At 69.3% G+C, this 55,672-nt stretch carries 52 protein-coding genes (2 of these 52 cut by a window edge); 28 read left to right on the top strand and 24 right to left on the bottom strand.

Features of this window, described 5'->3' with window-relative positions:
* On the top strand, positions 1 to 795 hold the 3' portion of the coding sequence (locus WS78_RS19010) for a serine/threonine protein kinase (protein ID WP_059583791.1). 237 nt of this gene lie to the left of the window's left edge; 795 of the gene's 1,032 nt are visible here — the last part of the coding sequence; its start codon lies beyond the left edge, outside the window; the stop codon is at positions 793 to 795.
* Between the two features lie 233 nt (positions 796 to 1,028).
* On the opposite strand, the gene WS78_RS19005 is transcribed toward WS78_RS19010, so the two are convergent.
* Positions 1,029 to 1,925: a LysR substrate-binding domain-containing protein gene (locus tag WS78_RS19005; RefSeq protein WP_059583793.1), complete on the bottom strand. Its 897-nt coding sequence runs from the start codon at positions 1,923 to 1,925 to the stop codon at positions 1,029 to 1,031.
* A 106-nt stretch (positions 1,926 to 2,031) separates the two neighbouring features.
* On the opposite strand from WS78_RS19005, the gene kdgD reads away from it, so the two are divergent.
* The 8 genes from kdgD (at position 2,032) to WS78_RS18965 (ending at position 11,512) form a co-directional block, all read left to right on the top strand.
* The gene (kdgD, locus tag WS78_RS19000) at positions 2,032 to 2,973 is read left to right on the top strand and encodes a 5-dehydro-4-deoxyglucarate dehydratase (RefSeq protein ID WP_038748541.1); all 942 of its coding nucleotides are present in this window, start codon (positions 2,032 to 2,034) and stop codon (positions 2,971 to 2,973) included.
* Positions 2,964 to 4,535: an aldehyde dehydrogenase (NADP(+)) gene (locus WS78_RS18995; RefSeq protein WP_059583796.1), complete on the top strand. Its 1,572-nt coding sequence runs from the start codon at positions 2,964 to 2,966 to the stop codon at positions 4,533 to 4,535. Before kdgD ends, WS78_RS18995 begins: the two co-directional genes overlap by 10 nt.
* A gap of 85 nt (positions 4,536 to 4,620) precedes the next feature.
* Entirely contained in the window at positions 4,621 to 5,976 is a 1,356-nt protein-coding gene (locus WS78_RS18990) for an MFS transporter (protein WP_059583799.1), read from the top strand.
* Between the two features lie 15 nt (positions 5,977 to 5,991).
* Positions 5,992 to 7,428, top strand: a complete 1,437-nt coding sequence (locus WS78_RS18985; protein ID WP_059583801.1) for an enolase C-terminal domain-like protein — start codon at positions 5,992 to 5,994, stop codon at positions 7,426 to 7,428.
* 8 nt (positions 7,429 to 7,436) lie between these two features.
* A complete protein-coding gene (gene gudD, locus WS78_RS18980) occupies positions 7,437 to 8,798 on the top strand; it encodes a glucarate dehydratase (RefSeq protein WP_059583804.1) in 1,362 nt (453 codons plus the stop codon).
* Positions 8,799 to 8,826: 28 nt separating this feature from the next.
* On the top strand, positions 8,827 to 10,428 hold the full coding sequence (garD, locus tag WS78_RS18975; RefSeq protein WP_059583807.1) for a galactarate dehydratase: 1,602 nt from the start codon (positions 8,827 to 8,829) through the stop codon (positions 10,426 to 10,428).
* Positions 10,429 to 10,430: 2 nt separating this feature from the next.
* Positions 10,431 to 11,300 carry an NAD-dependent epimerase/dehydratase family protein gene (locus tag WS78_RS18970; RefSeq protein ID WP_038748530.1) on the top strand — a complete coding sequence of 290 codons (870 nt, stop codon included), beginning with the start codon at positions 10,431 to 10,433 and terminating at the stop codon, positions 11,298 to 11,300.
* 5 nt (positions 11,301 to 11,305) lie between these two features.
* Positions 11,306 to 11,512 (top strand): hypothetical protein, encoded by a 207-nt coding sequence (locus WS78_RS18965; protein ID WP_059583809.1) that lies wholly within the window; start codon positions 11,306 to 11,308, stop codon positions 11,510 to 11,512.
* 86 nt (positions 11,513 to 11,598) lie between these two features.
* Here WS78_RS18965 and WS78_RS18960 read toward each other — a convergent pair whose 3' ends face one another.
* Positions 11,599 to 13,017 (bottom strand): coniferyl aldehyde dehydrogenase, encoded by a 1,419-nt coding sequence (locus WS78_RS18960; RefSeq protein WP_038748526.1) that lies wholly within the window; start codon positions 13,015 to 13,017, stop codon positions 11,599 to 11,601.
* Positions 13,018 to 13,050: 33 nt separating this feature from the next.
* On the bottom strand, positions 13,051 to 14,730 hold the full coding sequence (locus WS78_RS18955) for an isovaleryl-CoA dehydrogenase (RefSeq protein ID WP_059583812.1): 1,680 nt from the start codon (positions 14,728 to 14,730) through the stop codon (positions 13,051 to 13,053).
* Between the two features lie 237 nt (positions 14,731 to 14,967).
* On the opposite strand from WS78_RS18955, the gene WS78_RS18950 reads away from it, so the two are divergent.
* Positions 14,968 to 16,611: a GMC family oxidoreductase gene (locus tag WS78_RS18950; protein ID WP_059583814.1), complete on the top strand. Its 1,644-nt coding sequence runs from the start codon at positions 14,968 to 14,970 to the stop codon at positions 16,609 to 16,611.
* Positions 16,612 to 16,647: 36 nt separating this feature from the next.
* On the opposite strand, the gene WS78_RS18945 is transcribed toward WS78_RS18950, so the two are convergent.
* Genes WS78_RS18945 through fliF form a run of 6 tightly spaced genes read right to left on the bottom strand, consistent with a single transcriptional unit; the run spans position 16,648 to position 23,601 of the window.
* Positions 16,648 to 18,066 carry a flagellar hook-length control protein FliK gene (locus WS78_RS18945; protein ID WP_059583817.1) on the bottom strand — a complete coding sequence of 473 codons (1,419 nt, stop codon included), beginning with the start codon at positions 18,064 to 18,066 and terminating at the stop codon, positions 16,648 to 16,650.
* Positions 18,067 to 18,105: 39 nt separating this feature from the next.
* Positions 18,106 to 18,570, bottom strand: a complete 465-nt coding sequence (fliJ, locus tag WS78_RS18940; protein ID WP_038748519.1) for a flagellar export protein FliJ — start codon at positions 18,568 to 18,570, stop codon at positions 18,106 to 18,108.
* Positions 18,571 to 18,575: 5 nt separating this feature from the next.
* Complete coding sequence (fliI, locus tag WS78_RS18935) at positions 18,576 to 20,147, bottom strand: flagellar protein export ATPase FliI (RefSeq protein ID WP_038748516.1); 1,572 nt, start codon at positions 20,145 to 20,147, stop codon at positions 18,576 to 18,578.
* The gene (gene fliH, locus WS78_RS18930; RefSeq protein WP_038748514.1) at positions 20,141 to 20,824 is read right to left on the bottom strand and encodes a flagellar assembly protein FliH; all 684 of its coding nucleotides are present in this window, start codon (positions 20,822 to 20,824) and stop codon (positions 20,141 to 20,143) included. Before fliH ends, fliI begins: the two co-directional genes overlap by 7 nt.
* Complete coding sequence (gene fliG / locus WS78_RS18925; RefSeq protein ID WP_038748513.1) at positions 20,817 to 21,812, bottom strand: flagellar motor switch protein FliG; 996 nt, start codon at positions 21,810 to 21,812, stop codon at positions 20,817 to 20,819. Before fliG ends, fliH begins: the two co-directional genes overlap by 8 nt.
* A complete protein-coding gene (gene fliF, locus WS78_RS18920; RefSeq protein WP_059583820.1) occupies positions 21,802 to 23,601 on the bottom strand; it encodes a flagellar basal-body MS-ring/collar protein FliF in 1,800 nt (599 codons plus the stop codon). Before fliF ends, fliG begins: the two co-directional genes overlap by 11 nt.
* A gap of 248 nt (positions 23,602 to 23,849) precedes the next feature.
* Between fliF and fliE the strand changes: the two genes are divergently transcribed.
* The 6 genes from fliE (at position 23,850) to WS78_RS18890 (ending at position 28,067) form a co-directional block, all read left to right on the top strand.
* Positions 23,850 to 24,194: a flagellar hook-basal body complex protein FliE gene (gene fliE, locus WS78_RS18915; protein WP_038748509.1), complete on the top strand. Its 345-nt coding sequence runs from the start codon at positions 23,850 to 23,852 to the stop codon at positions 24,192 to 24,194.
* Between the two features lie 128 nt (positions 24,195 to 24,322).
* Positions 24,323 to 24,757: a flagellar export chaperone FliS gene (gene fliS, locus WS78_RS18910; RefSeq protein ID WP_038748507.1), complete on the top strand. Its 435-nt coding sequence runs from the start codon at positions 24,323 to 24,325 to the stop codon at positions 24,755 to 24,757.
* Positions 24,754 to 25,080, top strand: a complete 327-nt coding sequence (locus WS78_RS18905) for a flagellar protein FliT (protein ID WP_038748505.1) — start codon at positions 24,754 to 24,756, stop codon at positions 25,078 to 25,080. Before fliS ends, WS78_RS18905 begins: the two co-directional genes overlap by 4 nt.
* Positions 25,081 to 25,192: 112 nt before the next feature.
* Positions 25,193 to 26,743, top strand: coding sequence for a flagellar hook-length control protein FliK (locus WS78_RS18900; protein ID WP_059583823.1), 1,551 nt, complete (start codon positions 25,193 to 25,195; stop codon positions 26,741 to 26,743).
* A complete protein-coding gene (locus WS78_RS18895; protein ID WP_059583825.1) occupies positions 26,740 to 27,081 on the top strand; it encodes an EscU/YscU/HrcU family type III secretion system export apparatus switch protein in 342 nt (113 codons plus the stop codon). Before WS78_RS18900 ends, WS78_RS18895 begins: the two co-directional genes overlap by 4 nt.
* A gap of 266 nt (positions 27,082 to 27,347) precedes the next feature.
* Positions 27,348 to 28,067 carry a PepSY-associated TM helix domain-containing protein gene (locus WS78_RS18890; protein ID WP_059583827.1) on the top strand — a complete coding sequence of 240 codons (720 nt, stop codon included), beginning with the start codon at positions 27,348 to 27,350 and terminating at the stop codon, positions 28,065 to 28,067.
* 436 nt (positions 28,068 to 28,503) lie between these two features.
* Here WS78_RS18890 and WS78_RS18880 read toward each other — a convergent pair whose 3' ends face one another.
* From WS78_RS18880 to WS78_RS36040, 9 genes are all read right to left on the bottom strand, one after another.
* Positions 28,504 to 29,529: an XdhC family protein gene (locus tag WS78_RS18880; protein WP_059583830.1), complete on the bottom strand. Its 1,026-nt coding sequence runs from the start codon at positions 29,527 to 29,529 to the stop codon at positions 28,504 to 28,506.
* A gap of 195 nt (positions 29,530 to 29,724) precedes the next feature.
* A complete protein-coding gene (locus tag WS78_RS18875; protein ID WP_059583831.1) occupies positions 29,725 to 31,125 on the bottom strand; it encodes an amino acid permease in 1,401 nt (466 codons plus the stop codon).
* Positions 31,126 to 31,335: 210 nt separating this feature from the next.
* Complete coding sequence (rqpR, locus tag WS78_RS18870; protein ID WP_038748495.1) at positions 31,336 to 31,992, bottom strand: response regulator transcription factor RqpR; 657 nt, start codon at positions 31,990 to 31,992, stop codon at positions 31,336 to 31,338.
* Complete coding sequence (locus tag WS78_RS18865) at positions 31,989 to 32,831, bottom strand: sensor histidine kinase (protein WP_038748494.1); 843 nt, start codon at positions 32,829 to 32,831, stop codon at positions 31,989 to 31,991. Before WS78_RS18865 ends, rqpR begins: the two co-directional genes overlap by 4 nt.
* A 415-nt stretch (positions 32,832 to 33,246) precedes the next feature.
* Entirely contained in the window at positions 33,247 to 34,017 is a 771-nt protein-coding gene (locus WS78_RS18860; RefSeq protein ID WP_038748492.1) for a ferredoxin--NADP reductase, read from the bottom strand.
* Positions 34,018 to 34,230: 213 nt separating this feature from the next.
* Positions 34,231 to 34,884 carry a LysE family translocator gene (locus WS78_RS18855; protein ID WP_059583834.1) on the bottom strand — a complete coding sequence of 218 codons (654 nt, stop codon included), beginning with the start codon at positions 34,882 to 34,884 and terminating at the stop codon, positions 34,231 to 34,233.
* Positions 34,885 to 34,937: 53 nt separating this feature from the next.
* On the bottom strand, positions 34,938 to 35,750 hold the full coding sequence (locus tag WS78_RS18850) for an endonuclease/exonuclease/phosphatase family protein (protein ID WP_059583836.1): 813 nt from the start codon (positions 35,748 to 35,750) through the stop codon (positions 34,938 to 34,940).
* 6 nt (positions 35,751 to 35,756) lie between these two features.
* Entirely contained in the window at positions 35,757 to 36,329 is a 573-nt protein-coding gene (locus tag WS78_RS18845) for a hypothetical protein (protein ID WP_038748487.1), read from the bottom strand.
* A complete protein-coding gene (locus WS78_RS36040) occupies positions 36,316 to 36,612 on the bottom strand; it encodes a hypothetical protein (RefSeq protein ID WP_156439856.1) in 297 nt (98 codons plus the stop codon). Before WS78_RS36040 ends, WS78_RS18845 begins: the two co-directional genes overlap by 14 nt.
* 108 nt (positions 36,613 to 36,720) lie before the next feature.
* Here WS78_RS36040 and WS78_RS18835 point away from each other — a divergent pair, with 108 nt between their 5' ends.
* From WS78_RS18835 to WS78_RS18790, 10 genes are all read left to right on the top strand, one after another.
* Entirely contained in the window at positions 36,721 to 37,701 is a 981-nt protein-coding gene (locus WS78_RS18835; RefSeq protein ID WP_038748485.1) for an AAA family ATPase, read from the top strand.
* 71 nt (positions 37,702 to 37,772) lie between these two features.
* The gene (locus WS78_RS18830) at positions 37,773 to 38,885 is read left to right on the top strand and encodes an NAD(P)/FAD-dependent oxidoreductase (RefSeq protein WP_082717316.1); all 1,113 of its coding nucleotides are present in this window, start codon (positions 37,773 to 37,775) and stop codon (positions 38,883 to 38,885) included.
* A gap of 143 nt (positions 38,886 to 39,028) precedes the next feature.
* Complete coding sequence (locus WS78_RS18825) at positions 39,029 to 39,343, top strand: high-potential iron-sulfur protein (RefSeq protein WP_059583839.1); 315 nt, start codon at positions 39,029 to 39,031, stop codon at positions 39,341 to 39,343.
* A gap of 234 nt (positions 39,344 to 39,577) precedes the next feature.
* On the top strand, positions 39,578 to 40,870 hold the full coding sequence (locus WS78_RS18820) for an MFS transporter (RefSeq protein ID WP_059583842.1): 1,293 nt from the start codon (positions 39,578 to 39,580) through the stop codon (positions 40,868 to 40,870).
* Positions 40,871 to 41,276: 406 nt separating this feature from the next.
* Positions 41,277 to 42,905, top strand: coding sequence for an ABC transporter substrate-binding protein (locus WS78_RS18815; protein ID WP_059583845.1), 1,629 nt, complete (start codon positions 41,277 to 41,279; stop codon positions 42,903 to 42,905).
* Positions 42,906 to 43,016: 111 nt separating this feature from the next.
* Complete coding sequence (locus WS78_RS18810; protein ID WP_038748478.1) at positions 43,017 to 44,027, top strand: ABC transporter permease subunit; 1,011 nt, start codon at positions 43,017 to 43,019, stop codon at positions 44,025 to 44,027.
* A gap of 92 nt (positions 44,028 to 44,119) precedes the next feature.
* On the top strand, positions 44,120 to 45,037 hold the full coding sequence (locus tag WS78_RS18805; RefSeq protein WP_038748476.1) for an ABC transporter permease subunit: 918 nt from the start codon (positions 44,120 to 44,122) through the stop codon (positions 45,035 to 45,037).
* Position 45,038: 1 nt separating this feature from the next.
* Positions 45,039 to 46,031, top strand: coding sequence for an ABC transporter ATP-binding protein (locus tag WS78_RS18800; RefSeq protein ID WP_038748474.1), 993 nt, complete (start codon positions 45,039 to 45,041; stop codon positions 46,029 to 46,031).
* Complete coding sequence (locus WS78_RS18795; protein ID WP_038748472.1) at positions 46,028 to 47,044, top strand: peptide ABC transporter ATP-binding protein; 1,017 nt, start codon at positions 46,028 to 46,030, stop codon at positions 47,042 to 47,044. The genes WS78_RS18800 and WS78_RS18795 overlap by 4 nt, the downstream gene beginning before the upstream one ends.
* Positions 47,037 to 48,185, top strand: a complete 1,149-nt coding sequence (locus WS78_RS18790; RefSeq protein WP_059583848.1) for a TraB/GumN family protein — start codon at positions 47,037 to 47,039, stop codon at positions 48,183 to 48,185. The genes WS78_RS18795 and WS78_RS18790 overlap by 8 nt, the downstream gene beginning before the upstream one ends.
* 501 nt (positions 48,186 to 48,686) lie before the next feature.
* Here WS78_RS18790 and WS78_RS18785 read toward each other — a convergent pair.
* The 5 genes from WS78_RS18785 to pxpB form a co-directional block, all read right to left on the bottom strand.
* On the bottom strand, positions 48,687 to 49,643 hold the full coding sequence (locus tag WS78_RS18785) for a DUF979 domain-containing protein (RefSeq protein WP_059583851.1): 957 nt from the start codon (positions 49,641 to 49,643) through the stop codon (positions 48,687 to 48,689).
* Positions 49,640 to 50,395, bottom strand: a complete 756-nt coding sequence (locus tag WS78_RS18780; RefSeq protein ID WP_059583860.1) for a DUF969 domain-containing protein — start codon at positions 50,393 to 50,395, stop codon at positions 49,640 to 49,642. The genes WS78_RS18785 and WS78_RS18780 overlap by 4 nt, the downstream gene beginning before the upstream one ends.
* A gap of 723 nt (positions 50,396 to 51,118) precedes the next feature.
* Complete coding sequence (gene pxpA / locus WS78_RS18765; protein WP_059578165.1) at positions 51,119 to 51,883, bottom strand: 5-oxoprolinase subunit PxpA; 765 nt, start codon at positions 51,881 to 51,883, stop codon at positions 51,119 to 51,121.
* 64 nt (positions 51,884 to 51,947) lie between these two features.
* Positions 51,948 to 53,027: a 5-oxoprolinase subunit C family protein gene (locus WS78_RS18760; protein ID WP_059578170.1), complete on the bottom strand. Its 1,080-nt coding sequence runs from the start codon at positions 53,025 to 53,027 to the stop codon at positions 51,948 to 51,950.
* Positions 53,024 to 53,680, bottom strand: coding sequence for a 5-oxoprolinase subunit PxpB (pxpB, locus tag WS78_RS18755; protein ID WP_038748462.1), 657 nt, complete (start codon positions 53,678 to 53,680; stop codon positions 53,024 to 53,026). The genes WS78_RS18760 and pxpB overlap by 4 nt, the downstream gene beginning before the upstream one ends.
* A gap of 149 nt (positions 53,681 to 53,829) precedes the next feature.
* Here pxpB and WS78_RS18750 point away from each other — a divergent pair, with 149 nt between their 5' ends.
* Complete coding sequence (locus WS78_RS18750; protein ID WP_038748460.1) at positions 53,830 to 54,342, top strand: winged helix DNA-binding protein; 513 nt, start codon at positions 53,830 to 53,832, stop codon at positions 54,340 to 54,342.
* Positions 54,343 to 54,475: 133 nt separating this feature from the next.
* Here the strand turns inward: WS78_RS18750 and WS78_RS18745 are convergent, their stop codons facing one another.
* Positions 54,476 to 55,072 carry a 5-formyltetrahydrofolate cyclo-ligase gene (locus WS78_RS18745; protein ID WP_038748458.1) on the bottom strand — a complete coding sequence of 199 codons (597 nt, stop codon included), beginning with the start codon at positions 55,070 to 55,072 and terminating at the stop codon, positions 54,476 to 54,478.
* A gap of 22 nt (positions 55,073 to 55,094) precedes the next feature.
* On the opposite strand from WS78_RS18745, the gene WS78_RS18740 reads away from it, so the two are divergent.
* A protein-coding gene (locus WS78_RS18740; protein WP_059578174.1) for a lytic transglycosylase domain-containing protein crosses the window boundary here: on the top strand, positions 55,095 to 55,672 show its beginning. It continues 1,384 nt past the right edge of the window; 578 of the gene's 1,962 nt are visible here — the first part of the coding sequence; the start codon lies at positions 55,095 to 55,097; its stop codon lies beyond the right edge, outside the window.

Here is a 55,672-nt window from a genome sequence, read left to right as displayed (position 1 = left end):
GACGCGATCCTCGAAGAGCACGCGTTCGTCGCCGAACTCGCGGCGCGCGAGATCCCGGCCGTGCCGGCGCTCGCGTTCGACGGCCGCACGCTGCACGAATTCGAGGGCTTTCGCTTCGCGATCTTCGAGCGGCGCGGCGGCCGCGCGCCGGAGCTCGATCGACGCGACACGCTCGAATGGCTCGGCCGCTTCATCGGGCGCATTCACGCGGTCGGCGCGACGAAGCCGTATGTCGCGCGGCCGACGCTCGACATTCACACGTTCGGCTACGAGCCGCGCGATTTCCTGCTGTCGCACGACTTCGTGCCGGAAGACGTTCGGCCTGCTTACGAAGCGGCGGTCACGCTCGCGCTGGAGGGCGTCGCGCACGCGTACGAGCGAGCGGGCGACGTGCGGATGCTGCGTGCGCACGGCGACTGCCATCCGAGCAACGTGCTGTGGACCGACGCGGGCCCGCACTTCGTCGACTTCGACGACAGCCGGATGGCGCCCGCCGTGCAGGATTTGTGGCTGCTGTTGCCGGGCGACCGGCCGGGCGCGTCGCACGCGCTCGCCGAACTGCTCGCGGGCTACGAGGACTTTTGCGAATTCGATCCGCGCGAGCTGCATCTGATCGAGGCGCTGCGCACGTTGCGGCTCATTCATTACGCGGCATGGCTCGCGCGTCGCTGGGACGATCCCGCGTTTCCGGCCGCGTTTCCGTGGTTCAACACGCATCGCTATTGGGAAGCGCGCGTGCTCGAGTTGCGCGAGCAGATCGGCGCGATGCAGGAAGGGCCGCTGTGGCCCGTGTGATGCCGCGCTCGTCGCGTCGATCGCGCGCGGCGAGCGTCCGATCGACGTCGCGGCGAAGGCGTGCGCCGCGAGCGGCGGTTTGCGCCGTTGCCTCGCGTTTCTTCGGCTTGCGACAACGTCAGTTTCCCTAAGGATTTGTTAATCGCGTTGCGTGCGAAACGACGTATTTCGCACGCGCGCCACCGGCTCTTCGCTCCATCGCAGGACGCCCGGCTGCGCAGGCGCGTAATCCGTCAGCGCCTTTCGGCGAGCGACTTGCGCAACACGTCCTTCAGCGCGCCGAACGCGGGATTGTCGTTGTCCTTGCGATACGCGAGCGTCAGTTCGACGGGTTTCGCGGGCGTCGTGCGCACCGGCCGGTAGACGACCCCTTCGAAGTGCAGCATCGACGCGGCCGCCGGAATCAGCGCGGCGCCGATGCCCGCGCGCACCAGCGCCAGCATCGAATGAATCTGGCTCACGTATTCGACGATGTCGGGCAGCACCTCGGCGCGCTCGAGCAACCCGCTCACCAACTGGTGAAAATAGCGCGCCTCGTACGGCGAATACATCAGGAACGGCTTGCCTTCGCAGTCGCGCAGCGCCGGGCGCTTCGGCCACGCATCGGCCACCGCTTCCGGCAGTGCGAGCACGAGCGCCTCGCGCACGCACGGTATCGACACGAGCTCGCCGTGCTCGACGGGCGGGCGCAACAGCCCGACGTCGATCAGCCGCGCATCGAGCGCTTCGAGCTGCGCGCCGCTCACCATCTCCTTGAGCGTCAGCCGCACGTCCGGCGACGCCGCGCGCACCGCGCTCACGAGCGACGGCAAGAGACCGTAGCCGACCGACGCGGTGAAGCCGATCGCGAGCGTGCCCGCCGCGCCCGTCGCGACGCGGCGCGCGGTTGCCGCCGCTTCGTCGGCGAGCCGCAGAATGCGGGCCGCATCGGGCAGGAAGCCGCGTCCGGCCGCCGTCAGCTTCACCGATCGGCTCGTGCGCTCGAGCAGCTCGGTGCCGATCTGGTGCTCGAGCAGGCGCACCTGCCGGGACAACGGCGGCTGCGTCATGTGCAGGCGCTCGGCCGCGCGCCCGAAGTGCAGTTCCTCGGCGACCGCGACGAAGCAGCGAAGCTGGCTGAGTTCGAACATCGATTCAAAATATGGATTAATTGAGTCATTCCTTATCTTGGACTTGAATCGTTCGCAGTGCAAGAATCCGCTCACCACTTGTCACGCCGCACCGGCACGAACGCTCATGTCACGCTACACGCCCACCGAATTCGCCCGCCAGATCGGCTCCGGCCTGCTGTCTTTCCCGGTCACGCACTTCAAGCCCGATCTGTCGTTCGACGAGGCCGCCTATCGCGCGAACCTCGGCTGGCTGTTCAGCCACGACGCCGCTGGCCTCTTCGCCGCGGGCGGCACGGGCGAGTTCTTCTCGCTCACGCCCGCCGAAGTCGATAGCGTCGTGCGCGCGGCGCTCGCCGAAACGGGCGGCCGTCTGCCCGTGATCGCGCCGGCGGGCTACGGCACCGCGATGGCGATCGACTATTGCAAGGCGGCCGAAGCGGCGGGCGCCGACGGCATCCTGCTGTTCCCGCCGTATCTGACGGAGGCGTCGGCCGACGGCGTTGCCGCGCACGTCGAGCAGGTCTGCAACGCGACGCGCCTCGGTGTGATCGTCTACAACCGCGCGAACCAGGTGCTCGACGAAAACGCGCTCGCACGCCTCGCCGAGCGCTGCCCGAACCTCGTCGGCTTCAAGGACGGCGTAGGCGACATCGAGCTGATGACGCGCATCTACACGCGCCTCGGCGATCGATTCACGTACATCGGTGGCCTGCCGACCGCGGAGACGTTCGCGCTGCCGTATCTGACGCTCGGCGTGACCACGTACTCGTCGGCGATCTTCAATTTCGTGCCGCGCTTCGCGCTCGATTTCTACGCGGCCGTGCGCGCGCAGGATCATGCGAAGGTGTATGCGATGCTCGATCAGTTCGTTCTGCCGTACATCGCGCTGCGCAACCGCAAGCGCGGCTATGCGGTGTCGATCGTGAAGGCCGGAATGAAGGTGATCGGCCGCGGCGCGGGCCCCGTGCGCGCGCCGCTCATAGATTTGACGGGCGAGGAGCTGGCCGAGCTGTCGGCGCTCGTCGCGCGGATCGCCGAGGTTGCCGAGGTGGAAGCATGTCTCTGAGCGGCGAGCTGATGCTGGGCGGCGAATGCGTCGCACCCGGCGAGCGCACGGTGCGGGCGATCGACCCCGCGACGGGCGCGACGCTCGAGCCGGCGTTCGCGCTCGCGACGCACGCGAACGTCGCGCGCGCGTGCGAGCGGGCCGCCGCCGCGTTCGACGCGTATCGCGACACCGCGCCCGATGCGCGCGCCGCGTTTCTCGACGCGATCGCCACCGAGATCGAGGCGATCGGCGACCCGCTGATCGAACGCGCGACCGCCGAAACCGCGCTGCCGCGCGCGCGCCTCGAAGGCGAGCGCGCGCGCACCTGCAATCAGCTGAGGCTGTTCGCGTCGGTCGTGCGCGCCGGCGATGCGCTTGGCGCGCGCATCGATTCGGCGCTGCCCGAGCGCAAGCCGCTGCCGCGCGCCGATCTGCGGATGCGGCGCATCGCGCTCGGCCCGGTCGCGGTGTTCGGCGCGAGCAATTTCCCGCTCGCGTTCTCGGTCGCGGGCGGCGATACCGCTTCCGCGCTCGCGGCCGGCTGCCCCGTCGTCGTGAAGGCGCACCCCGCGCATCCGGGCACGTCCGAGCTCGTCGGCCGCGCGATCGCCGCGGCGCTCGCGCGGTGCGGGCTGCCGGCCGGCGTGTTCTCGCTCGTGCACGCGGACAACGACGTCGCGGGGGCGCTCGTTGCCGATCCGCGCATTCAGGCGGTCGGCTTCACGGGCTCGCGCGCGGGCGGCCAGGCGTTGCTGCGCATCGCGCAATCGCGTGCGCAGCCGATTCCGATGTACGGTGAGCTGAGCGCGATCAACCCGGTGTTCCTGCTGCCCGACGCGCTCGCGAAGCGCGGCGGCGCGCTCGGCCGGCAATTCGTCGCGTCGCTCACGCTCGGCGCCGGGCAGTTCTGCACGAATCCGGGTTTGCTGCTCGCGATCGACGGCCCCGACGTCAGCGCGTTCGTGAACGCGGCCGCCGATGCGCTCGACACGAGCGCCGCGCAGCCGATGCTCACGCCCGGCATCCACGCGGCGTACGTGCGCGGCGTCGAGCGTCTGGCGGGCGCGGCCGGCGTGCGTTGCGCCGCGCGCGGCGACGCGAGCGACTTGCCGAATCGCGGCCGCGCGGGCTTGTTCGAGACGCACGCGCGGCACTTCATCGAGCAGCCTGCGCTGCACGACGAGATCTTCGGCGCGACGGCGCTCCTCGTGCGCTGCCGCGACGCGGCCGAGCTGAGCGCGGTCGCCGAGACGCTCGACGGCCAGTTGAGCGCGACGCTGCATCTCGATACGGGCGATGCGCCGCTCGCGCGCGCGCTGTTGCCGGTGCTCGAACGCAAGGCGGGCCGCATCGTCGCGAACGGCTGGCCGACGGGCGTCGAAGTCTGTCACGCGATGGTGCACGGCGGCCCGTGGCCCGCGACGACGGATGCGCGCGCGACGTCGGTCGGCACCGCGGCGATCGAGCGCTTCCTGCGGCCCGTCTGTTATCAGGATCTGCCCGCGGAGCTGCTGCCGCCCGCACTGCGGGACGACAATCCGCTGCGGCTGCGCCGCCTCGTCGACGGAAACTGGGTCTGAACGCGATAGTCGCGCGAAGCCGGGCCGCACGGGCCCGGCGCTGAAACGACCGGCGCATAATGGACGCCGGCGGAAGGAGGAGACAATGGACATCAAAGCCCCCGCCGTGGGTGCGCACAGCACGCCGCGCGTCGAGCGCATGAGCCGCGTGCGCTTCATGATCCTCGCGATGCTGTTCGTCGTGACGACGATCAACTACGCGGACCGCGCGACGATCTCGATCGCCGGCTCGGCGATGCAAAAGGATCTCGGCGTCGACGCGGTGTCGCTCGGCTACATCTTCTCCGCATTCGGCTGGGCGTACGTGATCGCGCAGATTCCGGGCGGGTGGCTGCTCGATCGTTTCGGTTCCCGGCGCGTTTATGCGGCGAGCATCCTGATGTGGTCGATCTTCACGTTCGCGCAAGGCGCAATCGGCTTCTTCTCCGGCATGGCCGCGATCGCGGTTGTGTTCGCGCTGCGCTTTCTCGTCGGCGCCGCCGAAGCGCCCTCGTTTCCGGCCAACAGCCGGATCGTCGCCGCGTGGTTCCCGGCCAGCGAGCGCGGCACCGCATCGGCGATCTTCAATTCCGCGCAGTACGCGGCCACCGTGATCTTCGCGCCGCTGATGGCGTGGCTCGTCCACACGTTCAGCTGGCACTACGTATTCATCGTGATGGGCACGATCGGCGTCGCGGCGGCGTTCGCGTGGCGGCTCTTCGTACGTGATCCGAAGGATCATCCGCGCATGACGCGCGCGGAGATCGAATACATCGAGAACGGCGGCGGCCTCGTCAACATGGATCGCGCGGGCGTCGCGAAGACGGAAGGCCCAGATCTCGGCTACATCGGCCAACTGCTGAGGAACCGGATGATGATGGGCGTCTACGTCGCGCAGTATTGCATCAACGCGCTCACGTACTTCTTCATCACATGGTTCCCGGTGTACCTCGTGCAGGCGCGCGGGATGTCGATCCTGAAGGCGGGCTTCGTCGCGTCGATGCCGGCCGTGTGCGGCTTCCTCGGCGGCATTCTCGGCGGGATCATCTCCGATGCGCTGTTGCGGCGCGGCGCGTCGCTGTCGGTCGCGCGCAAGGTGCCGATCGTGCTCGGGATGCTGCTGTCGGTCAGCATGGTGGTGTGCAATTACGTCGACGCGCAGGGGATCGTCGTCGCGGTCATGGCGCTGTCGTTCTTCGGCAAGGGCATGGGCGCGCTCGGCTGGGCGGTCAATTCGGATACCGCGCCCAAGCAGATCGCGGGCCTGTCCGGCGCGCTGATGAACACGTTCGGCAATCTGTCGAGCATCACGACGCCGATCGCGATCGGCTACATCGTCAACCGGACCGGCTCGTTCAACGGCGCGCTGGTCTACGTGGGGCTTCATGCGCTTGTCGCTTGCGTCTGCTATCTGTTCGTGGTGGGCGAGATCAAGCGCGTCGAGCTGAAGCCGGCATCGTAAGCGGAGCCATCGGACATGACGTCCAATATGATCGAAGCCGTCGCGCGCGCGCACACGCCGCGCGTCACGCGGATGCAGGTGATTCCCGTCGCGGGGCGCGACAGCATGCTGCTCAACCTGTGCGGCGCGCACGCGCCGTTCTTCACGCGAAACATCGTGATCCTGAACGATGGCGCCGGGCATGTCGGCGCGGGCGAAGTGCCGGGCGGCGAAGGCATTCGCCGCGCGCTGGAGCGCGCGGCGCCGCTCGTCGTCGGGCAGCCGATCGGCCGCATGAACGGCGTGCTCGCCGACATTCGCCGCGCGCTCGCGGGCGACGGCCCCGCCGCGCATCAGGCGACCGTGCACCAGGTGACGTCGGCGTCGGAGGCAGCGGTGCTGCGGCAGCCGCACGAGATCAATCTGAGGATGGACAACGTCGTGACCGCGGTCGAAGCGGCGCTGCTCGACCTGCTCGGGCAGTTCGTCGGCGCGCCCGTCGCCGACCTGCTCGGCGCGGGCCGGCAGCGCGACGCGGTGCCGATGCTCGCGTACCTGTTTTACGTCGGCGAGCGCCGCCACACCGATCTGCCGTATCCGGCGGGCGCCGACGGCGGCGACGCGTGGCTGCGCGTGCGCCGCGAAGCCGCGACGACGCCCGCGCAGATCGCGCGCTTGGCCGAAGCCGCGGCCGATCGCTACGGCTTCGCCGACTTCAAGCTGAAGGGCGGCGTGATGGACGGCGAGGACGAGATGGAAGCGGTGGCGGCGATCAAGGCGCGTTTTCCGCACGCGCGCGTGACGCTCGATCCGAACGGCGCGTGGTCGCTCGACGAGGCGATCGCGCTTTGCAAGGGGCGGCGCGATCTGCTCGCGTACGCGGAAGATCCGTGCGGCGCGGAGGCCGGCTATTCGGGCCGCGAGATCATGGCCGAGTTCAAGCGCGCGACCGGCGTGCCGACGGCGACCAACATGGTCGCGACCGACTGGCGCCAGCTCGGCCACGCGGCATTGCTGCAGGCGGTGGACATTCCGCTCGCCGACCCGCATTTCTGGACGATGCAGGGCTCGGTGCGCGTCGCGCAACTGTGCGACGAATGGGGGCTCACGTGGGGCTCGCATTCGAACAATCACTTCGACATTTCGCTCGCGATGTTCACGCACGTCGCGGCGGCCGCGCCCGGCGCCATCACCGCGATCGACACGCACTGGATCTGGCAGGAAGCCGACGAACGCCTGACGCGCGAGCCGCTTTCGATCGAGCGCGGACACGCGGCCGTGCCGGACCGGCCGGGGCTCGGCATCGAACTCGACATGGCGCGCGTGTTCGAGGCGCACGCGCTGTACGAAACCCTCGGGCCCGGCGCACGCGACGACGCACGGGCGATGCAATACCTGGTGCCGGGCTGGACGTACGATCCGAAACGGCCGAGCTTCGGCGCCGCTGCGCGCGCGGTCGGGCGCGGCGCCTGAACGCTTCGATGGAGACACTCGTGAATCAAACCGAATCGAGCCGCACGGCGGCGCCCGTCGTGTCCGACATGCGCGTCGTGCCCGTCGCCGGACGCGACAGCATGCTGTTGAACCTGAGCGGCGCGCACGCTCCGTTCTTCACGCGCAACGTCGTGCTGATCCGCGACAGCGCGGGCCACACCGGCGTCGGCGAGGTGCCCGGCGGAGAAGGCATTCGCCGCACGCTGGAGGATGCGCGCGCGCTCGTCGTCGGCCAGCCGCTCGGCCGCTGGCAGGACGTGCTGAATGCGGTGCGCGCCCGCTTCGCCGATCGCGACGCGGGCGGCCGCGGCCTGCAGACGTTCGACCTGCGCATCGCGATTCACGCGGTGACGGCGCTCGAAGCCGCGCTGCTCGATCTGCTCGGCCAGCATCTCGGCGTGCCGGTGGCCGCGCTGCTCGGCGAAGGCCAGCAGCGCAACCGCGTGCCGATGCTCGGCTACCTGTTCTATGTCGGCGATCGAAACCGCACCGATCTCGATTACCGCAGCGAAGCCGAATCCGACGATGCGTGGTTTCGCTTGCGCAACGAAGCGGCGCTCACGCCCGATGCGATCGTGCGTCTTGCCGAGGCCGCGCACGCGCGCTACGGATTTCAGGACTTCAAACTGAAGGGCGGCGTGCTGTCGGGCGACGAAGAGATCGCCGCGGTGAGCGCGCTCGCAAAGCGCTTTCCGCACGCGCGCGTGACGCTCGACCCGAACGGCGCGTGGCCGCTGCAGGAGGCGATTCGCCTCTGTCGCGGCAAGGACGGCGTGCTTGCGTACGCGGAAGATCCGTGCGGCGCGGAGGCCGGCTATTCGGGCCGCGAGATCATGGCCGAGTTCCGCCGCGCGACGGGGCTGCGCACGGCGACCAACATGATCGCGACCGACTGGCGTCAGCTCGGCCACGCGATCCGGCTCGGCTCGGTGGACATTCCGCTCGCCGACCCGCATTTCTGGACGATGCGCGGCTCGGTGCGCGTCGCGCAGCTGTGCGACGAATGGGGGCTCACGTGGGGCTCGCATTCGAACAATCACTTCGACATTTCGCTCGCGATGTTCACGCACGTCGCGGCGGCCGCGCCCGGCGCCATCACCGCGATCGACACGCACTGGATCTGGCAGGACGGCCAGCGCCTCACGCGCGAGCCGCTGCGCATCGAGGACGGCCACGTCGCCGTGCCGCAGCGCGGCGGGCTCGGCGTCGACATCGACGAGGACGCGCTCGAAGCCGCGCACGCACTGTATCTGAAGCACGGCCTCGGCAGCCGCGACGATTCGCTCGCGATGCAGTACCTGGTGCCGAACTGGACGTTCGACAACAAGCGGCCCTGTCTCGTGCGTTGAGCGACGCCCGCCCATCACGGAGCATTCGATGCAGGAATCCACCTCGACCGACGACGCGCGCACGCGATCGGACAGCGCGCTGACGATCCGCGTGCACGACAGCGACAACGTCGCGATCGTCGTCAACGCACGCGGCCTGCCCGCCGGCGCGACGCTCGGCGACGGCACCGTGCTGGCCGAAGGCGTGCCGCAGGGCCACAAGGTCGCGCTCGCCGATCTCGCCGAAGGCGACGCGGTGATTCGCTACGGCGAAGTGATCGGCTACGCGGCGAAGCCGCTGCCGCGCGGCAGTTGGGTCAACGAGCATGCGGTGAAGCTGCCGTCGGCGCCCGCGCTCGCCGAGCTGCCGCTCGCGACGCGCGCCGATCCGAAGCTGCCGAAGCTCGAGGGCTACGCGTTCGACGGCTATCGCAACGCGGACGGCACGGTCGGCACGAAGAACGTGCTCGGCATCATGACGAGCGTGCAGTGCGTCGCGGGCGTCACCGACCATGTGGTCGAGCGGATCAGGCGCGAGCTGCTGCCGCGCTATCCGCACGTCGACGACGTCGTCGCGCTGAACCACACGTACGGCTGCGGCGTCGCGATCAACGCGCCGGCCGCGATCGTGCCGATCCGCACGCTGCAGAATCTCGCGCTCAATCCGAACTTCGGCGGCGAGGTGATGGTGATCGGCCTCGGCTGCGAGAAGCTCGTGCCCGAGCGCCTCGTGCCGGAATCGCTCGCGCCGGGCGGCCGCATTCCGATCGAGGTCGCGGGCAGCGCCGATTCGCCCGTGCTTCGTCTGCAGGACGAAGCGTTCGACGGCTTCGGCGGGATGGTCGACGCGATCATGGCGATGGCCGAGACGCGTCTCGCGCATTTGAACCGCCGCCGCCGCGAGCCGTGCCCGGCGTCCGATCTCGTCGTCGGCGTGCAGTGCGGCGGCAGCGACGCGTTCTCGGGCGTCACCGCGAACCCGGCCGTCGGCTTCGCGGCCGATCTGATCGTGCGCGCGGGCGGCACCGTGATGTTCTCCGAAGTGACCGAGGTGCGCGACGCGATTCATCTGCTGACGCCGCGCGCGATCGACGAGGACGTCGGCCGCGCGCTGCTGCGCGAGATGGCGTGGTATGACGATTACCTGTTGCGCGGCGAAACCGACCGCAGCGCGAACCCTTCGCCCGGCAACAAGACGGGCGGGCTGTCGAACGTCGTCGAAAAGGCGCTCGGTTCGATCGTGAAATCGGGCACGAGCCCGATCGTCGACGTGCTCGGTCCCGGCGAGAAGGTGCGGCGCAAGGGGCTCGTCTTCGCGGCGACGCCCGCGAGCGACTTCGTCTGCGGCACGCTGCAGCTCGCGTCGGGCATCAACCTGCAGGTGTTCACGACGGGGCGCGGCACGCCGTACGGCCTCGCGATGGCGCCTGTCGTCAAGGTGTCGACGCGCAAGGCATTGAGCGAGCGGTGGCACGATCTGATCGATCTCGATGCGGGCCGCATCGCGACCGGCGAGGCGAGCATCGCCGACGTCGGCTGGGAGCTGTTCCATCTGATCCTCGACGTCGCGAGCGGCCGCCGCAAGGTGTGCGCCGACAAGCTCGGGCTGCACAACGCGCTCGTCCTGTTCAACCCCGCGCCGGTGACCTGATCATGACCGACCTCCTGCGTTCGAACACCGGCGCGCCGACGGCGGACGGCGATCCGCTCGACGGCGTTCTCACGCACTGCGGCCGCATCCTGCTGACGGGCGCGGCCGGCGGTCTCGGCCGCGTGCTGCGCGAGCGGCTGCGTCGCTACGCGGACGCCGTGCGCGTGTCCGACATCGCGCCGCTCGGCGACGCGCGGCCGGGCGAGGAAAGCGCGCGCTGCGATCTGTCGGACGCGGCGGCCGTCGACGCGCTCGTGCGCGGCGTCGACGTGATCGTGCATTTCGGCGGCGTGTCGGTCGAGCATCCGTTCGATGCGGTGCTGCCCGCGAACATCGCGGGCACGTACCACGTGTACGAGGCGGCGCGCCGGCACGGCGTGCGCCGCGTCGTGTTCGCGAGCTCGAATCACGTAACGGGCTTCTACGAGCAGGGCGAGCGCATCGACGCGGCCGCGCCCGCGCGCCCCGACGGCTACTACGGCTTGAGCAAGGCGTTCGGCGAGCAGCTCGCGCGGTTCCATCACGATCGCTACGGAATCGAGAGCGTGTGCATCCGGATCGGCTCGTCGTTCCCGGAGCCGAAGGATCGCCGGATGCTCGTCACGTGGCTCGGCTACGACGATCTGGAGCAGCTCGTGGCCCGCGCGATGTTCGTGCCGCGCGTGGGCTGCACGATCGTCTACGGGGTGTCGGCGAATCGCGACGCGTGGTGGGACAACGCGCGCGCCGCGCATCTCGGCTACCGGCCGACGCAATCGAGCGAGCCGTGGCGCGAGCGGATCGAGCGCACGCAGCCGCCGCTTGCCGACGACGATCCGGTGCGCCGCTATCAGGGCGGCGCGTTCGTGACGGCCGGGCCGTTCGGAGACTGACGCGCATGCACGCGCCCGAAATCATCGAACGAATCGGCGACATGCGCTGCGGCGTCGGCGAAAGCTCCATGCGGCGGGACGGCGAAGCAGCGCTTTGCTTGACCGGCACCGCGGGCCGCGCGCTCCGTCGTTGGGATACCGAAGCGAATCGCGCGCACGCGTGCGCGCTGCCGGAGACGGCGGGCTCGATCGCACTGATCGCGGGCGGCTGAGCAGGTGCGCCTGCCTGCGCGCATCGCAAAAAGAAAAAGGGCCGCGCTCAGCGGCCCTTCGTTCGCCTTGCATCGGCGAGCGCGCATCAGAACCTCAGCATCAGCTTGAGGATCGCCGCGAAGCGCTTGCCATATGGCGGCGCGATCATCGCGCGCGTGTTCAGGCGCGGCTGCGTGAGCACGGGCTTCATCTTCGAGAACGTGACGAAGCCGTCGTAGCCGTGGTACGCACCCATCCCGCTCGCGCCGACGCCGCCGAACGGCAGCGTGCCGCACGCGATGTGCATCAGCGTGTCGTTGACCGTCACGCCGCCCGAGATCGTGTCGCGCATCACGCGCTCGACGCTCGCGTTGTCTTCGTCGAACAGGTACAGCGCGAGCGGCCGCGGCCGCGCGTTCACGTATGCGATCGCGTCGTCGAGCGTGTCGTACGGGACGATTGGCAGCAGCGGCCCGAAGATCTCTTCCTGCATCAGTTGCGACGCGTCAGGCGCCTGCGTGACGAGCACGGGCGGCAACCGGCGCAGCGCGGGATCGGGCGCCGCGTCGGTGAGCGGATGCAGTTGCGCGCCCGCTTCCTGCGCTTCGCTCGCGAGCCGCTGCAGCCGTGCGAAGTGGCGCTCGGAGATGATCGACGTGTAATCCGGATTCGTCGACAGATTCGGATAGAGCTTCGCCATCCGCTCGCGCGCCCGCGCGACGAATGCCGCCTCCTTGCCGCGCGGCACGAGCACGTAGTCGGGCGCGATGCAGGTCTGGCCCGCATTCAGCGTCTTGCCGGTGACGATCGCGTCCACCGCCATATCGAAGCGCGCGCGCGGCCCGACGATCACGGGCGACTTGCCGCCGAGCTCGAGCGTGACGGGCGTGAGGTTCTCGGCGGCCGCGCGCATCACGTGGCGGCCGACGTTCGTCGAGCCGGTGAAGAGCAGGTGGTCGAACGGCAGCCCGCTGAACGCGGCGCCGATTTCCGCATCGCCGTTGACGACCGCCACGTGATCGCGCGCGAAAGTCTTCGCGATCAGCTCTTCGAACAATTGCGACGTGCGCGGCGTCAGTTCGGACATCTTGATGAGCGCGCGATTGCCGGCGGCGAGCGCGCAGATGAGCGGCCCGGCCGCGAGCAGCACCGGGTAGTTCCACGGCACGACGATGCCGACGACGCCGAGCGGCTGCGGCATCACCTTCGCGCGCGCCGGGCGCAACCACTTGTTCATCGTCCGGCTCTTCGGCTTGATCCAGCGCTTGCCGTGCTTGAGCGCCTCGTCGATTTCCTCTTTCGCGAGCCAGATCTCGGACATCAGCACTTCTTCCTTCGCGCGGTGGCCGAAATCGGCGCTGATCGCGGCCGCGAGCGCGTCGCGGTTCTCGAGCAGCATCTTGCGCAACGCGCGCAGGTGGTCGGCGCGCGTCGCCCACGACGGATACGGCGCGCGCAGATACGCGGCGCGCTGGTCGCGCAGCAGCGCGTCGAGCGTGGCTAAACCGGGCAGATCGTTCTTCATGGCGTCTCCTGTGCGATACGGGTGCGGCCGGCTTCAGGCCGGGAACGCCCGCTCGATGAGCGCGGCGTGATCGATGGTGGCCGGCAGCGTGCCGAATACGCGTCCGGTTTCGCTGCTGGCGTGGCCCAAGCGCGTGGCGGCGAACGCCTCGGCGACGGCGGACGGCCCGTCGCGCAGCAGCAGCGAGGCCTGCGCGACGAGTGCGATGCGTTGCGCGATCCGGCGCGCGCACGCTTCGCGTTGCTCGGGTTCGAGGGACAGCGCGCGCGTCAGTTCCGCGAGCGCGTCGGCAAGCGGCGCGCTGCGCTTCGCCGCGTCCCGCCATTCGTCGAAGAGCGCGGCGGCCGCGTCGGGCTCGCGCTCGATCGCGCGCAACACGTCGAGGCACATCACGTTGCCCGAGCCTTCCCAGATCGAATTGACGGGCGCTTCGCGGTAGAAGCGCGCCATCGGCGCGGTCTCGACGTAGCCGTTGCCGCCCCATACTTCCATCGCTTCGCCCGTGAACTCGAGCGTGCGCTTGCAGACCCAGAATTTCGCGGCCGGCGTGACGATGCGGCGCCAGCCGCGCGCGAGCGGCGAGCGCGCGGCCGCGTCTTCTTCGAACGCGTGCGCGAGCCGCATGAAGAGTGCGGTCGCCGCTTCGGATTCGAGCGCGAGATCGGCGAGCACGTTGCGCATCAGCGGCTGATCGGCGAGCGCGCGGCCGAACGCGCTGCGATGCCGCGCGTGATGGATCGCCTGCACGAGCGCCGCGCGCATCAGCGCCGCGCTGCCGATCACGCAATCGAGCCGCGTGTAGTTCGCCATCTCGATGATCGTCGGCACGCCGCGCCCTTCGTCGCCGATCATCACGCCGTACGCGTTCAGGAACTCGACTTCGCTGCTCGCGTTCGAGCGGTTGCCGAGCTTGTCCTTCAGGCGTTGCACCTGCACCGCGTTCTTGCCGCCGTCGGGCGAAAAGCGCGGCACGTAGAAGCACGAGATGCCCGCGTGTTCGGACGTGCGCGCGAGCACGAGATGCGCGTCGCATTGCGGCGCGGAAAAGAACCATTTGTGGCCGACGAGCCGATACGCCCGGCCGCGCCCGCCCGCGTCGAGCGGATACGCTTGCGTCTCGTTGCTGCGCACGTCGGAGCCGCCCTGCTTTTCCGTCATGCCCATGCCGACCATCATCGAGCGCTTGTGCGGCAGCGGCACGTCGCGCGCGTCGTGCTCGCGCGAGTAGAGCTTGTCGCGCAGCGTCGCAAAAAGGGCCGGTTCGCGTTGCAGCACCGGAATGCTCGCGAACGTCATCGTGAGCGGGCAGAGCGAGCCGGATTCGAGCTGCGCATGCAGGTAATAGCCGGCGCAGCGCGCGGCCATCGCGCCCGGCCGCGGCTCGGAGAACGGCAGCGCATGCAGTCCTTCGCCGCGCAGCAGCGCGAGCAGCCGGTGCCAGCTCGGATGAAATTCGAGTGCGTCGATCCGTTCGCCGCGCGGGCTGTGCGTCGACAGTTCAGGCGCGTGCCGGTTCGCGAGATCGGCGAGCGCGAGCGTATCGGGCGTCGTCAGCGCGGCGCCGTCGCGCGCGAGCGCCGTTCGATGCCAGCTCGCGCCGTACCGTTCAACGGCCTCGACGAGCGCGGCATCTGTTTCAAACGCGTTGTAATCGTGAAGCGGCGGCGCCTGGTTCGTCACCCGGTGCGTCGCCGTCAAAAGGTCCTGCTGCATGCCTTTGTCTCCCATTTCGCGGGGCCCGGCTTCTCTGTCGGCCGCGTCCTCCGCGCGAGGCGAATCCGATCATCTTAAATTTAGTTCACGCCGACGTTTAGAGGAATCGCTCTTGAGTCGGGATGTCCCGGCTCGTTTTGCGTTCCTAAAATGCGCGAACATTACAAGCCAGAATCCGGCTGTCTCGAGTGCGATTCCAGCCGCCGTTGCGTGGACGAAAAAACAGGGAGACGTGACATGCAGTACGACTACATCATCGTCGGTGCCGGATCGGGCGGCTCGAGCCTCGCGGGGCGTCTGGCCGATGCGTGCCCGGATGCGACGATCGCGCTGATCGAAGCGGGCGGCCACACCGAACGCAATCTGCTCGTCAACATGCCGGTGGGAATCGCCGCGCTCGTGCCGTTCAAGCTCGGCACGAACTACGGCTACGAAACGGTGCCGCAACCGGGCCTCGGCGGACGCCGCGGCTATCAGCCTCGCGGCCGCGGGCTCGGCGGCTCGAGCGCGATCAACGCGATGATCTACACGCGCGGCCATCCGCTCGACTACGACGAATGGGAGCAGCTCGGCTGCACCGGCTGGGGGTGGCGCGACGTGCTGCCGTATTTTCGCCGCGCGGAGGGCAACGCGCGCGGCGCGAACGAATGGCATGGCGCGGACGGTCCGCTCACGGTGTCCGATCTGCGCTTCCGTAATCCGTTCTCCGAACGATTCATCGCCGCCGCGCACGAGGCCGGCTATCCGCTGAACGAGGACTTCAACGGCGAGAATCAGGAAGGCGTCGGCTTTTATCAGGTCACGCATCGCGACGGCTCGCGCTGCAGCGTCGCGCGTGCATACGTGTACGGCCGCACGCGGCCGAACCTGCACGTGATCGTCGACGCGACGGTGCTGCGCGTCGCGTTCGACGGCAAGCGCGCGACGGGCGTCGAGATTTCGCGCGGCGGGCGCGGCGAGCTACTCGGCGCGCGAGCGGAAGTGATTCTGTCTGCCGGTGCGTTCAATACGCCGCAATTGCTGATGTGCTCGGGCGTCGGCCCCGCCGCGCAGTTGCGCCGCCACGGCGTTGCGCTCGTGCACGACGCGCCCGACGTCGGCGAAAACCTGATCGACCACATCGATTTCATCGTCAACAAGCGCGTGAATTCGCCGGAGCTCGTCGGCATCTGCCTGCGCGGGTTCGCGAAAATGACGCCCGCGCTGTTCAGCTATCTGGCGAGGCGCGAAGGGATGATGACGAGCAACGTCGCCGAGGCGGGCGGCTTCATCAAGAGCGAGCCCGGGCTCGATCGCCCCGATCTGCAACTGCACTTCTGCACGGCGCTCGTCGACGACCACAACCGCAACATGCACTGGGGCTTCGGCTATTCGCTGCACGTGTGCGCGCTGCGGCCGAAGAGCCGCGGCAACGTCGCGCTCGCGAGCGGCGATGCGCGCGTCGCGCCGCTCATCGATCCGCGCTTCTTCAGCGACGAGCGCGATCTCGATCTACTCGTGCGCGGCGCGAAGGCGATGCGCACGATCCTGTCGGCCGCGCCGCTCGCGTCGCAGGGCGGGCGCGAGCTGTACACCGATCCGAACGACACCGACGCCAAGCTGCGCGCGGCGATCGTCGCGCACGCGGACACGATCTATCACCCGGTCGGCACGTGCCGGATGGGCACCGACGCGCGCGCGGTCGTCGATCCGCAATTGCGCGTGAACGGGGTGGAGGGATTGCGGGTCGTCGACGCGTCGGTGATGCCGACCCTCATCGGCGGCAACACGAACGCGCCGACCGTGATGATCGGCGAGCGCGCGGCGGATTTCATCGTGGCCGAGCGCAAGGGGCAGGCCGCGCCCGCTCGCGAGCGGATCGCTGCGGCGCACGGCGGCTGATGCGCGCCGCCGCGCGAAAGGCCGCCGGCGCGGCCGTCAGGCGAACGTGTCGACCAGCCCGACGCTGCGTTGCGTCGCGCCGCTGGACGGCGTCGCTGCGAGTTCGCCGAGCGCGGCGTCGGCCGTCGACGCGCCGGGCGCGCGTCGCGTCGCGGCTCCGTCCGACGATTGTCGTTGCGGGGTCTGCTGCTGCGCGGACGCGAAGCCGCCGTCGCTGACGCTCGCGCTGCCGAGCCCGAGTCCGCCCGCTTCCATCGCTTCGCGCAGCTTCGGCAGCGCGGCCTCGATCGCGTCGCGCACTTGCGCGTGCTGCGACACGAAGAGCGCGTGCGCGTGGCTGTCGGCCACGCGCAGCACGACTTGCAGCGGCCCGAGATCGGGCGGATTCAACGTGAGCTCCGCGCTCTGCTGATGCGCGTTCGACAGGAACACGACCTTCTGGCTCAACGCGTCCGTCCAGTCGGGCGTGCCGACGGGCGGCGCGAGCGCCGCGGCGGCGGCCGCGCCGGCGCTCGCGTTCGTGGCGAGCGCGGCCGGCGCGGCCTGTTGCAGCGCGGCCGGCGCGCTCGAAGCCGCGAGCGTCGCGCGCGCGGAATCGGCCGCGTCCTGCAGCGCGGCGAGCGCGCCCGACGCGTCCGGCTGCGCGGCGTTCGTCGCCGCGATCGCGATTGCCGTCGCCGGGTTCGCGCCCGATACGTCGGCGAACGCCGCTTGCGCGGCGGGGGCCTTCGCGCCGGCGAGCATCTTGTCGAATGTGGCGCCGTTCGCGGCAAGCGGCGCGGACGCGTTGCCCGTGCCCGCCGATTGCGCGCCTTGCGCCGCCGTCGCGCTCGCCTGGCCGGCGCCCGTGAGCTTGCCCAGCGCCGCGTTCAGCGCGTCGCCGATCGATTGCTGCGCGCTAGCGGGCACGGACGAATCGGCGTCGCCCTGCGGGGCGGCGTTCGTCGCGGGCGAGGTCGACGGATGGGCGACGGCGCCCGCTTGCGCGGCCGCCGCGTCGGCGGCCGTCTGCACCGCCTGCGCATCGGGGCGCGCCTGCAGTTGCGCCTGCAGCGACGCGGCCGCGGCGAGCGCGGCGGCGTTGGCCGATGCCGATTGCGTCGCGGTGTCGTCGTCGTCCTGATCGTCAGGTTTTCCCGATCCTTTCGCGTTGCCCGTGCTCGCCGCCGCCTGCGCGCTCGCGCCGGAGGCCGACGCGCTCGCCGCGTTGCTCGCCGAAGCATTCGTCGCGGCGTTCGCCGCGTTGCCGGCGCTCTGCGCGCATGCGCTCGAATTCGCGTTCGCCTGACGCTGCGTCTGCACGCTTTGCTTGAGCGTTTGCGCGAACGGCGCATCGCCGGGCGACGCAGACGGCGCGTTCGACGCGCCGGACGCGTTCGCCGAAGAACCGGACGACGACTTGACCATCGTGCTCGCTGCGCCGAGCAGCAAACCGATCAGGGGAAGAGGAGGCATGTCGGATCTCGTGTTCGGGTTCGATGTGCGGCGCGGCGCTTACTTCGCCGCTTCCTTCGCCGCTTCCGCGCGCATGCGCAGCACCTTCGCCGCGTGCTCGTCGGCGTCGCGCTGCTCGCGTTTCGCGGCGTGTTTCGCTTCCTGCTGCGCGCCGCGCGCCTGCAGGATTTCGTACGAGCCGAGCGTGCGTTTCTTCGCCTGCCACTCGGGGCGCGCCGCTTCGATGCGCGTCTGCGCGGCGGCGACGACGCGCCGCTGCTGGTCGATCGCCGCGTCGAGCGTGTCGAGGAACGCCTGGAAGTTGCGGCAGTTGCCGGCGGGCATGCCCGATTGCGCGGATTCGGCGAAGCGCACGCGGTATTCGTCGCGATAGCGCAGGAGCGCGTCGAGCTGCGTCTGCGCGTCGGTGCGCTCGTGCTGCGCGCGGCCGAGCTGCTTGGTCGCGGCGTCGAGTTCGTCCTGCGCGCGCTCGAGCAGGAGCTGAAGGGGAAAGGTTTGGGCCATGGCGTTCAGCCTCCTTCGGATTCGAACAGCGCATCGAGCGCGGCGAGGCTCGGCGCGTATGGCGCGCATTCGCGAAAGCCCTGCTGCAGGAACGATTCGATGCGCGGGTACAGCGCAACCGCACGGTCGAGCTGCGCGTCGCGTCCCGCCGCGTACGCGCCGACCGCGATCAGGTCGCGGTTGCGTTGGTAGCGCGACAGCATTTGCTTGAACTGGCGCACGCGGTCGAGGTGCGCGTCGTCGATCAGCGCGGTCATCGCGCGGCTGATCGACGCTTCGATGTCGATGGCCGGATAGTGGCCGGCTTCCGCGAGCGAGCGCGACAGCACGATGTGGCCGTCGAGAATCGCGCGTGCGGAATCGGCGATCGGGTCCTGCTGGTCGTCGCCTTCGGTGAGCACCGTGTAGAACGCGGTGATCGAGCCGCCGCCTTGCGGCCCGTTGCCGGTGCGCTCGACGAGCGCGGGCAGCTTCGCGAACACCGACGGCGGATAGCCTTTCGTCGCGGGCGGCTCGCCGATCGCGAGCGCGATCTCGCGCTGCGCCATCGCGTAGCGCGTGAGCGAATCCATCAGCAGCAGCACGTGCTTGCCCTGATCGCGGAAATACTCGGCGAGCGTCGTCGCGTAAGCGGCGCCCTGCATCCGCAACAGCGGAGACACGTCGGCCGGCGCGGCCACGACGACCGAGCGCGCGAGCCCGTCCTCGCCGAGGATCTGCTCGATGAACTCCTTCACTTCGCGGCCCCGCTCGCCGATCAGGCCGATCACGATCACCTCGGCGCTCGTGTAGCGCGCCATCGTGCCGAGCAGTACCGATTTGCCCACGCCCGAGCCGGCGAAGAGGCCCATCCGTTGGCCGCGCCCCACGGTCAGAAGCGCGTTGATCGCGCGCACGCCGACGTCGAGCACGTGATGGATCGGTTCGCGATCGAGCGGATTGACCGACGGCGCGGTGAGCGGTGCGTCGACCTTCGACGCGAGCGGCCCGAGATTGTCGAGCGGGCGGCCCGACGCGTCGACGACGCGCCCGAGCATCTCCCAGCCGACGGGCAGGCGCTTGGCGCCCGCGAGCGGATCGGCGACGGGCGCGGTCTCGAGCGGCCACACGCGCGCGCCGGGCAGCACGCCCGCGACCGCGGTGGTCGGCATCAGGAAGAGGCGCTCGCCCGCGAAGCCGACGACTTCGGCTTCCGCATACGGCAGCGCGCTGCCCGCGGGCAACTCGATCGTGCATTCGGCGCCCACCGACAGCCTCAGTCCGATCGCTTCGAGCACGAGGCCCGCCGCGCGGGTGAGGCGTCCGCACGGGCGCAGCGGCAGCGCGCGCGCGTTGCGCTCGCGGATGCCGTCGAGATGGGCGCGCCAGTGCGCGAGATGCGGATTGGCGAGCGCCGCGCGCGACGTCGCGGGGCCCGCCGCGAGCGGGCGGTGGTGAGGGGGCTGGGCGAGCGCGCCGTCGCCGATGTCGCGCGCGGCCGCGTCGCCGTGCTCGGGGCCGCGCGACGCGAGCGCGAGCTCGCGCTCGAGCGCATCGAGTTCGTCGCGGCCGAGCGCGCCGGATGCGTTGCTCACCATGCGCTCACCTTGCCGAGCGCGGCCGCGACGCGCTCCCAGCGGGTCGTGAGCGTCGCGTCGATTTCGCCCGTCGATGCGTGCGCGCGGCAGCCGCCGCGCTCGACGGCCGCGTCGGTGCGCACGCTCCAGCCGAGCGCGTCGAGCTCGTCGTCCAGATAGGCTTCGACGACGGGCAGGTCCGCGGGATTCACGATCAGATGCGGTGCGCCCGCGAGCGCGGGCTCCGCGGCGAGCACCTCGCGCGCGGCCGCGATCAGCGCGGCCGGATCGTGCTGCACGTGCTGGCGCACGACCTGCTGCGCGATCTCGAGCGCGAGCGTCGCGATGTCGTCGGCGAGATCGCGCTCGACGCCCGCGAGCGCGTCGCGAAACGACGCGGCGAGCGCGGCGAGCGCGGCGCTCGCCGCGCGCGCTTCGGCTTGGCCTTCGTCGAAGCCCTTCGCGCGCCCCTGTTCGTAGCCGGCCTGATAGCCGAGCGCCTGGCCTTCGACGTGGCCGGCGGCGATCCCTTCCGCGTGCGCGGCGTCGCGCACGCGCTGCAGTTCGGCGGCGAGCGCGGCGGCCGCCGCCGCGCCGCCGTCGTCGGGCGGCGCGGGCGGCGGCGGATCGAACGAAGCCATCTCCCACCGCTGATACGCGGTGACGGGCTTGCTCGACGCGCTCGTGCGATCAGACATATGCGTCTTCCGCCTTGCCGCCGATCACGATCTGGCCGCTCTCGGCGAGGTTGCGCACGACCTGCAGGATCTTGCGCTGCTGCGTCTCGACTTCGGACACGCGCACCGGGCCGCGCGCGTCGAGATCCTCGGCGAGCAGCTCGGCCGCGCGCTGCGACATGTTCGACAGGAACTTCTGCCGCAGCGCGGGCGGCGCGCCCTTCAGCGCGACGATGAGCGCCTCCGATTCGACTTCCTTGAGCAGCAGCTGGATCGCGCGGTCCTCGAGTTCGAGCAGGTTCTCGAACACGAACATCTGGTCGATGATCTTCTGCGCGAGATCGGGATCGTATTGCTTGACGTTCTCGAGCACGGCTTCCTCGTGCACGCTCGTCATGAAGTTCAGGATCTCGGCCGCGGTGCGGATGCCGCCCATCGGCGCGCGCTTCAGGTTGTCGCTGCCGGACAAGAGGCCCGTCAGCACGTCGTCGAGCTCGCGCAGCGCGGTCGGCTGGATGCCGTCGAGCGTCGCGATCCGCAGCAGCACGTCGTTGCGCAGCCGCTCGGTGAAGCACGACGCGATCTCCGACGCCTGGTCGCGATCGAGGTGCACGAGGATCGTCGCGATGATCTGCGGGTGCTCGTTCTTGATGAGCTCGGCCACGGCCGCCGAATCCATCCACTTGAGCCCTTCGATCCCGCTCGTGTCGCTGCCTTGCAGGATGCGGTCGATGAGCACGCCCGCCTTGTCCTCGCCGAGCGCCTTCGTCAGCACCGAGCGGATGTAGTCGTTCGAATCGAGCGACAGCGCGGTGTGCTTCTCCGCTTCGTGCACGAAATCGTTGAGCACGCCCTCGACCTCTTCGCGCGTGACGTTCTTGAGCGAGGCCATCGCGGCGCCGATCTTCTGCACTTCGCGCGGCGCGAGGAATTTGAATACCTGCGCGGCCTCTTCCTCGCCGATCGACATCAGCAGGAGCGCGCTCTTGTTCAAGCCTTCAGCGTTCATCGGACACCCAGTTCTTCACGACGGTTGCGACGATCTTCGGATCTTGCCGCGCGATCGTGCGCGCGTAGTCCAGATTGCGTTCGTAGCGGTTCTTCTCGCTTTCGAAGGCGAGGAGGGCCGGATGCTCATCGTCCTCTTCGGCAAGCTGTTTCTTGTCGGGGCTCGGCAGGCCGTCGAGCGCGATCGCGTCGTCCGGGCCGTTGAGCGCCGCAACCGCGGCCGCCGCCGGCTGCTCGGCGGGCGGCGGGAACGCGCGGCGCAGCGCCGGGCGCACGAACATGAAGTAGAGCGCGGCGGCCGCCGCGGCGACGCCCAGCCACTTCGCGATGTCCTTGCCGAGCTCGATCATGTCGGGCTGGCGCCACCACGGCAGGTTCGCGAACGGGTCGACCGCCGCCGAGAACGTGCTGTTGACGACGTTCACCGAATCGCCGCGCTTCTCGTCGTAGCCCATCGCGTCCTTCACGAGCTGCTGGACCTGCGCGAGCTTGTCCGCGGTGAGCGGCTGCATCGTCACGTGGCCCTTCGCGTCGGTGGCCGGCTGATAGTTGACGACGACCGCGACGGACAGCCGCTTGATCGTGCCCATCGATTGCTCGACGTGACGCACCGTTCGGTCGAGCTCGTAGTTCGTCGTCGAATCCTTGCGATCGCTGACGGGCGTCGCAGCCGGGCCGGCCGGCTGGCCGTTGCTCGCGACGATCGGCGCGGACGCGGGCTGCGGCGGCGTGTTCGACAGCGCGCCCGGCACGCCCGACGCGCCGCTTTGCGCGAGCTCGGTCGCGGAGCTCGTCTGCTGGCTGCGGATCGCGGCCTGCTGCGGCGCGCCGTTCGGTCCGTAGCTCTCCGAGGTCTGCTCGATCTTCGAGAAGTCGACGTCGGCGCTCACCTGCGAGCGCGCGTTGCCGGCGCCGAAGATCGGCGCGAGGATCGCGTCGATGCGCTTTTGCGTGTTGCGCTCGATCTGCTGCACGTACTTGAGCTGGCTCGCGTCGAGGCCCGTGGCCGACGCGGTCTGCGTGAGCAGGTTGCCGTCCTGGTCGACGATCGTCACGTTCTTCGCGGGCATGTCGGGCACGCTCGACGACACCATCCGCGTGACGGCGAGCACCTGCCCTTCGTCGAGCACGCGGCCCGGATACAGATCGACGAGCACCGACGCCGACGGCGCTTCGCGCTCGCGCACGAACACCGACGGCTTCGGAATCGCGAGATGCACGCGCGCGGCGCGCACCGCGTTGATCGATTCGATCGTGCGCTGCAGCTCGCCTTCGAGCGCGCGCTGATAGTTGACCTGCTCGGCGAACTGGCTGATGCCGAATTTCTGGTTGTCCATCAGCTCGAAGCCGACCGAGCCGCCCTTCGGGAGCCCCATCGAGGCGAGCTTCAGACGCGTTTCGTGAACCTGGTTCGCGGGCACGAGGATCGCGCCGCCCGCGTCGGCGAACTTGTAGGGAACGTTTGCCTGCTGGAGCGCGGTGATGATCGCGCCGCCGTCGCGGTCGGACAGGTTGCTGTACAGCACGCGGTAATCGGGCGCGCGGCTCCAGAGCACGAGCGCGACGATCGCGGCGACGGCGAGCGCCGCGCCGATCAGGAACGGCAGGCGCGGATTCGTCTTCATCCGCGAAAGTCCGGGAATGCGCTCGGCGAAGCCGCCCAGGCCGAAATCCGCGCCGCCCGCCGCCGCGCCCGGCAGCGCGCCCGCCGCGGCCGCGGCTTGCGGCGGCGCGCCCGCAAGGCTCGAACGGGCGTCGGGATTGATCAGCGAGTTGGCCTGCGAGTCCATGCGTCGAGTATCTCCACTGCGGGCTGAGTGCCGGCTCGGCAGAGCAGGCGGACATTGACACGATGCGATTATCCGCAGTGCGGTCAAGCGCGATCGGCCGAATAGAGCGGGGTTTCGCCCGTACTTCTGCGTCTTTCGCCTTCGGGCCGCTGCTATGCTTTTTCGCAATCCGGCCCTTGCAACGCTCGCGGGAAGCCGGAGTTCCCCCCCGCCGGGCCCTCGCGGCCCGGCTCTTTTGCGGAGATCCCATGGTTGCCCCCGTCAACGGAATCGCTTCGGCGCTGCAACAAATGCAGGCGATGGCCGCGCAGGCCGCGGGCGGAGCGGCGAGTCCGACGGCGGCGCTCGCCGGCTCCGGCGCGGCGAGCGCCGGCTCGTTCGCGAGTGCGATGAAGGCGTCGCTCGACAAGATCAGCGGCGACCAGCAGAAGGCGCTCGGCCAGGCCCAGGCGTTCGAGCTCGGCGCGCAGAACGTGTCGCTCAACGACGTGATGGTCGACATGCAGAAAGCCAACATCGGCTTCCAGTTCGGGCTCCAGGTCCGCAACAAGTTAGTGAGCGCCTACAACGAGATCATGCAGATGTCCGTCTGACGGATCTCTCCGCGCGTCATTTTTCTAAAGCTTTCGGGCTTCCTTACCGATAACGTCGGTACAAGCCCGCGCCGTGCCGTGCACGGGGCGGTGATACCGGATCGAATGCACCAAAGAGGAGGAGCGCCATGTTCACCCCAGGACACGCTGGAGCCAGTGCCTATGCGCGCGTCGGCGTCGAAACAGGGGTGATGGGCGCATCTGCGCATCGGCTCATCGCGATGCTTTACCAGGGCGCGCGCCAGGCGATCGCGCTTGCGCGGCTGCATTTGCAGCAAGGCAACGTCGCCGCGCGCGGCGAGGCGATCGGCAAGGCCATCCGCATCGTCGAGAGCGGCTTGCAGCAGTCGCTGAACCTCGAAGCCGGCGGCGAGATCGCGTCGCGTCTCGACGCGCTTTACACGTACATCTGCCAGCGTCTGCTGCAGGCGAACGTCGACGCGAGCGAGCCGCTGCTGATCGAGGCCGACGGCCTGCTCGCGACGCTCGAGGACGCGTGGACGGGCATCGGCCCGGAGGTGGCCAGGATGACCGCGCAAGCCGCAACGGAACAGTCGCGATGAACCGGAAGACCGAATACTTTGCTCGCTACGAAGCGATCGCCGACGTGTCCGGGCGGATGCTCGTCGCGGCCCGCAATGCGGCATGGCATGCGATGGGCGGGCTGCAGGAGGAGTATCTGCGGCTTGTCGACGGGCTGAAAGAGGCCGAGCAGGGCGTCATGCTCGACGATGCGGAGCGCACCCGCAAGTTCGAGCTGATCCGCCGCATCCTCGCCGACGACGCCGCGATCCGCGATCTCGCGAGCCCGGAGGTCGCGCGGCTGTCCGCGTTCATCCGCGCGGGCCGCTCGACGCTGAACGACCTGTACCGGGCGCGCGGCTGAACGCGGGCGGGGCACGCCGCCGCGTTCGTGCGCGCCGGCTCACGCAAGCGGACGGCGCGCGTCCGTTTGCGCGGGTTGCACGAATTTCATCCGGCGCGCGTCAGGACTCACGATGACCGCTATCGACACCGCTGCCGCCGCCATCCTGGCGAGCCGCATCGACAGTCTTCTCGACGCGATCCAGCCCTCGGCGGGCGGCGCGGCGGCGGCACAGGTCGGCACGTCCGGCGCGCCGCCCGCGTCAGCGCCGCCGCAGCAGGCGGCGGGCGGGCCGCCGCCTGCGTCCGCGCAGGCCGTGCTGTCCGAGGTCGGACTCACGCTCGACGCGATTTCCCGTTACGGCGGTGATGCGACGCCCGCGGTCGTCGGCGCTGCGCCGCTGCTGCCCGCGCCGCCGATCGCGTCCGCCGCGCAAGCGGCCGCGTTGGTCGATCCGTTGCTTGTTGTCGCGTCCGATGCCGGCAACCCCGGGCCGTCCGCGGCGGCGCCCGGCGCGCAGGCGGCGCAGGCCGCGCAGGCCGCGGCGCAAGCGTCTTCGGGCGCATCGCCCGCCGCCGCGCTGAGCGCGGCGCTCGCGCAGGCCGTCGCGGAAAGCGGCCTCTTCTACGAATCCCATCTCGCACAATGGCTCGCGGGCCAGCGCACGACGGCCGAGCTCGCGCGCGAGCCGCAGGCGCGGCTCGCGACGGCCGGCCAGCCGGGCGCGCAGGCCGGCCAGGCGGGCAATGCGCTCGACGACGCGCTTGCCGATCTGCTCGCCGCGCGCCTGCCGCTGCCGCAAGGCGGCCGCGACGACGCGCCCGCGCAATCGGCGGCGCGCAACCCGGGGCAGCCGGCGGGCGACGCGGGCGAAGGCGCGGCGGCGTCGGGCCGCGCGCCGCCGAGCGCGGCGGCGCTCGCACGCTCGGTCGACGCGTATGCGGCGCTCGCCGGCGAAGACGGCAAGCCCACCGCCGCGCAAGCCGCGCAGACGGCCGGCGCGCGGCCCGGCATGCCGCCTCCGGACGCGGGAGCGCCGGCGTCGGTCGCGGCCTCGCTGCACGCGGCGACGCTGCCGATCGTGCGCCAGCAGCTCGATCTGCTCGCGACCGACCAGTTTCGCTGGACCGGCGAAGCGTGGCCGGGCGCGAGGCTCGACTGGACGATCGAGCCGGACGAGCGGCATGGCCGCGAGCGGCCGTCGTCCGAGGCCGAAGCGCCGGATGCGCGCGGCTGGCGCACGCGCTTGACGCTCGCGTTGCCGTCGCTCGGCACCGTCGACGCGGAGCTCGTGCTGAACGGCGAGCAGCTCGCCGCGCGGCTGCGCGTGAGCGAGGCGGGCGCGGCGCGGCTCGCGCCGCACGGCGACGCGCTGCGTGCCCGTTTGCAGGCGCTCGGATTGCAGGTGAGCGGCTTGTCGATCCGCGTGATCGACGGGGTGCCCGACGGTTTCGACGCGACGGTCGCGCGGGCGGCCGCGTCCGCGTACGCGCGCACGGCGGCGAGCGGCGAGCCGGGGGCGGCAGGGGCGACGGGACCGACTGGGGAGAGGGGGGCGGCAGGACCGACAGGGGCGGCCGGTATTGCGAGCGGCGCGGCTGCAGGGGCCGGTGCGGCGGGCGTCGAGCCGCGCACGCCGCCGTCGCCGGTCGAGACCGACGACGATTGGGAGCTCGCGCGATGAGCGGGCCGCAGCGCAAGCGCGCCGCGGTGCTCGCGTACGACGCGAAGGGCGGCGATACGGCGCCGCGCGTCGTCGCGAAGGGCTACGGGCTCGTCGCCGAGCGGATCATCGAGCGGGCGCGCGATGCCGGGCTGTACGTGCATACCGCGCCCGAGATGGTGTCGTTGCTGATGCAGGTCGACCTCGACGCGCGGATTCCGCCGCAGTTGTATCAGGCGGTCGCGGAACTGCTCGCGTGGCTGTACGCGCTCGAACGCGGCGCAGGCGACGGTGACGGTGACGGTGACGGTGACGGTGACGGCGGGCAGACGGTTTTTCCGCCGTTGCCGAAGCGGTGAAGACGGACGGCCTGAGGGCGTGACCGGTGTCTCGGGCTCGTGGGACGTGCGTCGGTGCTCGATTGTTCGTTGGTGAGCTGACGGATCGGTGAATTGGCGAGTCGGCGAATCAGCGAACGCGCAGCACGATCCTGGCTCCGTCAGCGTCCAGCGACATTGAGTTCGCCGATATTTTATGTAATGATATCCATTCTCATTTAATTAAACGGGCGGCGCGCGACTCGGTTGCGCGCCGCCCGATGTTTTGTGCGAATGGAAATCGAAGCGTGAACGCGCCCGAATCGATCGAAAAACTCACCGGCGTCGTGGTGCCGTATCCGGGTTCGCCGCGCAAGCTCGACGAGATCGAGCTCACCGAGCGCCGCCGCCGCTCGCGGCGCGCGACGTTCATCAAGTGGCTTCGCAAGGTGCATGGCTGGGTCGGCTTGTGGGGGGCGGTGCTGGGCCTGCTGTTCGGCGTGACGGGCGTGCTGCTCAATCACCGCGCGCCGCCGCTCAAGATCTCGTCCGGCGAGCCGCAAGTCAGCCAGCTGCAACTCGCGCTGCCGTCGCCCGTGCCCGATACGCCCGCCGCGATGGCCGCGTGGGTTCGGCGCGAGCTCGCGTTCGACGGCCGGCTTGGCCGCATCCGCAAAGATCCGGCGCAGCCCGTCGCGTGGGGCGAGCGCCGCGTCACGCAGCCCGAGCACTGGCAGTTCGGCCTCTTCGGCCCGCGCAGCAACGTGCAGGTCGAATACTGGAAAGGCAACGGCTACGTGTCGGTGAAACGCACCGACAACGCGATCCTCACGACGCTCAATAACCTGCATCGCGGCGTCGGGATGAACCTGTTCTGGGTGCTGCTGATGGATACGATCGCGGGATCGATGGTCCTGCTGTCGCTGACGGGTGTGCTGCTCTGGACCGAGCTCAACAAGCGGCGCACGGTGGGCGTCGTGCTCGTCGTCGGGTCGGTGGCAGCGGCGCTGGCGGCGGGCTTGTCCTGAGTCGAGCGTCTTCGGCCGCCGCTTTCCGGGCGGTGCGCGCCGCGCGTTCGTCGGGCGTTGTCGCGCCGCGCGCCATTACGTCTTTTCGCGCGGCGCGATGCGCAAGGCGGCGCATTGTGCAATCGGGCCGGCTCGACGGCGAGTCGCGCATGCTTTTCACGATCGCGGGCCGGCATCGTCGGTTCGCCCGTCGAGACAAGCGCACGGTTGCGGCCTGATTTGCGGCGCGCATGTGCGCTGGACTTCGAAAAACAGAAAGTCCGCTGGATGACCGGGCTATTCTGCTTTGCCGACCGCCGACCGCCGACCGCCGACCGCCGACCGCCGACCGCCGACCGCCGACCGCCGACCGCGAACGCGAACGCGAACGCGAACGCGAACAGCGAACAGCAAATCACCACACCCCAAACACCGATCGACGTTCGCGGCCGCCGACCTAAATCCCGCACGCCACGTCGCCGTTCGTCGCGACCTCCCGCGCCGCCTTCGCTCCCTCGACCTGCAGGATCGTCGGCAGCGACACGCCATTCTTCGCCGCCGTCACCTCGGCGAGAATCGACACCGCGATTTCCGGCGGCGTCCGGCTTCCAATGTAGATGCCCGCCGGCCCGTGCAGCCGCGCGAGTTCCGCCGCGCTCAGATCGAATTCCCGCAGCCGCTCGCGCCGCGCCTGGCTGTTGCGCCGCGAGCCGAGCGCGCCGACGTAGAACGCCGGCGTCTTCAGCGCCTCCATCAGCGCGAGATCGTCGAGCTTCGGATCGTGCGTCAACGCGATCACCGCCGAGCGGCGGTCGAGTTGCATGTCGAGCACGGTGTCGTCGGGCATCGTCCGCACGACGTGCGTGCCGGGCACGTCCCACGCGTGCGTGTATTCGTCGCGCGGATCGCAGACCGTCACCTGATAATCGAGCCCCACCGCGATCTGGCACAGATAGCGCGACAACTGCCCCGCGCCGATCACGAGCATCCGGTAGCGCGGCCCGTGGATCGTCACGAGGCGCGCGCCGTCGAAGTGGAGCCCGTCGGTCGCGATCGCGGGCGCGAGCGTCGCTTCGCCGCTGGCGAGCTCGAGCGTGCGCGTGACGAGCCGGCCGCGCTCGACCGCGTCGCACAGCGCCGCGACGCCGCTCGCCGGCCCGAGCGGCTCGAGCACGAGCTCGATCGTGCCGCCGCACGGCAGGCCGAAGCGGTGCGCCTCCTCGGCCGTCACGCCGTATTTGACCGCTTCGGGCCGCGTCCAGCTCGCGACGCCCGAGGCCTGCACGCGCGCGATCAGATCGTCTTCGATGCAGCCGCCCGACACCGAGCCGGCGACGAGCCCGTCGTCGCGCACCGCGAGCATCGCGCCCTCGGGGCGCGGCGACGAACCCCAGGTCCGCACGACCGTGACGAGCAGCGCGCGGCGCCCCTCGCCGAGCCAGCGCGCGCTCGTTCGCAGCACTTCGAGATCCACGCTTTCCATGATCCGGTCCTTGCAGCTTCCCGGCCGATGGGATTCCGGCCGCTGAATGGCGCGATTATGGCGCGTCCGATGAAAGCGTGCAGGAGCGGCCGCGCGCACAAAAAAAAGCGCTCCCGGCGATCGGGAGCGCTTGGGCTCGGGCGGCGAGGCGAGCCGTGCGATTGGCCCGCCGCGCGCATGGCGCGAAAAAGCGCGTCAGTGCTGCGCGCCGTGCGCGAGCTTCGAGTGACGGCGCGAGTACGCGAAGTACACGACGAGGCCGATCACGAGCCACGCGCCGAACGCGATCCACGTGACGGGCTGCAGGTTCAGCATCAGGAACAGGCACGCGGCGACGGCGAGAATCGGCACGATCGGCACGCCCGGGCAGCGGAACGCGCGCGGCAGATCCGGGTGCGTGCGGCGCAGCACGAGCACCGCGATCGACACCATCGAGAACGCGGCGAGCGTGCCGATGTTGATCAGCTCGGCGAGCACGTTGAGCGGGATCAGCGCCGCGATGAGGCCGAAGAACAGGCCGACGAGCCAGGTCGTCAGGAACGGCGTCGCGAAGCGCGGATGCACGCGCGAGAGCGCGGCGGGCAGCAGGCCGTCGCGCGACATCGCGAAGATGATCCGGGTCTGGCCGTAGCTCATCACGAGAATCACGGTCAGCATGCCGATGACGGCGCCGAGATCAATGAAGCCCGCGACCCACTTCTCGCCCGCGACTTGCAGCGCGTACGAGATCGGGTGCGAGATGTTCGCGTACTGCGCCCACGGCACGATGCCCGTCGCGATCGCCGCGACCGCGACGTACAGGAACGCGCACACGCCGAGCGAAGCGATGATCCCGATCGGCAGATCGCGCTTCGGGTTCTTCACTTCCTCGGCCGCCGACGACACCGCGTCGAAGCCGATGAACGCGAAGAACATCACGGCCGCCGCGCCGAACACGCCGTTCCAGCCGTGCGGCATGAACGGCTTCCAGTTCGCGGGCGTCACGTGGAAGACGCCGACGGCGATCACGAGCAGCACGACGGCGACCTTGATGAACACCATGATGTTGTTCACGCGCGTCGATTCGCGAATGCCGATCGACAGCAGCGTCGTGATGACGATCATCACGAGGAACGCGGGCAGGTTGAAATAGGTGACGACGCCCGGCAGCGCGCCCGGCGCGGCGGAGAGCGCTGCGGGCAGCGACACGCCGAAGCCTTGCAGCAGCGATTGCAGATAGCCGGACCAGCCGACCGACACCGCGGATGCCGCCAGCCCGTATTCGAGCATCAGGTCCCAGCCGATGATCCACGCGACGACCTCGCCGAGCGTCGCGTACGAATACGTGTAGATCGAGCCGGCGACGGGGATCGTTGATGCGAATTCGGCGTACGACAGCGCGGCGAGGCCGCACGCGATCGCCGCGATTACGAACGCCAGCATCAGCGCGGGGCCGGCCTGCACGGCGCCCGTGCCGGTCAGCACGAAGATGCCGGTGCCGATGATCGCGCCGATGCCGAGAAAGGTGAGGTCGACCGCGCCGAGCGCCTTCTTGAGGCCGGCCGCGTGCGCGCCGGCGATCATGCGGTCGACGTTTTTCTTGCGGAAGAGAGACATTGCGAAGGGTGACCGGAAACGCGAGGCGCGCGCCCGGATAAGTGGAAAACCCGCCATTTTAGCGGATGTCGCGCGCTTGCCCGCGCCGGACGGCGCGCGTTTGCGACGTGAGTCGCAAAAAAAATCGTCCAATGAAAACAATCGTTTGCGGTCGGCGCGGCGTTGCGCCGCAGGGCGTGCGCGCCGCTTCGGACACGCGCGCCCCCGGCGCTACGCGCCGATCGCCGGGTTCATGTCGACGAGGCGGTTGCTCATCACGTAGAACGTCAGCTCCGCGTTGTTCGACAGCTTCATCTTCTCGAGCAGGCGCGTGCGATAGACGCTGACCGTCTTCACCGACAGCGACAGCGCGAGCGCGATGTCGGTGAGCCGCTTGCCCGACGCGATCATGCAGAGCGTCTGGTACTCGCGGTCGGACAGCTTCTCGTGCGGCAGCGGCTCGTTCTCGAACGACACGTATTCGGCGAGCGCCTCGGCCATCGCCGGGCTCACGTACTTGCGGCCCGCGGCGACCTGGCTGATCGCCGACACCATCTGCACGGCGTTGACGGTCTTCGACAGATAGCCGGCCGCGCCCGCCTTCAGCGCGCGCACCGCGAACTGATCCTCGCGGTACATCGAGAACATCAGCACCGGCGTGCGCGCCAGCTTGCGCTTCAGGCGCTTGAGCACCTCGATGCCGTTCATGTCGGGCAGCGAGATGTCGAGGAGGATCACGTCGAACGTGCTCTTCTCGGTGATCGCGAGCGCCTCGCTGCCGGATTCGGCCTCCATGACCTCGCGCGCGATGCCGCGGTCGATCAGCAATTGGCGAATGCCTTGGCGGACGATCGCATGATCGTCGACGAGCAGGATCTGCAGGCTCATCTTGCCTCCCGGCGCATCCTGCGCGCGACGGCCGGCGCGTGCGCGGCGGCGACGAGCGCGTCCCACGCGAAGCGCGCGCGCAGCACGGTGCCCGCGCCGCTCGGGCGCGGCGAGACGAGCTCGAGCGTGCCGCCGAGCGCCTCGCAGCGCGCGCGCATGCTGCCGAGCCCATAGCCGCGGCGGCGCGCGGCGGCGATGCCCACGCCGTCGTCCGCGACGACGAGGCTCAGATGCGTGTCGTCGACGTCGATCCGCACGTCGGCGGCCGACGCGTGCGCGTGCTTCGCCACGTTTGCGAGCGCTTCCTGCGCGACGCGGAAGACGGCGAGCGTGCCGTCGGCGCGAAGCTGCGTGACGCGCGCGTCGGCCGCGCAGACGAAGCTCGTGCGCAGGCCGGTGCGCGCGCCGTGCGCGCCGATCCACGCGGCGAGCGCGCCGACGAGCCCCGCTTCGAGCGCGGGCGCGCCGAAGCCGTCGATCAGGCGCCGATTCGCGGCCGTCGCGGCGTCGAGCGCCTGCTGCGCGAGCGCGAGCGCGCGCCGGCACGCGTCGGGCGCGTCGTCCGGCAGCCAGGTTTCGACGTTCGCGAGCGCGAAGCGCGCGGCGGTGAGATCGGCGCCGAGGCCGTCGTGGAGCTCGCCCGCGAGATGGCGGCGCGCGGATTCGTCTGCGGCGACGAGTTCGGCGGACAGTTGCGCGACGCGCGCGCCGAGCCGCTCGGCGGCGGGCGCGCGCGCGGCGGGGCGGGAAACGAAAGGAATGCCGACCTCGGGTGCGAGGTCGCTCGCCGACGCAGCGGCGGCGCTTGCAATCGACGGCGCAATAGACGGCGTATCCATGACTCTCCCTTTCTGTTCAGAAAGCTATTCAGATACCTACTGAAACGATTGCGAACCGCCGCAGCCGGTACGACCTGTCGGCGGCTAAGTCAGCAATGCGCCGTGGAAACACTATTTACATCTTGTAACAATTAGTCTGGCACTGTAACAGCACGTGGGACCGTTTTCACACGCCGCGCATGATATCGCAGAATTATAGGAAAAGTCATACGGGGCGGACGTTTAAAGGCGATCGTTACGCCTCGGGATGTTCCCGATGTAGGACAAACACCGACAGACAATTTCGGCAAAATAACGCGAAGTTGTAACGATGTTGAGATACAAATATGACATTTTGTAACTCTGTTGCAGAGATTCGGCATAAAAAAACCGGAGCGTGAGGCTCCGGTTTTTTTGATCTGGATTAAACGCGGGATCAGTCGACGAACGCGCGCTCGATCACGTAGTGGCCGGGGGCGCTGTTTTTGCCCTCGACGAGGCCCGCCTTCTTCAGCAGCTCGGTCGTGTCCTTCAGCATCGCGGTGCTGCCGCACAGCATCACGCGGTCGTGCTCGGGCGAGAACGGCGGGGTGTCCAGATCCGTGAACAGCTTGCCGGACGAGATCAGATCGGTGATCCGGCCTTCGTTCTCGAATTCCTCGCGGGTGACGGTCGGGTAGTACACGAGCTTCTCGCGGATCACTTCGCCGAGGTACTCGTGGCCCGGCAGGTCGTTCTTGATGAAATCCATGTACGCGAGCTCGCCCTTCAGGCGGCACGTGTGCGTGAGGATCACCTTGTCGAAGCGGTCGTAGATGTCCGGATCGCGAATGATCGACATGAACGGCGCGAGGCCCGTGCCCGTCGACAGCATCCACAGCGTCTTGCCGGGCAGCAGGTTGTCGGCGACGAGCGTGCCCGTCGGCTTCTTGCCGATGAGGATCGAATCGCCGACCTTCAGGTGCTGCAGCCGCGACGTCAGCGGGCCGTTCTGCACCTTGATGCTGAAGAATTCGAGATGTTCTTCATAGTTCGGGCTCACGATGCTGTATGCGCGCGTGAGCGGCTTGCCGTCGACTTCCAGGCCGACCATCGTGAATTCGCCGTTGTTGAAGCGCAGGCCTTGGTCGCGGGTGCAGGTGAAGCTGAACAGCGTGTCGGTCCAGTGGTGGACGGACAGGACGGTAGCGGTGTCGAATTTGCTCATGGATTCGGAAACGGACGCGTATAACGGGCCCCAAAACGGGCAAAAAACCGAGGGCGTCGGCCCGATCGCGGATCGGCCGGCCGGCGCGTCGGACACGCGCCTTCTCGATGAGAGACGATTGAGGAACTTGTTATTTTACCCTGCTTGCGGCACGCGCGGGCTTGCCCCCCGCGAGCGCGCGGATTTGGCGCAACGCATTCTTTCCGGCGACGCTCATCGGTCGGCCGCGAGCTTCGCGCCGAGACCGACGAGCGCCGCCCCGCACAGCGCGTCGAGCGGGCGCCGCACGCGCCGGTAGCCGCGCTGCGCGCGCGGGTTCGCGAACAGGTACGCGACGCCGCAATACCAGCCGCCCGACATCGCGCCGATCGCCAGCAATGTCGCGCCGTCGAACCACAGCGGGACGTGCGAGGGCAGCATCGCCGCGAACACGCTGGTCCAGAACGCGCACGATTTCGGGTTCGTCAGGCACGTGAAGAGGCCCGTGCGGTACGCGTGCAGGTAGTCGCGCATCGCGGGCGGCGGCAGGGCGGCGCAGGCGTCGCCGGCGCTGTCGGGTGCGGGCGCCGGCTCGCGCCGCGCGCTCGCGCGCAGCAGCTTGATGCCGAAATACACGAGATAGGCCGCGCCGCCGATCCGGATCGCCTCGTACAGCCATTCGACCTGGTGCAGCACGGCCGCGAGCCCGAGCATCGCGAGCGTCGCCCACGTGAGCGACGCGGTGCCGACGCCGAGCGCCGACACCGCGCCGAGGCTGCGGCGGCCCGACAGCGACAGCTGCGAGATCATGAAGATGTTCGGGCCCGGCGTGACGAGCGCGACGAGGTAGACGGCACAGATTTGCAACAGGATCGGCAGCAGGTTCATGGCGGCGCGGGTTCGAAAACGGGGCAAGCCGTTAATGTAGCGCGCCGCCGCGCTCACGGCGAATCCAGCCGCAGCCGCGCGATGTACGGCAGATGATCGGACAGCCAGGCGGTTTCCTCGCCGGGCGCGCGCCATTCGATCGGCGTCATGCCGCGCACGAACATCTTGTCGAGCGCGAGCGCGGGCGAGAACGCCGGAAACGTGCGGCCCGATTCGCCGAGCAGCGTCGCGACTTCGGACAGGCCGATGTCGCCGAATAGCGAGATCGAGTCGTTGCGCCAATCGTTGAAGTCGCCGGCGAGCACGAGCGGCCCCGCGCCCGCGTGGCGCTCGATCCAGTGCGCGATCCAGTGCATTTGCCGCAGCCGCGCGGCGCGCGTGAGCGCGAGGTGCGCGCACAGCAGCGTGACGGGCGCGCCGCCCGCGAGCGTCGCGCGCGCAACGAGCAGGCCGCGGCGCTCGAAGCGGTGCGCCGAGATGTCCCAGCGGCCGCCGAGATCGAGCGGGTGCGGCGACAGGATCGCGTTGCCGTGCCGCCAAGAGGGCTTGAACACGTTCGGCCCGAGCGCGATCTGCCAGTCGAGCGCGCGCGCGATCTCGGTCGCCTGGCAGTGCCAGACGTCGTCGACGGGCTCGGCCATCGGCGTGCCGAAGCCGGACGCGAGCACCGGTCGCGGCATGCGCCGCGCCATCGCTTCCTGCAGGAAATAGACGTCCGCGTGCGTCGCTTCCACCCAGCTGCGCATCGCGTCCCACGCGGTGAAGCCGAGCGGCGAGCGGCCCTTGTGCAGATTCCAGCTCACCGCCGTGATCTCGTTCTCGGCCGGCAGCGGCTCGGCGAGCGACAGGGTGTCGGGCACGTGCATGATCGATCAGTCCCCGACGACGCGCGCTCGCACGCGATAGACGAGTTGCGGGTTGCGCTCGGCGAGGGTCCAGTCTGTCCACTGGGCGGCGCGCGCATCGAGGGCCGGATGGCTCGCGACAATTCGACGCGGCGGCGGGCGCGTGCACGGCGCGCCGGCGGACGGCGCGGCGCCGTCGTCGGCGAGCGTTTCCTGCGCGTCGATCGCGAGCGCGACCGCGTTGCCCTCGACGTACAGCGGCGCGACCGTGATCGTGCGCGACAGGCCGGAGGCGGGGGCGCCCGCGGCCGACGCGGCCGCCGGTGCGGCGCCGCACCCGGCGGCGGGCGCGACGGGAATGCCGTGCGTGTCCGAGCGGGCCTGGCCGACGGTGGTCTTCTGCTCGAACGTGTCGATCGTCTGGCCGTCGCGTACCACCTGGATCTCCCAATCGATCACGGGCTGCGGGCCGCTCTGTGCATGCGCGCCGAACGCGGCGGCGCCGAGCGCGCCGGCAACGCCGGCTTCGAGTACGAATTTTCCGGCGCGGGCGAGCCGGGAGGCAGGACAGGCGGGCATCTTACGCTTAAACGAAATCATCGAACTTCCGACCGCGCGGGTTTTTGCTCGGTTCATCTTTCGCACGCGGCGCCGTTATCGGGGACATCGACGACATGTGCGCGGCGTGCGGATTTTCAAGCATCGGGCGGCGCGGCAAACGGGCGCGCCGCGCGGGCGCCGGCGCGAGCGGCGAATGCGGCGGCGTCGCACGCGGCGCGCGCCGCGCGCGCACGCGTTGCGGACCGCGGTTTGCGGCGCGATGCGCACGACGTGAACTCACGATCATACGCGCGGCGCGTGCCGCGTGCAGCATCGCGGGCATGTTAGCAGCAGCCCCAGACGGCTGCTCGCTTGCAGTGGACGCCGGGCTGGCTACACTGAAATCGAAGGGGTCTGATGGGCAGGCAGCAGTAGCAAGGCGAGGTGGGCGATGACGACGGCGATGGTGAAACAGGAACTGGCGGTGGCGTCGTTCAGCACGGTCTACGATCTGGACCGTGTCGAGACGGCGCTGAACGATCTGAACGAAGGTGCGAGCGATGCGCTGCGCGCGACCTACGAGAAGATGCTGAAGACGGGCAATCTGCGCTTTTGCGTGAAGCCGACGCGGATGCCCGCATTCGATTCGCTCGCGGAGGAATTGCCGAACTTCGCCGAGCTGCTCGACGACGTGCGCAAGCAGGTGGCGCTCTGCCTGGAAACCGACGACCGCCTCGAATTGATGCCGATCCTCCTGCTCGGCGAGCCGGGCATCGGCAAGACGCATTTCGCGAAGGCGCTCGCGAAGATGCTCGGGACCGCTTACCACTACGTGCCGATGAGCTCGCTCACGGCGGGCTGGGTGCTCTCGGGCGCGTCGTCGCAGTGGAAGAACGCGAAGCCGGGCAAGGTGTTCGATGCGCTCGTCAACGGCTGCTACTCGAACCCCGTGATCGCGATCGACGAGATCGACAAGGCGGGCAGCGACGCGCAGTACGATCCGCTCGGCGCGCTGTATGCGCTGCTCGAGCACGACACCGCGTGCGCGTTCGTCGACGAATTCGCCGAGGTGCCGATCGACGCGGGCAACGTGATCTGGATCGCGACCGCGAACGACGCGAGCGCGATTCCCGAGCCGATCATGAACCGGATGAACGTCTACGAGATCGAGCCGCCCGACGCGTCGGGCGCGCGCCGCATCGCGCAGACGATCTACGGCGAGATCCGCAACGCGCATGCGTGGGGAAGGCGCTTTCCCGACGCGCTCGGCGACGATGCGCTCGACGTGCTCGCCGCGATGCAGCCGCGCACGATGCGCCGCGTGCTGCTGCACGCGTTCGGCGCGGCGCGGCTCGACGGGCGCGACGCGATCGCGCCGCACGACATCCGCACCGGCGAGAGCGCGGGGCGCCGCCGGCCGATCGGCTTTTGACGGGCGCCACGCGCACACGCTTCGCGCGACGTACAATCGTATGTCCTGCCTTCGAAGCGTGAGCGACGCGAATGACGATGGAGCGGATTGACTGTGTGGTGATCGGCGCCGGCGTGGTCGGCCTCGCGATCGCGCGCGAGCTGGCCGCGCGCGGACGCGAGACGCTGATCCTGGAGGCGGCCGACGCGATCGGCACGGGCACGAGTTCGCGCAACAGCGAGGTGATCCACGCGGGGCTCTACTATCCGCGCGGATCGCTGAAGGCGTCGCTGTGCGTGCACGGGCGCGACCTGCTGTACGACTTTTGCGAGACGCACCACGTGCCGCACCGGCGCTGCGGCAAGCTCGTCGTCGCGACGTCGCCTTCGCAGGTGAAGCAGCTGAAGGCGATCGCCGCGCGCGCGGAGGAAAACGGCGTGCTCGATCTGCTCACGCTGTCGCGCGACGAAGTGCAGGCGCTCGAGCCCGAGCTCGAATGCATCGAGGCGCTGTTCTCGCCGAGCACGGGCATCGTCGACAGCCATCAGCTGATGCTCGCGCTGCTCGGCGACGCCGAGCGCGGCGGCGCGTCGTGCGCGCTGCGCTCGCCCGTCGAATCGATCGACGCGGCGGGCGGCGGCTTCGTCGTGCGCGTCGGCGGCGCAATGCCGACCGAAGTCGAAGCCGCATGCGTGATCAACAGCGCGGGGCTCGGCGCGCAGGCGCTCGCGAGGCGCGTTCGCGGGCTCGATTCGCGCTGGGTGCCGCCCCTTTATCTCGCGCGCGGCAATTACTTCAGCCTGGCCGGCCGCGTGCCGTTCGCGCATCTCGTCTATCCGGTTCCGGACCGGGCCGGGCTCGGCGTGCATCTGACGCTCGATCTCGCCGGGCAGGCGCGCTTCGGGCCCGACGTCGAATGGATCGACGCGCTGCGCTACGACGTCGATCCGCGCCGGGCAGAAGCGTTCTACACGTCGATCCGCTCGTATTGGCCGGGATTGCCCGACGGCTCGCTGCAGCCGGCGTACGCGGGCATCCGCCCGAAAGTCGCCGGGCCGGGCGAGCCCACCGCCGATTTCGTGATCCAGGGCGTCGCGCAGCACGGCGTGCGCGGGCTCGTGAACCTGTTCGGCATCGAGTCGCCCGGGCTCACCGCGGCGCTCGCGATCGCGCAGCGCGTCGGCGAAATGGCCGCGCGCACGTAGCATGCGTAGGTTGCATGACGATTTCTTGTTTTCGATTGGCTTATCTTCGGAATTACCCGCGTCACATTTGGGTGCATGAGCGGTATGCTTGTGCGCTGCTGCCGCTAGAGCAGCGACAACCCACAATGTTGGAGCGAATTCCCATGAAAACGTCCCGCCGGAGTTTCCTGATCACGAGCGTCGGGGCCGTGTCGGCGCTCGCGCTCACGCGCGAAGCGTTCTCGGCCGATCTGCCGATGCTGTCCGAAAGCGATCCGACCGCCGTCGCGCTCGGCTACAAGGCCGACGCCACCAAGGTCGACAAGGCGAAGTTCCCGAAGTACGCGGCAGGCGAAGCCTGTTCGGGCTGCATGCTGTATCAGGGCAAGAAAGGCTCGGCGTCGGGCCCGTGCGGCGCGTTCCCCGGCAAGCAGGTGGCGGCGAAGGGCTGGTGCAACGCGTTCACGAAGATGGCATGACGCAAACCTGAAGCGGCGCGCGGCGGTCTCGCGCCGGCGCGCCGCGTCGCATCGAAGCGCAAAACGCCCGCCGTCCGACGACGGCGGGCGTTTTTTATTGCTTGAAATCGATTCCTCCGCTTTCTACACTCGCTCAACGGCAGTCGGCGCGGCTTCCGCCTTTTTTCGGCGGCGATATCGGCGCGCGACGCACGACGACATCACACAAAGGCACGACGACAGCGAGGGGCGAGGATGGCATCCGTTGCGGCTTCGACGAAAACGGCGGGACAGGCGCTGAACCGGCGCGCGGTGGTGGCGGCCGTGATCGGCAACGCGCTCGAGTGGTACGACTTCATCGTCTTCAGCTTCATGACGGTCGTGATCGCCGAGCTGTTCTTTCCGACCAGCCGCGAGTATTCGTCGCTGCTCCTCACGACCGCGACGTTCGGCGTCGCCTTCTTCATGCGGCCGATCGGCGGCATCGTGCTCGGCCTCTACGCGGATCGCGCGGGGCGCAAGGCGGCGCTGTCGCTCGTGATCCTGATGATGACGTTCGGCATTCTCCTGATCGCGATCGCGCCGCCCTACGCGGCGATCGGCATCGGCGGGCCGCTCCTCATCGTGCTCGGACGCCTGCTGCAAGGCTTCTCCGCGGGCGGCGAATTCGGCAGCGCAACCGCGCTCCTGATCGAAGCGGCGCCGTTCTCGCGGCGCGGCTACTACGGCAGCTGGCAGATGGCGAGCCAGGCGGCGGCGCTGCTGTTCGGCTCGCTCGTGGGCGCGGCCGTCACGCGCGGCCTGTCGACCGAGGCGCTGCACGCATGGGGCTGGCGCGTGCCGTTCCTGCTCGGGCTCGTGATCGGGCCGGTCGGCTTCTACGTGCGCCGCCATCTCGTCGATTCCGAAGCGTTCCTGCATGCGCGCGCACGCGGGCGGCGCGTGACGCTTCGCGACGTGTTCGCGCAGCACGGGCGCGCGGTGACGTGCGGGCTCGGCGCGGTGATCGCGCTCACCGTGACCGTCTACGTGCTCATCAGCTATCTGCCGACGTTCGCCGTCAAGCAACTGAAGCTGCCTTACGCGCAGTCGTTCTACGCCGTGATCGTCGGCAATCTGCTGTTGACGGTGCTGTCGCCCGTCGCGGGCGCATGGTCCGACCGGATCGGGCGCAAGGGGCTGTCGCTGTGGGCGCTCGGGCTGACGCTCGTGATGATCTATCCGCTCTTCCTCTGGCTCGACGCGTCGCCGAGCATCGCGCGGCTGATTCTCGTGCAGGCGATCCTGTCGGTGACGCTCGCCGGCTACTACGGACCGTTCGGCGCGATGATCGCCGAGCTCTTTCCGGCGAGCGCGCGCTCGACGGGCCTGTCGCTCGCGTATAACGTCGCGGTGATGGTGTTCGGCGGCTTCGGGCCGTTCATCGTCACGTGGCTCATCAAGACGACGGGCACGCCGCTGGCGCCGACCTATTACGTGATGGCGGGGCTCGCGCTGTCGTTCGTCGCGATCGCGTTCGTGCCGGCGAGAAGCGCCGATCTCGATTGACGGCGGCGGGCCGCGCGGCTGATGTGCGGCTGATACGTGGCCGATAGGTGGCCGATGCGCGGCTGATACGCGGTCGATACGCGGTCGATACGCGGTCGATGCGCAAGACGTCGGCGCGAACGCGCGCCAATAAAAATCGCGCAATCCGTATCAGTCACGTATCGAACCCGATTCATCGCCGAAGACCGTTACGAAAAAACGAAGATATCAGGGATAACGCTGATCGCGGCGAATCGTGCCGAATGAGCTCGGCGGCGCACGCGCCGCGCGCGGCCCGGCAGCGCGTTTCGCGATCGTGCGCGCATGACGAATGGTTTTTTCTCCAGCTTGTTCCTCTTACGAAAGCTCAAGTAATATCCGCGTACGCTGGCCTAGGCCGGCCTTGAACTGGAGACCTGGAGGAAACATGGAACATAATCGTCTGTTGCGCGCGCTGCGTGTTACCGCCATCGCGGGCGTCGCAGCGGCATCGTTCGGCGTCGCGGGCTCTGCATTCGCACAGATCCCGAACAAAACGCTCGTCTACTGCTCAGAAGGCAGCCCGGCGGGCTTCGATTCCGCGCAATTCACGACGGGCGTCGATTTCACCGCGTCGACGTTCCCGATCTACAACCGCCTCGTCGAATTCGAGCGCGGCGGCACGAAGGTCGAGCCCGGCCTCGCCGAGAAGTGGGACATTTCGTCCGACGGCAAGGTCTATACGTTCCATCTGCGCCACGGCGTCAAATTCCATAACACCGATTTCTTCAAGCCGACGCGCGAATTCGACGCGGACGACGTCGTATTCACGTTCGAGCGGATGCTCGATCCGAACCAGCCGTTCCGCAAGGCCTATCCGGTGTCGTTCCCGTACTTCACCGACATGGGCCTCGACAAGCTGATCGTCAAGATCGAAAAGGTCGATCCGTACACGGTGCGCTTCACGCTGAAGGAGCCGAACGCGCCGTTCATCCAGAACCTCGCGATGGAGTACGCGTCGATCCTCTCCGCCGAATACGCGGATCAGCTGATGAAGGCGGGCAAGGCGGCCGACATCAACCAGAAGCCGATCGGCACGGGCCCGTTCATCTTCCGCAGCTACACGAAGGACGCGACGATCCGATTCGACGGCAATCCTGATTATTGGAAGAAGGGCGCGGTGAAGATCTCGAAGCTGATCTTCTCGATCACGCCCGATCCGGGCGTGCGCGTGCAGAAGATCAAGCGCAACGAGTGCCAGGTGATGAGCTATCCGCGGCCCGCCGACATCGCGACGCTGAAGGCCGATGCGAACGTCGACATGCCGTCGCTGCCGGGCTTCAATCTCGGCTATCTCGCGTACAACGTGCAGCACAAGCCGGTCGACAAGCTCGAGGTGCGCCAGGCGCTCGACATGGCGATCAACAAGAAGGCGATTCTCGAGTCCGTCTACCAGGGCGCGGGCCAGGCGGCGAGCGCGCCGATGCCGCCGACGCAATGGTCGTACGACAAGAACCTGAAGGCCGCGGCCTACGATCCGGCGAAGGCGAAGGCGCTGCTCGCGAAGGCGGGCTACCCGAACGGCTTCCCGATCACGCTGTGGGCGATGCCCGTGCAGCGCCCGTACAACCCGAACGCGAAGCTGATGGCCGAGATGATCCAGGCCGACTGGGCGAAGATCGGCGTGCAGGCGAAGATCGTCACGTACGAGTGGGGCGAGTACATCAAGCGCGCGCATTCGGGCGAGCACGACACGATGCTGATCGGCTGGAACGGCGACAACGGCGACCCCGACAACTGGCTCGGCACGCTGCTCGGCTGCGAGGCGGTGAAGGGCAACAACTTCTCCGAGTGGTGCTACAAGCCGTTCGACGAGCTCGTTCAGAAGGGGCGCGTGACGACCTCGCAGGACGGCCGCACGAAGATCTACACGCAGGCGCAGCAGATCTTCGCGCAGCAGCTGCCGTTCTCGCCGATCGCGAACTCGACCGTCTATCAGCCGGTGCGCAAGAGCGTCGTCGACATGCGGATCGAGCCGCTCGGCTATGCGCGCTTCGACGGCGTCAGCGTGAAATAAGCGCGTTGGTGCGCCGTTAGGCCGACTGCACGATAATCACCGGCGACGGGGGGCCATGCGCTCCTCGTCGCCGGTCGCACATTTCCCCCCAAGAAAATATCGAGAAGCGTCATGTTCCGATTCGTCTTGCGCCGCGTGGGCATGGTGATCCCGACTTTCATCGGCATCACGGTGCTCGCGTTCGCGCTGATTCATCTGATACCGGGCGACCCCATCGAAGTGATGATGGGCGAGCGCGGCGTCGATCCCGCAATGCATGCGGAGGCGTTGCATCGCCTCGGGCTCGACGAGCCGCTGCCCCTCCAGTACCTGCACTACGTCGGCCGCGCGCTGCACGGCGACCTGGGCATGTCGATCATCACCAACACGAGCGTGATGGGCGAGTTCCTCGCGCGCTTTCCCGCGACGGTCGAGCTGTCGGCCTGCGCGCTCGCGTTCGCGCTCGCCGTCGGGCTGCCGGCCGGCGTGTTCGCCGCGCTCAGGCGCGGCACGATCGTCGATCACGGCGTGATGGGCACGGCGCTCACCGGCTACTCGATGCCGATCTTCTGGTGGGGCCTCATCCTCATCATGGTGTTCTCGTCCACGCTCGGCTGGACGCCCGTGTCGGGCCGCATCGCGGTCGAGTACGAGATTCCCCATGCGACGGGCTTCATGCTGATCGACACGCTGCTCTCCGGCGAGGAGGGCGCGTTCGCATCGGCGGTGAGCCATCTGATCCTGCCCGCGATCGTGCTCGGCACGATTCCGCTCGCGGTGATCGCGCGGATGACGCGCTCGTCGATGCTCGAAGTGCTGCGCGAAGACTACATCCGCACCGCGCGCGCGAAAGGGCTCTCGCCCGTGCGCGTCGTCGTCGTGCACGCGTTGCGCAACGCGCTGATCCCGGTCGTCACGGTGATCGGCCTGCAGGTCGGCACGCTGCTCGCGGGCGCGGTGCTCACCGAGACGCTGTTCTCGTGGCCGGGCGTCGGCAAGTGGCTCATCGACGCGATCGGACGGCGCGACTATCCGGTCGTGCAAGGCGGCATCCTGCTGATCGCGACGCTCGTGATCGTCGTGAATCTCGTCGTCGATCTGCTGTACGGCGTGTTGAACCCGCGCATTCGCCATACGAGGTAATCGAACATGCATCCCCACACTCGTATTCATCCGCTGCCCCGGCGCTCGACCGCCGCGGCCGCAATCGCGCGCGTGGCCACGCGGGAGGCGCAATGAGCGACATGCAAAACGCGATGCCGTCGCAGGGAGCGGCGCTCAGCGGCCGCGTGCTCGCGCTGCGCGAATTCTGGGCGAATTTCTCCCGCAATCGCGGCGCGGTCGGCGCGGGCGTCGTCGTGCTCGTGCTGGTCGTCGTCGCGCTGCTCGCGCCGGTGCTCGCGCCGCACAGCCCGATCGAGCAGTACCGCGACCACGTGAAGATTCCGCCCGCGTGGCTCGAGGGCGGCAACTGGCAATTCGTGCTCGGCACCGACGAAGCGGGCCGCGACATTCTCTCTCGCCTGATGTACGGCGCGCGGATGTCGTTCTGGATCGGCTTCGTGTCGGTCGTGCTCGCGCTGATTCCCGGCGTCGTGCTCGGGCTCGTCGCCGCGTTCTTCCAGAAGTGGGCCGACACGCCCGTGATGCGCGTGATGGACGTGCTGCTCGCGCTGCCGTCGCTGCTGCTCGCGGTCGCGGTCGTGGCGATCATCGGCCCGGGCTTGACCAACACGATGTTCGCGATCGCGATCGTCGCGCTGCCCGCGTACGTGCGCCTGACGCGCGCGTCGGCGCTGGGCGAGCTGCAGAAGGAGTACGTGACGGCGTCGCGCGTCGCGGGCGCGGGCACGCTGCGCCTGATGTTCTCGCAGGTGCTGCCGAACTGCACGGCGCCCCTCATCGTGCAGGCGACGCTCGGCTTTTCGTCGGCGATCCTCGACGCCGCCGCGCTCGGCTTCCTCGGCCTCGGCGTGCAGCCGCCGACGGCCGAGTGGGGCGCGATGCTCGCGTCGGCGCGCGATTACATCGACAATGCCTGGTGGATCGTCACGATGCCCGGCCTGTCGATCCTGATCTCGGTGCTCGCGATCAACCTGCTCGGCGACGGGCTGCGCGACGCGCTCGATCCCAAACTCAAACGGATGGCGTGACATGAGCGATTTATTGACCATCCGCAATCTCGCGGTGAACTTCAACGGGCTACCCGCGGTCGACAGGATCAACCTGTCCATCGCGCGCGGCGAAGTGGTCGGCGTGGTGGGCGAATCCGGCTCGGGCAAGAGCGTGACGATGATGGCGCTGATGGGCCTGATCGACGCGCCCGGCATCGTCACCGCCGACGAAATCGCGTTCGACGGCGTCGATCTGCTGAAGGCGAGCCCGAAGGCGCGCCGCGGGATCATCGGCAAGGACATCGCGATGGTGTTCCAGGACGCGCTGACGAGCCTGAACCCGAGCTACACGGTCGGCTATCAGATCAAGGAGGTGCTGAAGCTGCACGAGGGCCTGCGCGGCGACGCGCTGAACAAGCGCGCGCTCGAACTGCTCGACCAGGTCGGGATTCCCGATGCGAAGAACCGCATCGGCACGTTTCCGCACCAGATGTCGGGCGGCATGAACCAGCGCGTGATGATCGCGATGGCGGTCGCTTGCAATCCGAAGCTCCTGATCGCCGACGAGCCGACGACCGCGCTCGACGTGACGATCCAGGCGCAGATCATGGATCTGCTCGTTACGTTGCAGAAGGAGCGCGGGATGGCGCTCGTGCTGATTTCGCACGATCTCGCGGTCGTGTCGGAAGTCGCGCAGCGCGTCGCGGTGATGTACGCGGGCGAGATCATCGAGACGAATCGCGTGCCGGACATCTTCGCGCATCCGCATCATCCGTACACCGAAGCGTTGCTCGCGGCGATACCCGAGCACAACGCGGGCGCGAAGCGGCTCGCCGCGCTTCCCGGGATGGTGCCGGGCCGCGACGACCGGCCGAGCGGGTGCCTGTTCGCGCCGCGCTGCAAGTACGTCGTCGACGACTGCACGAAGGCGCGCCCCGCGCTCGCCGAGCTCGTGCCGGGCACGGGCATGCGCGTGCGCTGCATCAAGCCGCTCAATCTGCAAGCGGCGCATACGGAAGGAGGCGCGCGATGAACGCAGTCTACGAAACGCGCGAGTCCGCCGCGCGCGACGACATCGTGCTCGTCGCCGACCATCTCGCGAAGCACTACACGGTTCGGCGCGGGATGTTCGGGCACGGCACCGTGAAGGCGCTGAACGGCGTGTCGTTCTCGCTCGTGCGCGGCAAGACGCTCGCCGTCGTCGGCGAATCCGGCTGCGGCAAGTCCACGCTCGCGCGCCAGTTGACGATGATCGAGCAGCCGACGTCCGGGCATCTGTCGATCGACGGCCGCGACGTCGCGGGCGCGGATCGCGAGACGATCGCCGCGCTGCGCCGCCGCGTGCAGATGGTGTTCCAGAATCCGTTCGCGTCGCTGAATCCGCGCAAGACGGTCGAGCAGACGCTCGCCGAGCCGCTCGCGATCAACACGCATCTGACGGCCGCCGAGCGCGCGCAGCGAATCGCGCAGATCATGCGCACGGTGGGCTTGCGCCCGGAGCACGCGAAGCGCTATCCGCACATGTTCTCGGGCGGGCAGCGCCAGCGCGTCGCGATCGCGCGCGCGATGATCCTCGATCCGCAGATCGTCGTCGCCGACGAGCCGGTGTCCGCGCTCGACGTGTCGATTCAGGCGCAGATCCTGAATCTCTTCATGGATCTGCAGGAGCAGTTCAAGACGAGCTACGTGTTCATCTCGCACAACCTCGCCGTCGTCGAGCACATCGCCGACGACGTGATGGTGATGTACTTCGGCAGCGTCGCGGAGCTCGGCGACAAGAAGACGATCTACGCGCGGCCGAGGCATCCGTATACGCGCGCGCTGATGTCGGCGACGCCCGCGATCTTCGAGGCGGACCGCAAGATCCAGATCAAGCTGCAGGGCGAGCTGCCGTCGCCGCTCAATCCGCCGTCGGGCTGCGCATTCCATCAGCGCTGCCCGTACGCGGTCGAGCGGTGTCGCGCCGAGGAGCCGAAGCTGCGCGAAGTCGACGGCCGGCTCGTGGCCTGCCATCGCGCCGAGGAGGTGGGGGAGGCGAATGCCTGAGGCAGTGGCGGCGCGCGAAGCCGCGCGCCGCTCGCGTAACGGCGTCCGGCGCGCGGCTTCGCGAGCCGGACGCAATCCCCGGCGCTGGCGCGCGCGTGCGCTCGCGGGCGCCGTGCTTGCCGGCGCGTGCGCGGCGGGCGGGCTCGCGTGGCCGACCGTCGGCGCGCTGGCGGCGGGCGGCGTCGCGGCCGCGCCGGTGCCGCAGTCGCCGATTCCGACGCCGAGCATGTCGCTGCCGGGCTTTCACGCGCCGCCGCCGTCGACGTCGAACGGCACCGTCGCGAGCGGCGCGGTGCGCACGCAGCCCGCGCGCATGCCGTTCTACGTCGCGACGAAGGGCAAGGTCACCGTCTACGTGCTCGGCACGCTGCACGTCGGCGAGCCCGCCGACTATCCGGCGAACCAGCCGTTTCGCCGCCCGATTCTCGCGGCGCTCGCCGCGTCGCCGACGCTCGCGCTCGAGCTGTCTCCCGACGATCTGCTCGAATCGCAGGACGACGTGTCGAAGTACGGCGTGTGCAACTATGCGTGCCTGCCGCGCCTGCTGCCGGGGCCCCTCTGGCAGAAGCTCGCGAACCGGCTGCGCGGCAATCCGGCCGCGCTCGCCGGCATCCGCCACATGCGGCCTTGGCTCGCGTCGCTCGTCGTCGAAACGTACGATTCGCTGTCGGCCGGCCTGCAGACCGAATACGGCACCGAGGCGCAATTGCAGAACGTGTTCCTGCGCAAAAAGGGCGGCAAGGTGGTCGGGCTCGAGACGCTCGCCGAGCAGATGCGCGCGTTCACGGGGCTCACGCTCGCGCAGCAGCGCGAGATGCTCGCGCAGGACATGGCGCAGACGCCCGCGCAGAACGCCGACGACGTGCGCGCGCTGCACCGCCTCTGGCGCATCGGCGATGCGGACGCGATCGCCGCATGGGCGAGCGCGAAGACGGAGCGGCTCACGCGCGTGCGATCGATCGCCGATTCGATCGACAACAAGATCGTCTACGAGCGCAACCGCCGTTTCGTCGCGCGCATGGCGGCGATCGCCGCGCCGAACAAGCCGCTTTTTGTCGCGATCGGCGCGTTGCACCTGGGCGGGCCGAAGGGCGTGCTCGAGCTGCTGCGGCAGCAGGGCTATCGTGTCGACGCCGGGTGATCGGGAATCCCGAACGACTAGGGATTAACCCAAATTTTGCGGTGTTTGGCGAGCGGAGCGTGTTCCGACGATTGACACTCCGTGGGGCTAAATCTATTCTCCTTTCACCAAGTCGTAAAAAAGAAAATGCGCTACGGGGAACAATAAAAACAGCGCGGGGGTAGCGTTGCCGGCGCGCGTCGAGCGTGTCGGCAGCGGTTGTCTGCATGCACGACGGGGCCAATCACCACAACAAGCCAACATGCAGGCACATACGCCTACTCAATGGACGTTCCGCCGTTCGGCCGGGGGAAGCAGATGCGGGCGGCGGCGGACGCATTTTTTTATCCAAAGCGTGGGGCTTCGTTGCGACGCGCGCGGCGGCTGAAGAGCCGCTGCATCAAGCGGGCGGCCGCTGGCCGAACCGCTCGGCCGGTTAATCGGCCGGTCGATCGGCCGGTCGAAGAAAAAGCGCCCGAGGGCGCTTTTTTCATGGCCCGCATGCCCGCGCGCCGCGCCCGTTCACCGAAACATCAGGAGATTCAGCAGCACGATGTTCGCCGCGAGCAGCGCGAGCGCGGTCGGGATCTGCACCTTGATCACGCCGTTCTTGTCGGGCAGCTCGAGGAGCGCGGCGGGCACCATGTTGAAGTTCGCGGCCATCGGCGTCATCAGCGTGCCGCAGTAGCCGGAGAACATCCCGATCGCGACCATCACGGCCGGATCGCCATGGAACACGTTGACGAGGATCGGCACGCCCACGCCGCCCGTCATCACCGGAAACGCGGCGAAGCCGTTGCCCATCACCATCGTGAAGAGCGCCATGCCGATGCAGTACACCGCGACCGCGACGAACCGGTAGTCGAGGTTCACGTACGCCGTCGTCACGTGCGCGACCGCCTTGCCGACGCCCGCATCCGAGAACACGAGCCCGAGCATGCCGAGCATCTGCGGCAGCACGGCCGCCCACGACAGCGCGTCGATGAGGCGCCGCGCCTCCTGCAACGACTGGCCGACCGAATCGCGCGTGATCCGGCACGCGAAACCGAGCGCGATCACGCAGCCGATGCCGAAACCGATCAGCGTGACGTTTTTCGGATCGACGAGCGGCGCGCCGCCGACGTGCAGATGGCTCGCCGCGAGCGTGATCGCGACCGTCACGAACGGAATCGTGAGCGCGGGCACGAAGAGCCGGTTGCCGATGCGCGCGGCGCTCGCGCGGCGGATTTCGTCGGCCGGCAGCTTCGGCTTGGCCGCCGTCACGCCGCCGAAGCCCGCGATCAGCGCCATCGCGATCACGAGCGCGCCGACGAGCTCGACGGGCAGCATGTCGCCGACGATGAAGACGAGCGCGTAGAGCAGCCAGAAGCCGCCCGCGGTGAAGCGGCGCGGGTGCGCGCGGTCGGTGACGATCGTCGCGCCGACGGCGAGCAGCACGAGGCCGACGAGCCAGAACAGGTAAGTGATCGTGAGCGTCATGCGCGGCCTCCGTGGTCGGCGGCGGTGGCGGTGGCGGCGGTGGCGGCGGTGAGCGGCGCGGCCAGCGCGCGCAGTTCGCGTTCGAGCCGGCGATCGAGAAGCCACAGCCGGAAGCCGTGGATCAGGAACGCGGATACGGCGGTCGGAATGCCCCAGAGCGCGACGTGCATCGGTTCCACCGCGATGCCCGCTTCCTTCAGGAACGTCACCATCAGCACGATCGCGCCGAACGCGACGAAGATGTCCTCGCCGAAGAAGAGGCCGACGTTGTCGGTCGCGGCGGCGAACGCGCGCAGCCGGTGGCGGATCGCGTCGGGCAGCGGACCGAAACGATTCTCGGTCGCGCCCTCGGCCATCGGCGCGATCAGCGGCCGCACCATCTGCGGATGGCCGCCGAGGCCCGTCAGGCCGACGGCCGCGGTCAGCTCGCGCACGAGCAGATAGATGATGAGAAGGCGTCCCGCCGTGGCCGCCCGGATGTTCGCGATCCACGCCTGCGCGCGCTCGCGCAGCCCGTGCCGTTCGAGGAGGCCGATCACGGCGAGCGGCAGCAGGAGGATGAGCGGGATGTTGCGGGTCTTGAGGAAGCCCGCGCCGATCGCGGCGAGAATCCGCTCGGGCGGGAAGTGCGCGCTCGCGGCCGTTGCGATCGCCGCGGTGGCGACGATCAGCATCGGATTGAAGCGCAGCGCGAAGCCGACAACGATCACGGCGACGCCGATCAGCGGCCATAGACTTACGGTGCCTTGCATGAACATTCTCCTGACATGGGTTGACGCGCGCCGTCTTGGAGCGGCGCGCGGGCGGCTTGCGATCGGCGCGCGGCCGGCGCGCCGATGGGCCTTTGCGGCTCTCGTGGCCGCTCGGGACTGCAGGGCGGGCGCGCGTTCGTTGCGCGCGTCCGCGCGATCCGGGCGAAGGCGGCTCGCGCGAGCATGCGCGCGCGCCGGCCTTCGCCGCGTCGGCGAATGGTTCTTGCGGCGGGCGCGGCCCGCCGCATGCAAGGTGTCGTGTGCGCCCGGCGCGTGGCGCGCGCCGGGCGGAGTTCATCGTTCGCGGCCGTTCGGCGCGCGGCGGCCGTCGGTCAGACGCCGGCCTGCTCGCGTCAGTCGTGCGCTGCGCCGCGATTTGCGCGATGCTCGGGCCCGCAGGGCGTCCCGCGCGCCGAGCCGCGCATCCGAATGCGCGCGATCGCGGCGAACCGTGTGCGCCGGGCCGGGTCGCTGCGCACACGCGCGCGCCGCCGGCCGGGCGTCGGACCTCGGACCTCGGGCCTCGGACCTCGAGCCTCGAGCCTCGAGCCTCGAACCTCGAACCTCGAACCTCGAACCTCGAACCTCGAACCTCGAACCCCGAACCCCGAACCCCGAACCCCGAACCCCGAACCCCGAACCCCGAACCCCGAACCCCGAACCCCGAACCCCGAACCCCGAACCCCGAACCCCGAACCCTTCGGGCCTTTGAACCTAGCGCCCTTAAGCGCGCGCTCCCGCATGCTCCGCGCCTGGCGCGTGCATGTCGATGCCGGCCGCCTCGAGCGCCGCGCGAATTCGCCTGGCGAACGCGAGCGCGTGCGGACCGTCGCCGTGCAGACAGACCGTCTGCGCGTTGAGCGGCACCCATTCGCCCGTGACCGCGCGCACGCGATGGCCGCGGACCATTTCGAGCGTGCGCGCGAGCATCTCGTCCTCGTCTTCGACGAACGCGCCCGGCTGGCTGCGCGGCACGAGCGAGCCGTCCGCGCGATAGCCGCGGTCGGCGAACACTTCCTCGACGGCGACGAGCCCGGCTTGCCGCGCGGCTTCGACGAAGCCGCTCTTCGCGAGGCCGAACACCGCGAGCGATGGATCGAAATCGTGGATCGCGGACACGACCGCGTCGGCGATCTCGGCGTCGCGCGCCGCCTGGTTGTACAGCGCGCCGTGCGGCTTCACGTGCGCGATGCGCCCGCCTTCCGCCTGCGCGATCGCGGACAGCGCGCCGAGCTGATACAGCACGCCCGCGTAAATTTCGCCCGCGGGCAAGTCCATTTCCTTGCGGCCGAAGTTCTCCGGATCGTGAAAGCTCGGATGCGCGCCGATCGACACGCCTTTTTCCACCGCCCAGCGCACGCAGTCGCGCATCGCCTGGGCGCCGCCCGCGTGCCAGCCGCACGCGATGTTCGCCGACGTGACGAGGTCGAGAAGCGCCTCGTCGGAGCCGCAGCCTTCGCCGAGGTCGGCGTTCAAATCGATTTCCATGATGTTTCTGCCTAAAGCGTTCGCGACCGGCCGGCCGCGCCGCGGCCCTCGGTCCTCCAGAATCTCATGCGGCCACCCCGCGCGCGGCGCGCGTGCGCTGCAGCGCCTCCTCGCGCATCTCGATCGCGATGTCGATCTGCCGCAGGTACGCGCGCTCGGCGGCGAGCGCGTCGCGCGCGGCCGCCGCCGTCACGCGGACGAAGCGGATCGGCAGGTTCAGGCGCGCCTGCGCGAGCTTCCAGAGGTCCGCGCGGATCACCGCGCCGATCCGCGGATAGCCGCCCGTCGTCTGCGCGTCGTTCATCAGCACGATCGGCTGGCCGTTGCCCGGCACCTGGATCGTGCCCGGCAGCACCGCGTGCGAGAGCAGGTCGCCCGATTCCGCGCGTTCGAGCTTCGCGCCCGAGAGCCGGTAGCCCATCCGGTTGCTGTTCGGCGTGACGACCCATTCCTCGTCCCAGAACGCCTGTTGCGCCGCCGGCGCGAAGCCCGCGTATTGCGGGCCGGGCAGCACGCGCACGGGCATCGCCCATGCGGCGTGCGTGTGCTTGTGGCGGCGCGGATGCTCGTCGACGCGCGCGAACGAACACCACGCGGGCGCCTTCACGCCGAACTCGGGCGCGTCGGGCGCGACGCACGCGGGCGCGCCGGCGGGCGGCATGCCGACGGGCAGGCGATCGCCGTCGCGCAGCATGCGGCCGCCGAGGCCGCCGAAGCGCGACGCGAGATCGGTGCTGCGCGAGCCGAGCATCGGCAGCACGTCGATGCCGCCCGCCACGCACAGATAGCCGCGCATCCCGCGCTTCGCGACGGGCAGCGCGAGCGTCTGGCCGGCCGCGACGGGCACGCTCCACCACGAGTAGACGGGCACGCCGTCGAGCGTCGCGCCGAACTCGGTGCCGGTGATCGCGACGCGTGTGGCGCGCGGAAAGCGGAACGACGCGGGGCCGAGCGTGATTTCGATCGCGGCGGCGTCCGGCCGGTTGCCGACGAGGCGATTGCCGACTTCGAGCGCGAGCGAATCGAGCGCGCCGCTTTGCGCGACGCCGAGATGGCGATAGCCGCGGCGGCCGAGATCCTGGATCGTCGAGAGCGGGCCGGCGCGCAGCACTTCGATGCCGCCTGTTCCTTGGCGTGAAGTCATCCGCTATGCACTCCTGCGACGGTGAAGCGCACGCGATCGCCCGGCTGCAGCAGCGTCGGCGGCGTGCGCGCGGGATCGAAGAGCGCGAGCGGCGTGCGGCCGATCAGCTGCCAGCCGCCCGGCGCGGCGGCCGGATAGATGCCCGTCTGCTCGCCGCCGATGCCGACCGAGCCGGCCGGCACTTCGAGCCGGGGCGCGGCGCGCCGCGGCGTGTGCAGCGAACCGTCGAGGCCGCCCATGTACGTGAAGCCCGGCTGGAAGCCGAGGAAGAACACGACGTAGGTGCCCGCCGAATGGCGCCGCACGACTTCGTCGCGCGCAAGCCCCGTGTGCTTCGCGACCGCGTCGAGATCGGGGCCGAACGCGCCGCCGTACTCGACGGGGATCTCGACCTCGCGCCTGCTTTCGGCGACCTGGTCCGCATCGCGCCACGCGGTCTTCATCAGCGGCGCGAGCGCGTCGGCCGTCGTCTCGAGCGGATCGAACACGATCGTCAGATTGTTCATGCCGGGCACGACGTCGACGACGTGCGGCCAGCCCGCCGCCGCGCTCGCGACCGCCCACACGCGGCGCTGGCATTCGAGCGTCGCGGGAGGGGGCGCCTCGCAGACGAGGGCGGTATCGCCAAGCGGATAGATGCGTGGAGTGATCATCGATGGCAAGCAAACGGCGTTGGGCCGGGTGAAGAATACATTATCAATAAAATGTCGATAACTTCTCGTCGAAAAATTTCGGCGGACGCCGCGCGGACGATCTTGGCGTACACTTTCGCGCACCTTCGCTCCACCTTCGCCGATTCGCCATGCAGCGTCATCCGACCAAGATCGTATCGTCCGAACATCTCGTTTCCGAGACGAGCGCGGAGCTGTCCGAGCTCGAATATGCGCTCATCATGGCGGGAAACGCGTTCAATCGCTGGATGGTCCGGTGCATGGCTGCTGCGGGGGCGAAGGACATGACGGCCGTCGAAGTGTCGCTGCTGCACCACGTGAGCCACCGGGACCGCAAGAAGAAACTCGCCGACATTTGCTTCGTGCTCAACATCGAGGACACGCACGTCGCGACGTATGCGCTCAAGAAGCTGGTAGCTAGAGGGTACGTAAAAAGCGAAAAGACAGGCAAGGAGGTGTTCTTTGAGGCGACCGGCGCGGGCCGCGCGCTCTGCCTCAAGTATCGCGACGTGCGCGAGCGCTGCCTGATCGAGACCCTGAAGGACAGCGGGCTCACGAACGAGCAGATCGGCGACGCCGCGCAACTGTTGCGCCACGCGTCCGGGTTGTACGACACCGCGGCGCGCGCGGCCGCTTCGCTCTAGGCGGGCTTGGCGGCGGCCCGACGGGCGGCGCGCCCGCGTGTCGGGCGCGTCGACATGTCGGGCGCGTCGATATGTCGGCGCGTCGGGCTTGGCGGCCGCGTCAGGCGCGTCGATGTGCCGCCGTGTCGCCGCCTCAGTCGCCCGAGCGGTAACTCCGCGATTCGGTGACGATCCAGTCGAGCGGCAGATCGTGCGCTTCGCGCGGCAGCTCGCGCACCCCGCACGCGTCGTAGGCGAGCCCGACCGTCACGGGCCGCGCGGCGCCGGGCCACGCGGCGAGCGTGCGGTCGTAATACCCGCCGCCGTAGCCGAGCCGGAAGCAGCCGTGATCGAAGCCGACGCACGGAATCAGCAGCAGGTCCGGCACGAGCCGCGCGCCCGCCGCGGGCTCGGGAATCCGATGGCGGCCCTCGCGCATCGGCGCATCGGGCGTCCACGCGTGGAATTCGAGCGGCGTGCGGGGCTGGCCGATCACAGGCAGCGCGGCCTGCCGGCCCGCATCGCCCGCGAGCCACGACGCGATCGCGTCGCGCGCGTCGAACTCGCCCGCGAGCGGCCAATAGAAGCCGACCGTGCGCGGCGCGCTGTCCGCGAGGATCGCGAGCACGCGCTGCGCGAGCGCGTCGTGCGCGAGCGCCGAGCGATTCGCGTCGAGGCGGCGCTGCGCAAGCGTTTCGCGCAGCGTTTGCTTCGGATTCGGCGCCGGGGCGCGTGCTATGCTTTCGCTCACTAGAGTGCTCCGTTCACAAACGATGTCCACCAACCTTTTTCGAGTATATCGCGCGGTCGCGGCGCCCCTCGTCGCCGCCGTGCTGGCCGTCGGGGCGGCCGCCTGCGCCGCGCAGACCGCCGACGAAGCGTCGTCGAACGACGATCAGGCCTTCGTCCAGCTGCGCGAAGCCGCGCGCAAGAACGATCCGGTGCGCGCCGCGCAACTCGCGGCGACGATCCCGAATTATCCGGCGCCGTCGTATCTCGAATACTTCCAGATCAAGCCGCAGCTGTTCGATTCGTCGGGCCATGCGCGGCTCGACGCGCCCGACGCGCCGGTGCTGTCGTTCCTGTCGCGCTACGACGGCCAGGCGATCGCCGACCGGATGCGCAACGATTACCTGCTCGTGCTCGGCGCGCGCCACGACTGGCGCAATTTCGACGAGCAATACAAGCGCTTCGTGCTCGACGACGACACGCAGGTCAAGTGCTATTCGCTCGAATCGCGCGCGGCGCACGGCGAGAACGTCGCGGACATGGCGCGCGAGCTGCTCGTCGAGCCGAAGTATTACGGCGACGCGTGCGTCGATCTCATCACCGCGCTCGCGGCGAACCAGCA

Source organism: Burkholderia savannae (genome assembly GCF_001524445.2).
Classification (GTDB): Bacteria; Pseudomonadota; Gammaproteobacteria; order Burkholderiales; family Burkholderiaceae; genus Burkholderia; species Burkholderia savannae.
Note: the sequence above shows the minus strand (reverse complement) of the source record. Positions and strands in the feature narration are given on the sequence as shown.

Excerpts from the sequence above, each read along its gene's own strand:
- WS78_RS19005 (WP_059583793.1), bottom strand. The coding sequence starts at position 1,925 with ATGTTCGAACTCAGCCAGCTTCGCTGCTTCGTCGCGGTCGCCGAGGAA.
- kdgD (WP_038748541.1), top strand. The coding sequence starts at position 2,032 with ATGTCACGCTACACGCCCACCGAATTCGCCCGCCAGATCGGCTCCGGC.
- WS78_RS18995 (WP_059583796.1), top strand. The coding sequence starts at position 2,964 with ATGTCTCTGAGCGGCGAGCTGATGCTGGGCGGCGAATGCGTCGCACCC.
- WS78_RS18990 (WP_059583799.1), top strand. The coding sequence starts at position 4,621 with ATGGACATCAAAGCCCCCGCCGTGGGTGCGCACAGCACGCCGCGCGTC.
- WS78_RS18985 (WP_059583801.1), top strand. The coding sequence starts at position 5,992 with ATGACGTCCAATATGATCGAAGCCGTCGCGCGCGCGCACACGCCGCGC.
- gudD (WP_059583804.1), top strand. The coding sequence starts at position 7,437 with ATGGAGACACTCGTGAATCAAACCGAATCGAGCCGCACGGCGGCGCCC.
- garD (WP_059583807.1), top strand. The coding sequence starts at position 8,827 with ATGCAGGAATCCACCTCGACCGACGACGCGCGCACGCGATCGGACAGC.
- WS78_RS18970 (WP_038748530.1), top strand. The coding sequence starts at position 10,431 with ATGACCGACCTCCTGCGTTCGAACACCGGCGCGCCGACGGCGGACGGC.
- WS78_RS18965 (WP_059583809.1), top strand. The coding sequence starts at position 11,306 with ATGCACGCGCCCGAAATCATCGAACGAATCGGCGACATGCGCTGCGGC.
- WS78_RS18960 (WP_038748526.1), bottom strand. The coding sequence starts at position 13,017 with ATGAAGAACGATCTGCCCGGTTTAGCCACGCTCGACGCGCTGCTGCGC.
- WS78_RS18955 (WP_059583812.1), bottom strand. The coding sequence starts at position 14,730 with ATGCAGCAGGACCTTTTGACGGCGACGCACCGGGTGACGAACCAGGCG.
- WS78_RS18950 (WP_059583814.1), top strand. The coding sequence starts at position 14,968 with ATGCAGTACGACTACATCATCGTCGGTGCCGGATCGGGCGGCTCGAGC.
- WS78_RS18945 (WP_059583817.1), bottom strand. The coding sequence starts at position 18,066 with ATGCCTCCTCTTCCCCTGATCGGTTTGCTGCTCGGCGCAGCGAGCACG.
- fliJ (WP_038748519.1), bottom strand. The coding sequence starts at position 18,570 with ATGGCCCAAACCTTTCCCCTTCAGCTCCTGCTCGAGCGCGCGCAGGAC.
- fliI (WP_038748516.1), bottom strand. The coding sequence starts at position 20,147 with ATGGTGAGCAACGCATCCGGCGCGCTCGGCCGCGACGAACTCGATGCG.
- fliH (WP_038748514.1), bottom strand. The coding sequence starts at position 20,824 with ATGTCTGATCGCACGAGCGCGTCGAGCAAGCCCGTCACCGCGTATCAG.
- fliG (WP_038748513.1), bottom strand. The coding sequence starts at position 21,812 with ATGAACGCTGAAGGCTTGAACAAGAGCGCGCTCCTGCTGATGTCGATC.
- fliF (WP_059583820.1), bottom strand. The coding sequence starts at position 23,601 with ATGGACTCGCAGGCCAACTCGCTGATCAATCCCGACGCCCGTTCGAGC.
- fliE (WP_038748509.1), top strand. The coding sequence starts at position 23,850 with ATGGTTGCCCCCGTCAACGGAATCGCTTCGGCGCTGCAACAAATGCAG.
- fliS (WP_038748507.1), top strand. The coding sequence starts at position 24,323 with ATGTTCACCCCAGGACACGCTGGAGCCAGTGCCTATGCGCGCGTCGGC.
- WS78_RS18905 (WP_038748505.1), top strand. The coding sequence starts at position 24,754 with ATGAACCGGAAGACCGAATACTTTGCTCGCTACGAAGCGATCGCCGAC.
- WS78_RS18900 (WP_059583823.1), top strand. The coding sequence starts at position 25,193 with ATGACCGCTATCGACACCGCTGCCGCCGCCATCCTGGCGAGCCGCATC.
- WS78_RS18895 (WP_059583825.1), top strand. The coding sequence starts at position 26,740 with ATGAGCGGGCCGCAGCGCAAGCGCGCCGCGGTGCTCGCGTACGACGCG.
- WS78_RS18880 (WP_059583830.1), bottom strand. The coding sequence starts at position 29,529 with ATGGAAAGCGTGGATCTCGAAGTGCTGCGAACGAGCGCGCGCTGGCTC.
- WS78_RS18875 (WP_059583831.1), bottom strand. The coding sequence starts at position 31,125 with ATGTCTCTCTTCCGCAAGAAAAACGTCGACCGCATGATCGCCGGCGCG.
- rqpR (WP_038748495.1), bottom strand. The coding sequence starts at position 31,992 with ATGAGCCTGCAGATCCTGCTCGTCGACGATCATGCGATCGTCCGCCAA.
- WS78_RS18865 (WP_038748494.1), bottom strand. The coding sequence starts at position 32,831 with ATGGATACGCCGTCTATTGCGCCGTCGATTGCAAGCGCCGCCGCTGCG.
- WS78_RS18860 (WP_038748492.1), bottom strand. The coding sequence starts at position 34,017 with ATGAGCAAATTCGACACCGCTACCGTCCTGTCCGTCCACCACTGGACC.
- WS78_RS18855 (WP_059583834.1), bottom strand. The coding sequence starts at position 34,884 with ATGAACCTGCTGCCGATCCTGTTGCAAATCTGTGCCGTCTACCTCGTC.
- WS78_RS18850 (WP_059583836.1), bottom strand. The coding sequence starts at position 35,750 with ATGCACGTGCCCGACACCCTGTCGCTCGCCGAGCCGCTGCCGGCCGAG.
- WS78_RS18845 (WP_038748487.1), bottom strand. The coding sequence starts at position 36,329 with ATGATTTCGTTTAAGCGTAAGATGCCCGCCTGTCCTGCCTCCCGGCTC.
- WS78_RS36040 (WP_156439856.1), bottom strand. The coding sequence starts at position 36,612 with ATGCCCGCGATGCTGCACGCGGCACGCGCCGCGCGTATGATCGTGAGT.
- WS78_RS18835 (WP_038748485.1), top strand. The coding sequence starts at position 36,721 with ATGACGACGGCGATGGTGAAACAGGAACTGGCGGTGGCGTCGTTCAGC.
- WS78_RS18830 (WP_082717316.1), top strand. The coding sequence starts at position 37,773 with ATGACGATGGAGCGGATTGACTGTGTGGTGATCGGCGCCGGCGTGGTC.
- WS78_RS18825 (WP_059583839.1), top strand. The coding sequence starts at position 39,029 with ATGAAAACGTCCCGCCGGAGTTTCCTGATCACGAGCGTCGGGGCCGTG.
- WS78_RS18820 (WP_059583842.1), top strand. The coding sequence starts at position 39,578 with ATGGCATCCGTTGCGGCTTCGACGAAAACGGCGGGACAGGCGCTGAAC.
- WS78_RS18815 (WP_059583845.1), top strand. The coding sequence starts at position 41,277 with ATGGAACATAATCGTCTGTTGCGCGCGCTGCGTGTTACCGCCATCGCG.
- WS78_RS18810 (WP_038748478.1), top strand. The coding sequence starts at position 43,017 with ATGTTCCGATTCGTCTTGCGCCGCGTGGGCATGGTGATCCCGACTTTC.
- WS78_RS18805 (WP_038748476.1), top strand. The coding sequence starts at position 44,120 with ATGAGCGACATGCAAAACGCGATGCCGTCGCAGGGAGCGGCGCTCAGC.
- WS78_RS18800 (WP_038748474.1), top strand. The coding sequence starts at position 45,039 with ATGAGCGATTTATTGACCATCCGCAATCTCGCGGTGAACTTCAACGGG.
- WS78_RS18795 (WP_038748472.1), top strand. The coding sequence starts at position 46,028 with ATGAACGCAGTCTACGAAACGCGCGAGTCCGCCGCGCGCGACGACATC.
- WS78_RS18790 (WP_059583848.1), top strand. The coding sequence starts at position 47,037 with ATGCCTGAGGCAGTGGCGGCGCGCGAAGCCGCGCGCCGCTCGCGTAAC.
- WS78_RS18785 (WP_059583851.1), bottom strand. The coding sequence starts at position 49,643 with ATGACGCTCACGATCACTTACCTGTTCTGGCTCGTCGGCCTCGTGCTG.
- WS78_RS18780 (WP_059583860.1), bottom strand. The coding sequence starts at position 50,395 with ATGCAAGGCACCGTAAGTCTATGGCCGCTGATCGGCGTCGCCGTGATC.
- pxpA (WP_059578165.1), bottom strand. The coding sequence starts at position 51,883 with ATGGAAATCGATTTGAACGCCGACCTCGGCGAAGGCTGCGGCTCCGAC.
- WS78_RS18760 (WP_059578170.1), bottom strand. The coding sequence starts at position 53,027 with ATGACTTCACGCCAAGGAACAGGCGGCATCGAAGTGCTGCGCGCCGGC.
- pxpB (WP_038748462.1), bottom strand. The coding sequence starts at position 53,680 with ATGATCACTCCACGCATCTATCCGCTTGGCGATACCGCCCTCGTCTGC.
- WS78_RS18750 (WP_038748460.1), top strand. The coding sequence starts at position 53,830 with ATGCAGCGTCATCCGACCAAGATCGTATCGTCCGAACATCTCGTTTCC.